This window comes from Mixta mediterraneensis (assembly GCF_014946725.1).
Lineage (GTDB): Bacteria > Pseudomonadota > Gammaproteobacteria > Enterobacterales > Enterobacteriaceae > Pantoea > Pantoea mediterraneensis.
In genome coordinates, this window is record NZ_JACFXY010000005.1 from 57,672 (window position 1) to 113,894 (window position 56,223).

At 52.8% G+C, this 56,223-nt stretch carries 56 protein-coding genes, 3 tRNA genes and 2 pseudogenes (2 of these 61 running past the window's edge); 43 read left to right on the forward strand and 18 right to left on the reverse strand.

Annotation, left to right across the window (positions count from 1 at the left end):
• The 3 genes in view from nagC to nagB are tightly spaced (at most 54 nt apart) and all read right to left on the reverse strand, a layout consistent with a single transcriptional unit that may run on beyond the window.
• A protein-coding gene (gene nagC / locus H2P46_RS10710; protein WP_193405062.1) for a DNA-binding transcriptional regulator NagC crosses the window boundary here: on the reverse strand, nucleotides 1-127 show its 5' end (the start). 1,145 nt of this gene lie to the left of the window's left edge; 127 of the gene's 1,272 nt are visible here — the first part of the coding sequence; it begins with the start codon at nucleotides 125-127; its stop codon lies beyond the left edge, outside the window.
• A gap of 7 nt (nucleotides 128-134) precedes the next feature.
• A complete protein-coding gene (gene nagA / locus H2P46_RS10715) occupies nucleotides 135-1,283 on the reverse strand; it encodes an N-acetylglucosamine-6-phosphate deacetylase (RefSeq protein ID WP_193405063.1) in 1,149 nt (382 codons plus the stop codon).
• 54 nt (nucleotides 1,284-1,337) lie between these two features.
• Nucleotides 1,338-2,138, reverse strand: a complete 801-nt coding sequence (gene nagB / locus H2P46_RS10720) for a glucosamine-6-phosphate deaminase (protein ID WP_193405064.1) — start codon at nucleotides 2,136-2,138, stop codon at nucleotides 1,338-1,340.
• 332 nt (nucleotides 2,139-2,470) lie between these two features.
• Between nagB and nagE the strand changes: the two genes are divergently transcribed.
• From nagE to H2P46_RS10735, 3 genes are all read left to right on the forward strand, one after another.
• Nucleotides 2,471-4,501: an N-acetylglucosamine-specific PTS transporter subunit IIBC gene (gene nagE / locus H2P46_RS10725; protein WP_193405065.1), complete on the forward strand. Its 2,031-nt coding sequence runs from the start codon at nucleotides 2,471-2,473 to the stop codon at nucleotides 4,499-4,501.
• Between the two features lie 153 nt (nucleotides 4,502-4,654).
• The gene (gene glnS, locus H2P46_RS10730) at nucleotides 4,655-6,322 is read left to right on the forward strand and encodes a glutamine--tRNA ligase (protein WP_193405066.1); all 1,668 of its coding nucleotides are present in this window, start codon (nucleotides 4,655-4,657) and stop codon (nucleotides 6,320-6,322) included.
• 236 nt (nucleotides 6,323-6,558) lie between these two features.
• Nucleotides 6,559-6,954, forward strand: a complete 396-nt coding sequence (locus H2P46_RS10735; RefSeq protein ID WP_193405067.1) for a hypothetical protein — start codon at nucleotides 6,559-6,561, stop codon at nucleotides 6,952-6,954.
• A 59-nt stretch (nucleotides 6,955-7,013) separates the two neighbouring features.
• Here H2P46_RS10735 and fur read toward each other — a convergent pair whose 3' ends face one another.
• From fur to ybfF, 4 genes are all read right to left on the reverse strand, one after another.
• Entirely contained in the window at nucleotides 7,014-7,457 is a 444-nt protein-coding gene (gene fur / locus H2P46_RS10740) for a ferric iron uptake transcriptional regulator (RefSeq protein WP_193405068.1), read from the reverse strand.
• A 349-nt stretch (nucleotides 7,458-7,806) separates the two neighbouring features.
• On the reverse strand, nucleotides 7,807-8,337 hold the full coding sequence (fldA, locus tag H2P46_RS10745) for a flavodoxin FldA (protein WP_193405069.1): 531 nt from the start codon (nucleotides 8,335-8,337) through the stop codon (nucleotides 7,807-7,809).
• A gap of 135 nt (nucleotides 8,338-8,472) precedes the next feature.
• Entirely contained in the window at nucleotides 8,473-8,748 is a 276-nt protein-coding gene (gene ybfE, locus H2P46_RS10750) for a LexA regulated protein (RefSeq protein WP_193405070.1), read from the reverse strand.
• A gap of 161 nt (nucleotides 8,749-8,909) precedes the next feature.
• Nucleotides 8,910-9,674 (reverse strand): esterase, encoded by a 765-nt coding sequence (gene ybfF, locus H2P46_RS10755; RefSeq protein ID WP_193405071.1) that lies wholly within the window; start codon nucleotides 9,672-9,674, stop codon nucleotides 8,910-8,912.
• Nucleotides 9,675-9,924: 250 nt separating this feature from the next.
• Between ybfF and seqA the strand changes: the two genes are divergently transcribed.
• The 11 genes from seqA (at nucleotide 9,925) to nei (ending at nucleotide 20,163) form a co-directional block, all read left to right on the forward strand.
• On the forward strand, nucleotides 9,925-10,467 hold the full coding sequence (seqA, locus tag H2P46_RS10760; RefSeq protein ID WP_193405072.1) for a replication initiation negative regulator SeqA: 543 nt from the start codon (nucleotides 9,925-9,927) through the stop codon (nucleotides 10,465-10,467).
• A 25-nt stretch (nucleotides 10,468-10,492) separates the two neighbouring features.
• A complete protein-coding gene (gene pgm, locus H2P46_RS10765; RefSeq protein WP_193405073.1) occupies nucleotides 10,493-12,133 on the forward strand; it encodes a phosphoglucomutase (alpha-D-glucose-1,6-bisphosphate-dependent) in 1,641 nt (546 codons plus the stop codon).
• Between the two features lie 259 nt (nucleotides 12,134-12,392).
• A complete protein-coding gene (locus H2P46_RS10770; RefSeq protein WP_193405074.1) occupies nucleotides 12,393-13,349 on the forward strand; it encodes a YbgA family protein in 957 nt (318 codons plus the stop codon).
• Nucleotides 13,350-13,695: 346 nt separating this feature from the next.
• Entirely contained in the window at nucleotides 13,696-14,439 is a 744-nt protein-coding gene (locus H2P46_RS10775; protein WP_193405075.1) for a type 2 GTP cyclohydrolase I, read from the forward strand.
• 159 nt (nucleotides 14,440-14,598) lie between these two features.
• Complete coding sequence (pxpB, locus tag H2P46_RS10780; RefSeq protein WP_193405076.1) at nucleotides 14,599-15,255, forward strand: 5-oxoprolinase subunit PxpB; 657 nt, start codon at nucleotides 14,599-14,601, stop codon at nucleotides 15,253-15,255.
• Nucleotides 15,249-16,181 carry a 5-oxoprolinase subunit PxpC gene (gene pxpC / locus H2P46_RS10785; protein ID WP_193405077.1) on the forward strand — a complete coding sequence of 311 codons (933 nt, stop codon included), beginning with the start codon at nucleotides 15,249-15,251 and terminating at the stop codon, nucleotides 16,179-16,181. Before pxpB ends, pxpC begins: the two co-directional genes overlap by 7 nt.
• Nucleotides 16,171-16,908, forward strand: coding sequence for a 5-oxoprolinase subunit PxpA (gene pxpA / locus H2P46_RS10790; protein ID WP_193405078.1), 738 nt, complete (start codon nucleotides 16,171-16,173; stop codon nucleotides 16,906-16,908). The genes pxpC and pxpA overlap by 11 nt, the downstream gene beginning before the upstream one ends.
• A gap of 55 nt (nucleotides 16,909-16,963) precedes the next feature.
• Entirely contained in the window at nucleotides 16,964-17,692 is a 729-nt protein-coding gene (locus H2P46_RS10795) for a DUF969 domain-containing protein (protein WP_193405079.1), read from the forward strand.
• Nucleotides 17,692-18,708, forward strand: coding sequence for a DUF979 domain-containing protein (locus tag H2P46_RS10800; RefSeq protein WP_193405080.1), 1,017 nt, complete (start codon nucleotides 17,692-17,694; stop codon nucleotides 18,706-18,708). Before H2P46_RS10795 ends, H2P46_RS10800 begins: the two co-directional genes overlap by 1 nt.
• Before the next feature lie 7 nt (nucleotides 18,709-18,715).
• Nucleotides 18,716-19,363: a pyroglutamyl-peptidase I gene (pcp, locus tag H2P46_RS10805; RefSeq protein ID WP_193405081.1), complete on the forward strand. Its 648-nt coding sequence runs from the start codon at nucleotides 18,716-18,718 to the stop codon at nucleotides 19,361-19,363.
• An 11-nt stretch (nucleotides 19,364-19,374) separates the two neighbouring features.
• Nucleotides 19,375-20,163 carry an endonuclease VIII gene (gene nei / locus H2P46_RS10810; protein WP_193405082.1) on the forward strand — a complete coding sequence of 263 codons (789 nt, stop codon included), beginning with the start codon at nucleotides 19,375-19,377 and terminating at the stop codon, nucleotides 20,161-20,163.
• Between the two features lie 56 nt (nucleotides 20,164-20,219).
• Here nei and H2P46_RS10815 read toward each other — a convergent pair whose 3' ends face one another.
• Nucleotides 20,220-21,503, reverse strand: a complete 1,284-nt coding sequence (locus H2P46_RS10815) for a citrate synthase (RefSeq protein WP_193405083.1) — start codon at nucleotides 21,501-21,503, stop codon at nucleotides 20,220-20,222.
• Between the two features lie 633 nt (nucleotides 21,504-22,136).
• On the opposite strand from H2P46_RS10815, the gene sdhC reads away from it, so the two are divergent.
• From sdhC to H2P46_RS10925, 22 genes are all read left to right on the forward strand, one after another.
• Nucleotides 22,137-22,526: a succinate dehydrogenase cytochrome b556 subunit gene (gene sdhC, locus H2P46_RS10820; RefSeq protein WP_193405084.1), complete on the forward strand. Its 390-nt coding sequence runs from the start codon at nucleotides 22,137-22,139 to the stop codon at nucleotides 22,524-22,526.
• On the forward strand, nucleotides 22,520-22,867 hold the full coding sequence (sdhD, locus tag H2P46_RS10825; RefSeq protein WP_193405085.1) for a succinate dehydrogenase membrane anchor subunit: 348 nt from the start codon (nucleotides 22,520-22,522) through the stop codon (nucleotides 22,865-22,867). Before sdhC ends, sdhD begins: the two co-directional genes overlap by 7 nt.
• Entirely contained in the window at nucleotides 22,868-24,634 is a 1,767-nt protein-coding gene (gene sdhA / locus H2P46_RS10830) for a succinate dehydrogenase flavoprotein subunit (RefSeq protein WP_193405086.1), read from the forward strand.
• A 17-nt stretch (nucleotides 24,635-24,651) separates the two neighbouring features.
• Nucleotides 24,652-25,368, forward strand: coding sequence for a succinate dehydrogenase iron-sulfur subunit (locus H2P46_RS10835; protein ID WP_193405087.1), 717 nt, complete (start codon nucleotides 24,652-24,654; stop codon nucleotides 25,366-25,368).
• A gap of 205 nt (nucleotides 25,369-25,573) precedes the next feature.
• Nucleotides 25,574-28,381: a 2-oxoglutarate dehydrogenase E1 component gene (sucA, locus tag H2P46_RS10840; protein ID WP_193405088.1), complete on the forward strand. Its 2,808-nt coding sequence runs from the start codon at nucleotides 25,574-25,576 to the stop codon at nucleotides 28,379-28,381.
• A 15-nt stretch (nucleotides 28,382-28,396) separates the two neighbouring features.
• The gene (gene odhB, locus H2P46_RS10845; RefSeq protein WP_193405089.1) at nucleotides 28,397-29,617 is read left to right on the forward strand and encodes a 2-oxoglutarate dehydrogenase complex dihydrolipoyllysine-residue succinyltransferase; all 1,221 of its coding nucleotides are present in this window, start codon (nucleotides 28,397-28,399) and stop codon (nucleotides 29,615-29,617) included.
• A 66-nt stretch (nucleotides 29,618-29,683) separates the two neighbouring features.
• Entirely contained in the window at nucleotides 29,684-30,850 is a 1,167-nt protein-coding gene (gene sucC, locus H2P46_RS10850; protein WP_193405090.1) for an ADP-forming succinate--CoA ligase subunit beta, read from the forward strand.
• Complete coding sequence (gene sucD / locus H2P46_RS10855; RefSeq protein ID WP_193405091.1) at nucleotides 30,850-31,725, forward strand: succinate--CoA ligase subunit alpha; 876 nt, start codon at nucleotides 30,850-30,852, stop codon at nucleotides 31,723-31,725. The genes sucC and sucD overlap by 1 nt, the downstream gene beginning before the upstream one ends.
• A 736-nt stretch (nucleotides 31,726-32,461) precedes the next feature.
• Nucleotides 32,462-34,033, forward strand: coding sequence for a cytochrome ubiquinol oxidase subunit I (gene cydA / locus H2P46_RS10860; RefSeq protein WP_193405092.1), 1,572 nt, complete (start codon nucleotides 32,462-32,464; stop codon nucleotides 34,031-34,033).
• Nucleotides 34,034-34,044: 11 nt separating this feature from the next.
• The gene (gene cydB / locus H2P46_RS10865) at nucleotides 34,045-35,184 is read left to right on the forward strand and encodes a cytochrome d ubiquinol oxidase subunit II (protein ID WP_193405093.1); all 1,140 of its coding nucleotides are present in this window, start codon (nucleotides 34,045-34,047) and stop codon (nucleotides 35,182-35,184) included.
• A gap of 15 nt (nucleotides 35,185-35,199) precedes the next feature.
• On the forward strand, nucleotides 35,200-35,313 hold the full coding sequence (gene cydX, locus H2P46_RS10870; RefSeq protein ID WP_193405094.1) for a cytochrome bd-I oxidase subunit CydX: 114 nt from the start codon (nucleotides 35,200-35,202) through the stop codon (nucleotides 35,311-35,313).
• A complete protein-coding gene (gene ybgE / locus H2P46_RS10875) occupies nucleotides 35,313-35,606 on the forward strand; it encodes a cyd operon protein YbgE (protein ID WP_193405095.1) in 294 nt (97 codons plus the stop codon). The genes cydX and ybgE overlap by 1 nt, the downstream gene beginning before the upstream one ends.
• Nucleotides 35,607-35,787: 181 nt before the next feature.
• Nucleotides 35,788-36,192: a tol-pal system-associated acyl-CoA thioesterase gene (gene ybgC / locus H2P46_RS10880; protein ID WP_006118464.1), complete on the forward strand. Its 405-nt coding sequence runs from the start codon at nucleotides 35,788-35,790 to the stop codon at nucleotides 36,190-36,192.
• Nucleotides 36,189-36,875 carry a Tol-Pal system protein TolQ gene (gene tolQ, locus H2P46_RS10885; protein ID WP_193405096.1) on the forward strand — a complete coding sequence of 229 codons (687 nt, stop codon included), beginning with the start codon at nucleotides 36,189-36,191 and terminating at the stop codon, nucleotides 36,873-36,875. Before ybgC ends, tolQ begins: the two co-directional genes overlap by 4 nt.
• A 13-nt stretch (nucleotides 36,876-36,888) precedes the next feature.
• On the forward strand, nucleotides 36,889-37,317 hold the full coding sequence (gene tolR, locus H2P46_RS10890; RefSeq protein WP_193405097.1) for a colicin uptake protein TolR: 429 nt from the start codon (nucleotides 36,889-36,891) through the stop codon (nucleotides 37,315-37,317).
• A gap of 27 nt (nucleotides 37,318-37,344) precedes the next feature.
• Nucleotides 37,345-38,571 carry a cell envelope integrity protein TolA gene (gene tolA, locus H2P46_RS10895; protein ID WP_193405098.1) on the forward strand — a complete coding sequence of 409 codons (1,227 nt, stop codon included), beginning with the start codon at nucleotides 37,345-37,347 and terminating at the stop codon, nucleotides 38,569-38,571.
• A 115-nt stretch (nucleotides 38,572-38,686) separates the two neighbouring features.
• Nucleotides 38,687-39,982: a Tol-Pal system beta propeller repeat protein TolB gene (gene tolB / locus H2P46_RS10900; protein ID WP_193405099.1), complete on the forward strand. Its 1,296-nt coding sequence runs from the start codon at nucleotides 38,687-38,689 to the stop codon at nucleotides 39,980-39,982.
• A gap of 51 nt (nucleotides 39,983-40,033) precedes the next feature.
• Nucleotides 40,034-40,555 carry a peptidoglycan-associated lipoprotein Pal gene (gene pal / locus H2P46_RS10905; protein WP_193405100.1) on the forward strand — a complete coding sequence of 174 codons (522 nt, stop codon included), beginning with the start codon at nucleotides 40,034-40,036 and terminating at the stop codon, nucleotides 40,553-40,555.
• 9 nt (nucleotides 40,556-40,564) lie between these two features.
• Entirely contained in the window at nucleotides 40,565-41,350 is a 786-nt protein-coding gene (cpoB, locus tag H2P46_RS10910; protein ID WP_193405101.1) for a cell division protein CpoB, read from the forward strand.
• Between the two features lie 166 nt (nucleotides 41,351-41,516).
• Nucleotides 41,517-41,592: transfer RNA gene (locus H2P46_RS10915), tRNA-Lys, on the forward strand.
• 58 nt (nucleotides 41,593-41,650) lie between these two features.
• A tRNA-Lys gene (locus H2P46_RS10920) sits at nucleotides 41,651-41,726 on the forward strand.
• A 47-nt stretch (nucleotides 41,727-41,773) separates the two neighbouring features.
• Nucleotides 41,774-41,849 (forward strand) — tRNA-Lys (locus H2P46_RS10925).
• 339 nt (nucleotides 41,850-42,188) lie between these two features.
• On the opposite strand, the gene tnpC (H2P46_RS10935) is transcribed toward H2P46_RS10925, so the two are convergent.
• The 10 genes and pseudogenes from tnpC (H2P46_RS10935) to dnaB-PI all read right to left on the reverse strand — a co-directional run bounded on the left by tnpC (H2P46_RS10935) (nucleotide 42,189) and on the right by dnaB-PI (nucleotide 50,489).
• The gene (tnpC, locus tag H2P46_RS10935; RefSeq protein ID WP_193404199.1) at nucleotides 42,189-43,760 is read right to left on the reverse strand and encodes an IS66 family transposase; all 1,572 of its coding nucleotides are present in this window, start codon (nucleotides 43,758-43,760) and stop codon (nucleotides 42,189-42,191) included.
• Between the two features lie 19 nt (nucleotides 43,761-43,779).
• The gene (gene tnpB, locus H2P46_RS10940; RefSeq protein WP_193403484.1) at nucleotides 43,780-44,127 is read right to left on the reverse strand and encodes an IS66 family insertion sequence element accessory protein TnpB; all 348 of its coding nucleotides are present in this window, start codon (nucleotides 44,125-44,127) and stop codon (nucleotides 43,780-43,782) included.
• The gene (tnpA, locus tag H2P46_RS10945; RefSeq protein ID WP_193405102.1) at nucleotides 44,124-44,741 is read right to left on the reverse strand and encodes an IS66-like element accessory protein TnpA; all 618 of its coding nucleotides are present in this window, start codon (nucleotides 44,739-44,741) and stop codon (nucleotides 44,124-44,126) included. Before tnpA (H2P46_RS10945) ends, tnpB (H2P46_RS10940) begins: the two co-directional genes overlap by 4 nt.
• 48 nt (nucleotides 44,742-44,789) lie before the next feature.
• Nucleotides 44,790-45,500, reverse strand: a pseudogene (locus tag H2P46_RS10950) (STY4528 family pathogenicity island replication protein); the annotation flags it as partial.
• Between the two features lie 78 nt (nucleotides 45,501-45,578).
• A complete protein-coding gene (locus tag H2P46_RS10955; RefSeq protein ID WP_193405103.1) occupies nucleotides 45,579-45,809 on the reverse strand; it encodes a ParE family toxin-like protein in 231 nt (76 codons plus the stop codon).
• Nucleotides 45,809-46,408 carry an STY4526/YPO1902 family pathogenicity island replication protein gene (locus H2P46_RS10960; RefSeq protein WP_193405104.1) on the reverse strand — a complete coding sequence of 200 codons (600 nt, stop codon included), beginning with the start codon at nucleotides 46,406-46,408 and terminating at the stop codon, nucleotides 45,809-45,811. Before H2P46_RS10960 ends, H2P46_RS10955 begins: the two co-directional genes overlap by 1 nt.
• A gap of 84 nt (nucleotides 46,409-46,492) precedes the next feature.
• Entirely contained in the window at nucleotides 46,493-47,236 is a 744-nt protein-coding gene (locus tag H2P46_RS10965) for a DUF2786 domain-containing protein (protein WP_193405105.1), read from the reverse strand.
• Nucleotides 47,226-47,483 carry a TraR/DksA C4-type zinc finger protein gene (locus H2P46_RS10970; protein WP_193405106.1) on the reverse strand — a complete coding sequence of 86 codons (258 nt, stop codon included), beginning with the start codon at nucleotides 47,481-47,483 and terminating at the stop codon, nucleotides 47,226-47,228. Before H2P46_RS10970 ends, H2P46_RS10965 begins: the two co-directional genes overlap by 11 nt.
• The gene (locus H2P46_RS10975; protein WP_193405257.1) at nucleotides 47,476-49,191 is read right to left on the reverse strand and encodes a ParB family protein; all 1,716 of its coding nucleotides are present in this window, start codon (nucleotides 49,189-49,191) and stop codon (nucleotides 47,476-47,478) included. Before H2P46_RS10975 ends, H2P46_RS10970 begins: the two co-directional genes overlap by 8 nt.
• Before the next feature lie 5 nt (nucleotides 49,192-49,196).
• Entirely contained in the window at nucleotides 49,197-50,489 is a 1,293-nt protein-coding gene (gene dnaB-PI / locus H2P46_RS10980) for an SPI-7-type island replicative DNA helicase (RefSeq protein ID WP_202987420.1), read from the reverse strand.
• A 73-nt stretch (nucleotides 50,490-50,562) separates the two neighbouring features.
• On the opposite strand from dnaB-PI, the gene tnpA (H2P46_RS10985) reads away from it, so the two are divergent.
• The 7 genes and pseudogenes from tnpA (H2P46_RS10985) to H2P46_RS11015 all read left to right on the forward strand — a co-directional run.
• Nucleotides 50,563-51,198 (forward strand): IS66-like element accessory protein TnpA, encoded by a 636-nt coding sequence (tnpA, locus tag H2P46_RS10985; protein ID WP_193405107.1) that lies wholly within the window; start codon nucleotides 50,563-50,565, stop codon nucleotides 51,196-51,198.
• The gene (gene tnpB / locus H2P46_RS10990) at nucleotides 51,195-51,542 is read left to right on the forward strand and encodes an IS66 family insertion sequence element accessory protein TnpB (RefSeq protein ID WP_193403484.1); all 348 of its coding nucleotides are present in this window, start codon (nucleotides 51,195-51,197) and stop codon (nucleotides 51,540-51,542) included. Before tnpA (H2P46_RS10985) ends, tnpB (H2P46_RS10990) begins: the two co-directional genes overlap by 4 nt.
• A 19-nt stretch (nucleotides 51,543-51,561) precedes the next feature.
• A complete protein-coding gene (tnpC, locus tag H2P46_RS10995; protein ID WP_193405108.1) occupies nucleotides 51,562-53,133 on the forward strand; it encodes an IS66 family transposase in 1,572 nt (523 codons plus the stop codon).
• 24 nt (nucleotides 53,134-53,157) lie between these two features.
• A pseudogene (locus H2P46_RS11000) lies at nucleotides 53,158-53,871 on the forward strand (tyrosine-type recombinase/integrase); the annotation flags it as partial.
• A gap of 388 nt (nucleotides 53,872-54,259) precedes the next feature.
• Nucleotides 54,260-54,679, forward strand: a complete 420-nt coding sequence (locus H2P46_RS23405; RefSeq protein WP_193405109.1) for a DapH/DapD/GlmU-related protein — start codon at nucleotides 54,260-54,262, stop codon at nucleotides 54,677-54,679.
• Nucleotides 54,680-54,863: 184 nt separating this feature from the next.
• Nucleotides 54,864-55,709: a plasmid transfer protein gene (locus tag H2P46_RS11010; RefSeq protein ID WP_193405110.1), complete on the forward strand. Its 846-nt coding sequence runs from the start codon at nucleotides 54,864-54,866 to the stop codon at nucleotides 55,707-55,709.
• Between the two features lie 17 nt (nucleotides 55,710-55,726).
• Nucleotides 55,727-56,223, forward strand: the 5' portion of a protein-coding gene (locus H2P46_RS11015; RefSeq protein WP_193405111.1) for a TIGR03759 family integrating conjugative element protein. Its footprint extends 217 nt past the window's final position; only the first 497 of its 714 coding nucleotides appear in the window; its start codon is at nucleotides 55,727-55,729; its stop codon lies beyond the right edge, outside the window.

Genomic DNA, 56,223 nt, shown 5'->3' on the forward strand with positions numbered 1-56,223 from the left:
GGCTCAGTTCAGCGATTTGTATGCGTGAAATCGGCCCTTGTTGATCGATTAGCCGATAAACGGCTGCGCTGTTGAGTTGCTTGACAAGATCGACATTTCCTATTTGTGTCTGGCCGCCAGTAGTCATTCAGTGCTTACTCGCTCAGGACGTCGTCTCCGTTGACTAACGTCTTAATAATTTTAAAGTCACGTGTAAACACAGTCAGGTTTGCGATTTTTCCTGCTTCGATCGTACCTAACCGTTTTTCCACACCCATCGCTCGTGCCGGATAAAGTGTCGCCATGCGCAGCGCTTCATCTAAGGCAATGCCAGCATGTTCGATGCTGTTTTGTACCGCTTCGATCATGGTCAATGCAGAGCCGCTCAGCGTACCGTTCTCATCAACACACAGGCCGTCACGATAGTATATTGTTTTGCCGGCAAAAATGAACTTATCGATATTTGCCCCAGCCGGTGCGGTGGCATCGGTGACGAGTACCAGTTTGTCGCCTTTGATGCGTTTTGCATTGCGCACGTTAGCGTAATGGACGTGCAGACCATCCGCAATGATGCCGCAGTATACATCAGGCGAATCAAACAGCGCACCGATTAGGCCAGGTTCACGTCCGGAGAAAGCGGGCATGGCATTATACAAATGGGTTGCGAATGTAATGCCTGCGGCGAAACCGGTTCGGGCCTCTTCATAAGTGGCATTTGAATGGCCTGCTGAGACGATAATGCCCGCTTCAGTCAACTGGCGAATAACATCCTGACCGGCGTTTTCCGGCGCCAGCGTGACTTTGGTAATGACGTCAGCATTTTCACAAAGGAACTGAACTATCTGCGCATCGGGCAAGCGGATGAGTGCAGGGTTGTGGGTGCCTTTTTTGGCGGTGCTTAACCACGGCCCTTCCAGATGCAAACCCAGCGCCTGATTTTGATAGGTCTTCAGATAGCTGCGCATGGTTTCAACCGCGCGCTTCATGAGTTCATCGCTGCTGGTGATTAAGGTTGGTAAGAAGCTGGTGCAGCCTGATTTTTCATTGGCGCGCTGCATGATTTCCAGTGTTTCAATAGTGAGCGCATTAATGTCATCGTTGAACTGCACACCCCCGCAACCGTTGAGTTGAAGATCGATAAAACCGGGAGCGATGATGGCACCTGAAACATCGCGCTTTTCTATGTCCGCGGGTAGCGCTTCATAAGGGCACACGCGCTCAATTTTACCCTCAGCAATAACCACGGCATGGTTGTCCAGAATTTCGTGGCCGCTGTAAATGCGACCGCTAACTAATGCGTACATCTTTCTTCTCCCGGCTGGGTCTGCTGTTATTCGATTCTCAGCAGTCATCTGCAATTAAACACCTTTCATATTTTCCGCTTCCATCTCGCGGAAATATTTAACCGTTTTCACTTTCAGTTCCATTGTGGCGGGTTCGTCACACACCACGACGGCTTTTGGATGCAACTGTAGGCAGCTGATAGTCCACATATGGTTAACGTTGCCTTCAACTGCGGCTTGCAGCGCCTGTGACTTGATGTGGCCGGTCACCAGAATCATCACTTCTTCGGCTTCCAGCAACGTTCCTACGCCAACGGTCAGGGCATATTTTGGCACCTGATCGATGTCGCCATCAAAGAAGCGAGAATTTGCTACGCGAGTATCATGCGTCAGCGTTTTTATGCGCGTGCGAGAAGCCAGAGATGATGCGGGTTCGTTAAAGGCGATATGACCGTCATTACCGACGCCGCCCATAAACAGGTGAATGTTGCCCAGTGCGCGAATTTTCTCTTCATACTGGCGACATTCTGCATCAACGTCTGGCGCGTTACCATTCAGAAGGTTGATGTTTTCTGGTTGAATATCAATATGATCGAAAAAATTACGATACATAAAGCTATGGTAGCTTTCGGGATGTTCTTTCGGTAAGCCAACATATTCATCCATGTTGAAAGTGACAACGTGTTTGAAACTAACCTGGCCCGCTTTATGCATCTCAATAAGGTGTTTATACGCTTCCAGCGGCGTGCCGCCGGTTGGCAAACCGAGAACAAAAGGGCGGTCGGCGCTGGGTTTGAAGGTATTGATGCGGTCAACAATATGGCGTGCAGCCCACTTACCAACCTGGGTTGGCGTGGCCAGGGGAATCAGTCTCATGTTTCACCTCAGTTAAAAATTGGAAAGGATAAACGCTATACCGCTGTGCTAATAATCAGCCTAAACTGATTATGCGTTAACGCTATGGTAATTCTTTGTCTCGATAATTTGTAGCATAAAATAAGTTTGGCGTGATAGCCATACGAAGCCATACGCAGTGATGTTTTTTGGTGATAAAAATCACAGACGGGACGGTTTTAATTTGTGGGGCGAATTAAATTGTCATTACACTGCGCAGCGGAAAGAAAAATAGCATTACCGATCTTTGCTGCTGACAAAAAACAGTAAGCGGTAGCAAAGCAATAAGCGTGTCTCACTAGGGGGTAGGGCAAATGTTAGGTTATTTACAAAAGGTTGGCCGCGCGCTCATGGTGCCGGTAGCGACCCTGCCAGCGGCAGCAATCTTAATGGGGATAGGTTACTGGCTTGATCCCGACAGCTGGGGCGCAGGCAATGCGCTGGCGGCGTTATTGATCAAATCTGGCGCTGCTATCATCGAAAATATGTCTGTGCTGTTTGCCATTGGGGTGGCTTACGGCATGTCAAAAGACAAAGACGGGGCAGCCGCATTGACAGGTTTTGTCGGTTTTCTGGTGGTAACCACGCTTTGTTCACCGGCTGCGGTAGCTATGATACAGAAAATGCCGGTAGAGCAGGTTCCCGCCGCGTTTGGTAAAATCAATAACCAGTTTGTCGGCATCCTTGTCGGTATCCTGTCGGCAGAAGTGTATAACCGCTTCAGTCACGTAGAACTGCCAAAAGCGCTCTCCTTTTTTAGCGGGCGTCGGCTGGTGCCGATTTTGGTCTCTTTCCTGATGATCCTGGTCGCGTTCATTCTGATGTATATCTGGCCCATTATTTTTGGCGGCCTGGTTAATTTTGGTGAACACATCCAGAAACTGGGTTCGGTTGGCGCGGGTGTCTACGCCTTCTTTAACCGCTTATTGATTCCGGTTGGCCTGCATCATGCCCTGAACTCGGTGTTCTGGTTTGACGTGGCTGGCATTAACGATATTCCGAAATTCCTTGGTGGCGCGCAATCGCTGGCCGATGGCTCTGCAACGGTCGGTATTACCGGACGCTATCAGGCTGGCTTCTTCCCTATTATGATGTTTGGTCTGCCAGGGGCTGCGCTGGCCATTTATCATTGCGCACGTCCCGAAAATCGCGCCAAAATCGGTGGGATTATGCTGGCTGCGGCTTTTGCTTCTTTCTTTACCGGCATTACGGAGCCGCTGGAATTCTCTTTCATGTTTGTGGCGCCGGTACTTTATGTCATTCATGCCGTATTGACCGGGATTTCAGTTTTCATCGCTGCCAGTATGCATTGGATTGCCGGTTTTGGTTTCAGTGCCGGATTAGTGGATCTGGTTCTGTCTACGCGTAACCCACTGGCAACGCATTGGTACATGCTGATTCCACAAGGCCTGCTCTTCTTCATCCTTTACTATGTGGTATTCCGTTTTACTATCCAGAAATTCAATCTGTTAACACCAGGCCGTGAGCTGGCGGTTACCGGTGATGAAAAGGATGGTTATGACGTTAACGTAGATAAAACAGAAGCGGGTGAAAATGCTACGGAATTTCTGGCGCGCCGCTATATTGGTGCGATCGGCGGTTCAGACAACCTGACCAATATTGATGCCTGTATTACACGTTTACGCCTGAACGTTAAAGATTCGGCGCAAATTAATGAAGGCGTGGCTAAACGGCTGGGCGCTTCTGGCGTGATTCGACTGAATAAACAAAGCGTGCAAATTATTGTGGGAACGCAAGCTGAAAGCATTGCGTCTGCGATGAAACGGGTGCTAACCAAAGGTCCGGTAGCTGCCACAGCGAGCAGCATTAGCGCCCCTGCAATGCCAGAGGTCAAACCACAGGCCATACTCAACAGCGAGAAACAGGTCATTGCTGCGCTGGTCGCCCCGGTAAGTGGTGAAATTATTGCTCTGGATGCAGTGCCGGATGACGCTTTCGCCAGTAAAGCCGTTGGAGAAGGGCTGGCTATCCAGCCGACCGGTAAAATGGTGGTTGCGCCGATTGCCGGAACGATTGTGAAAATCTTCACTACCAATCATGCGTTCTGCCTTGAAACCGATAACGGCGTTGAAATTATTGTGCATATGGGACTGGATACCGTGGCGCTGGAAGGCAAAGGTTTTACGCGGCTGGTAGAAGAGGGCGCCACTGTGGTTGCCGGACAGCCGGTGCTGGAAATGGACCTTGAGTTCCTCAATGCGCATGCGCGTTCAATGATAAGCCCGGTTGTAGTGAGTAATAGCGATGACTTTGCCGGGCTGAATTTGCTGGCAAGCGGACACGTTGTTGCAGGCGAAACCCGACTCTATGAAGTAAAAGGCTAAATACTTCATGGTATAACCTCAAAGGCAGGACGCGATTCCTGCCTTTTTTGATTTAAACGCTTAACAAACGGTTGTTTCCCTTCGACGCTTTGTGGATCATACTCCGTTACTTTGTGGTACAAATCACCCGCTATTCGTATTGAGGATTTTGTGATGAGTGAGGCTGAAGCCCGCCCAACTAACTTTATTCGTCAGATCATTGACGAAGATTTAGCGAGCGGCAAGCACAGCAGCGTGCACACCCGTTTTCCGCCAGAACCAAATGGTTATTTGCATATTGGTCATGCTAAATCGATCTGCCTGAACTTTGGTATCGCCCAGGATTATCAAGGGCAATGCAATCTGCGTTTTGACGACACGAATCCGGTCAAAGAAGATATGGAGTTCGTTGAATCTATTAAGCATGACGTGCAATGGTTGGGTTTTGAGTGGAGTGGTAAGGTTTGTTACTCCTCAGACTACTTCGATCAGCTTTATAACTATGCGGTTGAACTCATCCAAAAAGGTCTGGCTTACGTTGATGAACTCACGCCAGAACAGATTCGCGAATACCGCGGCACGTTGACGGCGCCGGGCAAAGACAGCCCTTATCGCGATCGCAGCATTGAAGAAAACCTCGCGCTATTTGAGAAAATGCGTAACGGCGGATTTGAAGAAGGTAAAGCCTGCCTGCGCGCCAGGATTGATATGGCGTCAAGTTTTATCGTGATGCGCGATCCGGTGCTGTATCGCATTAAATTTGCCGATCACCATCAGACCGGCAGTAAGTGGTGCATCTATCCGATGTATGACTTTACCCACTGTATTTCCGATGCGCTGGAAGGCATCACCCATTCACTGTGTACGCTGGAGTTCCAGGACAATCGCCGCCTCTATGACTGGGTTCTGGATAACATCACGATTCCGGTGCATCCACGGCAATACGAGTTTTCGCGTCTGAATCTGGAATATGCCGTGATGTCGAAGCGTAAACTGACTCAGCTGGTGAATGAAAAGCACGTAGAAAGCTGGGACGATCCGCGTATGCTGACCGTTTCGGGCCTGCGTCGTCGTGGTTACACCGCGGCATCCATTCGTGAGTTTTGTCGTCGCATCGGGGTGACTAAGCAAGACAATATCGTTGAGATGGCATCGCTTGAATCTTGTATTCGTGACGATCTTAATGAGAACGCGCCACGTGCAATGGCGGTGCTGGATCCACTGAAGGTCGTGATTGAAAACTTGCCTGCAGGGCATAACGAAAACATCAGTATGCCGAATCATCCAAATAAAGCGGAAATGGGCACGCGTGAAGTGCCGTTTAGCCGTGAAATTTGGATTGATCGTGCTGACTTCCGTGAGGAAGCGAACAAGCAATACAAGCGTCTGGTGTTGGGTAAAGAGGTACGTCTGCGTAATGCTTACGTCATTCGCGCGGAACGTGTCGCAAAAGATGAAGAAGGTAAGATTACCTGCATCTATTGCACCTGTGATGTAGATACACTGGGCAAAGACCCTGCAGACGGTCGAAAAGTTAAAGGTGTGATTCATTGGGTTTCAGTCGATCACGCACTGCCTGCAGAATTCCGTCTTTATGATCGCCTGTTTAGTGTGCCAAATCCGGCGGCTGCAGAGGATTTTCTTTCGACCATCAACCCAAATTCGCTGGAAATTAAACAGGGTTTTGTCGAGCCAGGCTTGAAAAATGTGGAAGCGACTTCACCCTATCAATTTGAGCGTGAAGGTTATTTCTGCGCTGACAGCTCTTACTCAAAACCTTCTCAACTGGTGTTTAACCGCACAGTGGGGCTGCGTGATACCTGGGCAAAAATTGGCGATTAAAGTTTTTCATCGCTGACATTACAAAAAAACAAAAGGGCGAATAATCGCCCTTTTTTATGGCTGTAATTTTTGTCAATGCAGCCGTTTATGCTGACATACAGAAATTGCTCATTTTGGGCAAAATTGTGAAAAATGCGAGTTTAGTAAAATTAATCTATTACAGGATGTGAAATGATGATTTTCAGGTAGGCTATGCGCTTTAGAGCGTTGCTATGCGGGTTTTAAAAGGAAAATAAATGACCGATCTCGCCCAGGAAGCCAAACACAGTGTTGTTGTTTTACATCAATTAATTGAACGTATTTTCAGCCGGTCTGCAATAGTTGATGACAGCTTTCAGCTCTTACTTTCCCATTTCCATCCTGATTTTTGCATGATAACGCCACAAGGAAAACAGCTAAATTTAAATGAGGTTGAAGAACTATTTTATCAGCTGCAAGGGCAGCGTGAGGGAATGCGTATTGCTACCAGCGAGCATGTGATCATTTCGCAACATATGAATGAAATCACCATCCAGTATCGTGAACTGCAAATGATGAACGGTAAAAATCAGAGCCGCATCTCACTGGCAATCCTTGATTGCAGCACTTCTATTCCGCGCTGGCGCTACCTGCAGGAAACGCTCGTTGCCTGACGTTCAGACAGAAAAAAAGCCGGTTAAAACCGGCTTTTTCATAGGGCTGCATGGCACGTTTATTTATCGTGAAGCGTTTCGTCTTCACGGCAGTCACCCAGCGAGCAGTGACCATAGAGATACAGGCTGTGGTTCGTTAATTTAATGCCGTGGCGCGTGGCGATTTCATGTTGACGGGTCTCAATAGACTCATCACTGAACTCGATGACTTTGCCGCAGTCCAGGCAGATCAGATGATCATGATGATGCTGTTGCGTCAGCTCAAAGACAGATTTACCGCCTTCAAAGTTATGACGCGTCACGATGCCCGCATCATCGAACTGGTTCAAAACGCGGTAAACGGTCGCTAAACCAATCTCTTCGCCCATATCAATCAGGCGTTTATATAGATCTTCCGCACTGACGTGATGGCATTCAGGTTCCTGAAGCACTTCCAGAATTTTCAGTCTGGGCAGCGTGACTTTCAGGCCAGCCTTCTTTAATGCGGTATTGTTGTCAGTCATGCGGATTTTGTCCTGTTACTTTAATCACTTTTGTGGCGCTTGGCCTTGAATGTCGATCTACACCCATTCTCATTTGCGTCTCATTATAGAACTGAAGCAGCGAAATGAAAACCGAGGGGAAATGCGGGAAATCACCGTTAGCTGTAAGGCATGTACCGAGCCGGGGAATTTCTGCAGGGTTCTGTTAACATTTCGTTCAGCCTCATTTCTTATCCAGAAAAATAAGCGGATGACCGATAGGGGTATTCTACAGGTTAAACGAAGAAATTTAAAAAAATGTGGCTATTATTTCTATAGGAATTTTCTTTGGCTCAATGTGAGCCAGCGCCCACATTGAGTCAGAGAAGCTTTACGCTTCGATAATTTCTTTGAGCTGAAGCTCGTCAAAAATCTGCTTAACCCATTTATCAACGCGTTCGTTAGTTAGTTCTGGCTGACGGTCTTCGTCGATAGCCAGACCGAGGAAGTTTTTATCGTCAGCCAGGCCCTTAGATGCTTCGAAGTGATAGCCTTCGGTTGGCCAGTGCCCAACAATGATAGCGCCGTTCGGTTCGATGATGTCACGAATGGTGCCCATCGCATCACAGAAATATTCTGCATAATCTTCCTGATCGCCACAACCAAACAGGGCGACCAGCTTACCGTTGAAATCGATCTCTTCCAGCGTGGGGAAAAAGTCATCCCAGTCGCACTGCGCTTCGCCATAATACCAGGTTGGGATGCCCAGCAGCAGGATGTCAAACGCTTCCAGATCTTCTTTGGTGCTTTTTGCGATGTCGTGCACTTCAGCAACGTCTTTACCCAGCTGTTTCTGGATCATTTTTGCAATGTTTTCGGTGTTGCCGGTATCGCTGCCAAAGAAGATGCCTACGATTGCCATGGGTAAAATAACCTCTTAAATCCTGATGATGAGTTGTGTGCTAAAGCAGCACATTTCTGCGAATAATAGCAGACGAGGCAAAAGCGCGGAACTCGTAAAGCCGCGACATTTGTTTCTGCGTGCGTTTTGTTGGCTTCAGTCCAGCTTGAGTTGTGCCAGCAACATCTGTTCGATCAGTTCGCTGCGGCTGAGGTTACGTTGTTCCGCCAGGGTATTCAGCGCCTCAACGGCTTCACGGTTCATTTTCAGTTCGACACGGCGTAGCCCGCGCCCTTTGTCACGTTTCAGTTGATTGCGTTTATTGATACGCAGTTGTTCATCGCGCGAAAGCGGGCTGGTTTTAGGGCGACCGGGTCGACGCTCCTCAGCAAACAGATCGAGCGTGGTGCGGTCAGTGTGTTCTTTTGCCATGGCTTAATGAAACTGAATGGGCGCGAGCTCAGGCCGCGCAGATTATAAATTATTGGCGCTTACCGCGACAAAAATGATCGGCGGCAAATTTTTAGCGCGCCATCATACTCCACGCTAACCGCGTGCGCCAATCCTAAACTTTTGCTGACAGGTATTTGCTTTTAAAGCGCAAAAAAACGGCGGATGCTGCGCAAAACAGCATCAGGCTTCTCGGCATGGACCCAATGTCCTGCGCCATTGATGACATGTGCCTGCGCTGCCGGAAACTGTTTTAATAATGTGTCGCGATATTGATTATCCAGATAGGCAGAATCACCGCCGCGAATAAATAAAACCGAATGCGGCCACGCTGGGATCTCCTGCCAGCCAGTAATGGTCGCGTAATTGTCCCACAGCACCGGCACGTTGAAGCGCCATTCACCGTCATGAAATGATTTGAGAATGAACTGAATCACGCCCTCTTCATTAATCACGTTGCGCATTATCCTGGCGGCTTCACTACGACGTGTAACGCCGGCTTTATTCACCGCGCGGATAGCGGCAAAAACGTCATCATGGCGGCGGGTTTGATAGTCAACCGGCGCGATGTCAATCATGACTAATTGTTCAATACGTTCAGAAGCCAGCGCGCTCAGCGCCATGGCAATTTTGCCACCCATCGAATGCCCGATAACCGACACACGATCAATGCCATGGGCGTCCAGCGTGTCGAACATGTCCTGCGCCATGACAGCGTAGTTCATCTCTTCAGATCGCGGTGACAGGCCATGATTCCGGACATCAACCTGAATTAATGGGCGATCGTCCTTTAAACCCCGCGCCAGCACGCCAAGATTGTCGAGGCTACCAAAAAGGCCGTGAATAAGCAGGACGGGTAAGGAATCAGCAGTTGATTGTTCAGTTTGCAGACGGGCGTTCAAAATCATGGCAAAGTTCTTAAGTTTGAGACCTAAGCTTAGGTTATCATGGATTCACCTTTTTAGGCGCGCCGGTTCCGGCGGCATTAGGACATATTCTGACTTTTGCCCATAAACCGTTTGAACGCTAACAGCCCGCCTGAATTTAACTTTATAATCCTCATGTTAGAACCCGCTCACATTTCGGAACGCCAAATTTTGCTAAGGGCTTTTCAGGAAACAGGTGGTTCTGTCATGGGTAAGAACCGTACGGAATAAGATGAAAACGATCGAAGTTGACGAAGAGCTCTACCGTTATATTGCCAGCCACACGCAACATATTGGCGAAAGCGCATCGGATATTCTGCGTCGCATGCTGAAGTTCACCGCCGGTCAAACTGCGGCAGCTGCGCAAACCGCAGCGAATACTGAAGGCAAAGAGGCACAGTCCGTGCGTGCCGAATTGCGTCCGCAGGATCGCGTGCGTGCGATGCGTGAACTAATGCTTTCCGATGAATATGCGGAGCAGAAGCGCGCGGTTAACCGCTTTATGCTGATTTTGTCAACGCTCTATCGTTTAGATACGAAAGCGTTTGCCGAGGCAACCGCCTCACTGCAAGGCCGCACCCGCGTATACTTTGCAGGCGATGAGCACACGCTGTTGCAGAACGGCACCCATACGAAGCCAAAACATGTTCCTGGCACGCCGTACTGGGTGATCACCAATACTAATACCGGTCGCAAAAGCAGCATGGTCGAACACATTATGCTGTCGATGCAGTTCCCACAGGAACTGACAGAGAAAGTTTGCGGCACCATTTAAACTGAAGCGTCAGGGAGAAGCGCCAATGGCCAATCACCCCCGTGCCGGGCAGCCCGCCCAGCAGAGCGATTTGATTAACGTTGCACAATTAACATCACAGTATTATGTCCTGAAGCCCGATGTGGCGAACCCGGAACATGCAGTGAAATTTGGCACATCAGGCCATCGCGGTAGCGCAGGACGGCAAAGCTTCAATGAGTTGCACATTTTGGCAATTGCCCAGGCGATTGCTGAAGAGCGTAAAAAGAATGGCGTTACGGGTCCATGCTACGTAAGTAAAGATACCCACGCGCTTTCTGAGCCAGCGATTTTGTCTGTGCTGGAAGTGCTGGCCGCCAACGGCGTTGACGTCATTGTGCAGCAGGAAAATGGCTACACGCCAACGCCGGCGATCTCCAACGCTATTCTCGAACACAATAAGTCAGGCGGCGCGCTGGCTGATGGTATCGTGATTACGCCTTCACACAATCCTCCTGAAGATGGGGGGATCAAATACAACCCGCCAAATGGTGGGCCAGCGGATACTAATGTCACTAAAGTGGTAGAAGATCGTGCTAACCAGTTGCTTAAAGACGGCCTGAAAGACGTTAAACGGCTGCCATTACATGAAGCGCTGGCAAGCGGACATATTGTCGAAAAAGATTTGATCCAGCCATACGTTGAAGGCTTGGCGCAGGTTATCGACTTTGCAGCCATTCAGAAAGCTGGCCTGAAAATTGGCGTCGATCCGCTTGGCGGTTCCGGTATGGCTTACTGGCAACGCATTGCTGAGCACTACCGATTAGATCTGACCATTGTGAACGATGCGATCGATCAAACCTTCCGCTTTATGCACCTTGATAAAGATGGCGTGGTGCGTATGGACTGCTCTTCTGAGTGCGCAATGGCGGGACTGCTGGCTTACCGCGACAAATTCGATTTGGCGTTTGGTAACGATCCCGACTATGACCGTCACGGCATTGTCACGCCAGCAGGCTTGATGAACCCAAACCATTACCTGGCGGTGGCGATCAACTATTTATTCCAGAACCGTCCGCAATGGGGCAGTGATGTTGCTGTCGGTAAAACCCTGGTGTCTAGCGCCATGATTGACCGTGTGGTTAACGACATCGGCCGCAAACTGGTTGAAGTACCGGTTGGTTTCAAATGGTTTGTCGATGGTCTCTATGACGGCAGCTTTGGCTTTGGTGGCGAAGAGAGTGCGGGGGCTTCTTTCCTGCGTTTCGATGGTACCGCATGGTCGACTGACAAAGACGGCATCATCATGTGCTTGCTGGCAGCCGAAATTACCGCGGTAACCGGCAAGAATCCACAGCAGCATTATGATGAGCTGGCCGAACGTTTTGGAGCGCCGAGTTATAACCGTTTGCAGGCACCTGCAACATCAGCTCAGAAAGCTGCACTCTCAAAACTGTCACCGGAAATGGTCAGCGCCGATACGCTGGCGGGTGATCCCATCGCTGCACGTTTAACCGCAGCGCCAGGAAATGGTGCTTCAATCGGTGGTCTGAAAGTGATGACAGAAAATGGCTGGTTTGCAGCACGTCCTTCAGGCACTGAAGACGCTTATAAAATCTATTGTGAAAGTTTCCTTGGCGCAGAACATCGGGCACAAATCGAGAAAGAAGCAGTAGAAATTGTCAGCGAAGTGCTGAAAAACGCCTGATAAACGCTGTTCTAAAAAAGCGCCCTTCAGGCGCTTTTTTTATGTCATAAAACCGTAGCCCCGGCGGTAGTCATATCCAGGGCATCCGCTGTTAGCCCTGGCGTGAGGATAACCATCCGGAGAGCAAGCCTGACTCAGTTTACCCGGTTTTTTCTGCCATCACTGGCAAAGCATCGTCAAATCTGGCGTTCTGAGCCTTTAAGTATGGCCACTTTCCGCTATCTTTAAACTTATACAACTTTCCAGAAGGTGTATAAGTATGAGCGAGAAAATTCCTGTCGGAATCAGTGCTTGTCTGCTGGGGGATAACGTCCGTTTTGATGGGGGCCACCAGCGATTAACCTTCGCAACGGAACAGCTGATGCCGTTTGTGCGCTTCGAGTCCATTTGCCCAGAGATAGCCATTGGGCTGCCTGCGCCACGACCCGCGTTGCGTCTGGTAAAGCACCGGGATGACGAATTACACCTTTGTTTCAGTACAGACGGCGGTGAAAATGCCACGCAGGCGATGCGCAGCTGGTCAGCGGAGCGGGTGAAATCGCTGCATCATCTTTGCGGTTATATCTTGTGCGCGAAATCACCCAGTTGTGGAATGGAACGCGTACGCGTTTATGAGCCAGAAACCCATCACAATCGCAAAACGGGAACCGGTATTTTCACCGGCTTTTTACGTAAGGAGATGCCCTGGCTACCCCTTGAAGAAAATGGTCGGTTGCACGATGCCACATTGCGGGAAAACTTTGTTGGTCGTATTTGTGCGCTGCATGAATTTAATCAGATGTGGCAGGCAGGATTAACACGTTCCTGCCTGCTTGCCTTTCATCGCCGTTACAAGTTGCTGCTGCTGGCGCATTCGCAAGAAAAATATCGTGAGCTGGGACCTTTTGTGGCGTCAGTGAATCGATGGGATTCACTGGATGCATTTGCTTTTGAATACCGCCAACGGCTGATGGCGCTGATGTCGCATCCTGCCTCACGCCGTAATCACACCAATGTACTGATGCATGTACAAGGTTATTTCCGCCGCCAGCTTAGCTCGCCGCAGCGGCAGGAACTGGCGACGTTAATTGATCGCTATCGACAGGGTACGCAACCGTTATTGGCGCCGATCACCATTCTTAAGCACTACCTGGCAGAATATCCCCACGCATGGCTGGCCCAGCAACGTTATTTCGACCCTTATCCCGAAGCGTTATGCCTGCGTTATGGGCAATAATTCGAAAGTAAAATGCCCGCTTGAGCCTGGTTTTGCGTCTGGTCTGTCGCGGCGGTAAAGCCAGCGCGACTGCGCTGTATCGCCACGTCGAAACAGGGGAAGTACACGCTATGCCTTCCTACCTGCCACGACGCGAGGTACGCATTTTGATAAATAAGCTGAATTTATCTGCCCTTATTTGCTGGCGCGGGAAGCGATATACAGCCATCGCACGCGCATGGGCGAAGAAACAGAATAAGAAACTCGATTATCCGGCACCGATCGTAGAACATAAGGTTGCATGTAAAAAGACATCAATCGCTTTTGAGCGCGCAAAAAGGCGGCTTGAGGCGGCGAGGGAGCCGAAATGAATCATTATGAATTAGAGCACATCGTTAATCAGCAGCTGAATAGCCACACGTTTAGCGACTACGCACCAAACGGATTGCAGGTTGAAGGACGAGCTGAGGTCAAAACCATCATTACAGGTGTGACCGCGTGTCAGGCGCTGATAGATGAAGCCGTGGCGCGTAACGCCGATGCGATTTTGGTACACCATGGCTATTTTTGGAAAAATGAATCCGCCATTATCAAAGGGATGAAGCGCAATCGGCTGCGTGCATTATTGGCTAATGACATCAACTTGTACGGCTGGCATTTGCCGCTGGATGCCCATGCACAGCTCGGCAACAACGCGCAGCTGGCAGAACTGCTGGATATTGATGTGCAGGGCGAAGTGGTGCCGCTGGTGTTCTGGGGCGAGCTGAAAACCCCGCTGAGTGGTGAAGAACTGGCCCAGCGCATTACGCAGAAACTGGGGCGACAGCCACTACACTGCGGCGATAACGCGCCTGCGCAGATACGCCGTATTGCCTGGTGCAGCGGCGGTGGGCAAGGCTTTATCGATAATGCCGCCGCCTTTGGCGTTGATGCTTACCTCACGGGCGAAGTCTCTGAACAGACCATCCACAGCGCGCGTGAGCAAGGTCTGCATTTCTTTGCTGCGGGCCATCACGCCACCGAATGCGGCGGCATTAAAGCACTAGGGGAATGGCTGGCTGAAAGTTATGGCCTTGATGTCACTTTCATCGATATTCCCAATCCCGCTTAATTCCTTCTCAGGTCCTGTGTTTTTGCGCAGGACCTAAAACCATTGACACATCTCTGTCACTTTCGCATAACTATCTGCTTTATTCCGATAAGCAAATGCCTGCGCTGCGTATCTGTTTCCGTCAGATACGTGTTATTTCAGGTGAAATGGGGGTGGGTGTTGAAACGAGCCCTTTGTTATTTGCTGGGCGTGCGCGCGGGGGTGTTGGAACTGGAACCGCCAGTTTCACTGGTGAGCCAACAGCGTATTTGGGGACTGAATCAACGGCTTCAGGCACATGAAGAAGTGCTTGAAGTTATTCCTGGGATGAACAACATCACTCTTTTGCTGCGTGATCCACAACATAAAGCGCTGGATGCGATTGAGCGGCTACAGCGCTGGTGGGAAGAAAGCGAAGCACAGCTACCAGAATCGCGTCAGGTCGATATTCCGGTTATCTATGGCGGTGAGGGCGGGCCGGATCTTAACGTAGTCGCTGAACAGGCTGCCATGACTCCCAAACAGGTGGTGGAGCTGCACAGCAGCTGCAATTATGTGGTGTATTTCATCGGGTTTCAGCCTGGCTTTCCCTACCTGGGCGGCCTCGATCAGCGTCTGCATATGCCGCGTCGTGCAGAACCGCGCGTGCTGGTGCCGGCAGGTTCAGTCGGCATTGGCGGCAGTCAAACCGGCGTGTATCCGCTTGCGAGTCCCGGCGGCTGGCAGCTGATTGGTCAAACCCAGGTGGCGCTATTCGAGCCAAAAAATCAACCGCCCACGTTATTGCGTCCCGGCGATACGGTACGGTTTGTGCCGCAAAAGGAGGGCGTATGTTAAGGATTCTTCGTGCCGGGCTGGCAACCAGTATTCAGGACAGCGGGCGCAACGGCTGGCGGCAATACGGTATCAGTACCAGCGGCGTATTAGATCAGCCTGCAATGACGACAGCTAACCTGCTGGTGGGTAATGATCCCGGCAGCGCCGTGCTGGAGATTGTTCTCGGCCAGTTTAAAGCTGAATTTATGCGCAACGGCTGGTTTGCCTTAACTGGCGCGGGCTGTAATGCTGAGTTGGATGGTAAAGCAGTGTGGACCGGCTGGCGCCTGCCAGTGAAAAAAGGTCAGGTTTTATCATTATCCATGCCGGTGCGCGGCATGCGCAGCTATCTGGCAATCAACGGAGGTTTCGATCTCCCTGAAATGCTGGGATCCAGTAGCACCGACCTCAAGGCAGCATTTGGTGGCTGGCAAGGGCGCAAGCTGGAAGATGGCGATCGCCTGCCGCTGGGGAGACCCACCCGAGATTTCAAAAAGAAAGCCGGTGTACGTCAAATATTATGGGGTAACCGAATTCGTGCTTTGCCGGGGCCGGAATATCATGAGTTTAGCCGCGAGTCGCAGCAGATGTTTTGGCGGACAGCCTGGAAACTTAGCCCACAAAGTAACCGTATGGGGTATCGCCTGCAAGGGCGTCAGCTTCATCGCAAAACGCCGCGTGAATTGTTGTCGCACGGCTTAGTGCCTGGTGTGGTTCAGGTGCCACCGAATGGTCAGCCGATCATCCTGATGGCTGATGCGCAGACTACCGGTGGTTATCCGCGTATCGCCTGCATTATCGAAGCCGATCTCTATCATCTGGCGCAGATCCGTTTAGGTGATCCCATTCACTTTATTCACTGTACGTTGCCAGAAGCGATGCAGGCGCGCGCGCATCAGCAGCGCGCTCTGGATCAGATGGTATGGGGACTTGCTTATGAAAATTGATCTAAACGCGGATCTCGGCGAAGGCAGCAGCAGCGATCGTGCACTGTTGCAATGGGTAAGCTCGGCCAATATTGCCTGTGGATTTCACGCGGGCGATGCGCAAACCATGTTGCAATCTGTACGCTGGGCGAAAGAGTTTGGCGTCGCCATTGGCGCACATCCCAGCTTTCCTGACCGGGAAAATTTTGGTCGCACCGCGATGCAGCTTCCGCCAGAAACGCTATATGCACAAATGATTTACCAGATTGGCGCATTAAAAATTCTGACGGAAAGTGAAGGCGAGAAGCTGATTCATGTGAAACCGCACGGCATGCTGTATAACCAGGCGGCGGCAGAGCCGGCTTTGGCCGACGCGATCGCGCAAGCGATTAAAGCGGTAGATGCCAACCTGATCGTCGTCGGCCTTGCTAATAGCGAATCGATTCGGGCCGCTACACATTATGGTTTGCGCACCCGTGAAGAGGTCTTTGCCGATCGTGGTTACCTGAAAACGGGGGAGCTGGTACCGCGTGGTCAGCCGGGAGCGCTAATTGAAGATGAAGCATTGGCGGTTGAACAGACGCTGACGATGGTGCAACAAGGTCGGGTAAAAAGCGTTGACGGTGAATGGGTGGCGGTGAACGCGCAAACCGTTTGCCTGCATGGCGATGGTGCGCATGCGTTACAGTTTGCACAGCGACTGCGCGATACGTTTGCGATAAATCAGATTGCCGTTAGCAGCCTTTAAATTTTGACTGTTAGCCCGGCAACGCGCCGGGTTTTTTTATCTTATAAGGGAAAATATGGACAGCGTGGTAAATCTTTGGCCGCTGCTTGGCATTGCTGCCATCGTGGTGGGTTTTGTGTTGCGTTTTAATCCAGTACTGGTGGTGATTGTTGCCGGTTTCGTGACGGGTTTAGCGGCGATGATGCCGTTAGCCGACATCCTGGAAACGCTTGGGGCGGGCTTTCTAAACACCCGTAATCTACCGCTGATTTTGCTGTTACCGCTGGCGGTTATTGGCTTGCTGGAGCGCCACGGTTTGAAAGAGCGCGCGCAGACATGGATTGCACAGATTAAAACGGCAACCGCAGGCCGCCTGCTGATTGTTTACCTGCTGGCGCGCGAACTCACGGCTGCGCTAGGGTTAACCAGCCTCGGCGGACATCCGCAAATGGTGCGTCCGCTGTTAGCCCCGATGGCCGAAGGCGCGACCGAAAGCCGTTATGGTGATATTTCGCCTGAAGTGCGCCATCGTCTGCGTGCGATGTCGGCAGCAACCGATAATGTCGGCCTGTTCTTCGGGGAAGATATTTTCGTTGCTTTTGGCGCCATCATTTTCATGCACAACTTTATGCAGGAGTCAGCAGACATCCAGACCGAACCGCTGCATATAGCGGTATGGGGCATCCCTACTGCCGTCGCAGCTTTCCTGATTCACTCCGCTCGTCTGGTCCGTCTGGATCGTCAACTTGCGCGTGAATTACAGAACCTGAACGGTCAGGCCTTAAAAGCCAAAGGAGGGCAGTAATGTTTCAGCAACAATATTTAATGTGGCTGGCGGGCATCATTCTGCTGATTGTTGCCGTCCTTTCCTGGCGCGACAGCGCTAATCCGCGTCGCTTCACCACCGGATTATTTTGGGCGCTTTATGGTTTAGTTTTCCTGGTTGGTGACTGGACAGCGCGCTTGATGACACAAATCACAGGAACGCCGGAAACAGGCTTGCGCGCGCTGCATATTATTATTGGTGTTGTGGTTGTTTTAATGGCGCTGCTTGCAGGTTTGGGGGGCGTAAAGCTGGGCCGTTATCACCAGCGTAGTGATGAAGAGAAGCAGGCCAGCGCCAAGCGCCTGGGCAATAAATTGTTTCTGCCTGCATTAGCGATTCCGGTTATTACCGTGGTAGGTGTGCTGGCGTTTAACCATATTCCGGGTTTGCAAGAGAAGGTCTTTGGGCCGGGCAGTCACTCCACGCTGGTGACCCTGTTCTCAATGATGATCGGCTGTTTGACTGGCTGGCTGATGGCGTTGAAAATGACGCACGATAAACCGCTTCAATCGATGCAGGAGACTCGTCGTCTGCTGGATGCGGTCGGCTGGGCATTCATTCTGCCGCAAATTCTCGCCACGCTGGGTTTATTATTTACGTCGGCGGGCGTCGGCGGCGCTACTTCACACCTGACTGAAACCTATCTGGCCGTTGATAATCGCTTTATAGCCGTTACTGTGTATGCGGTCGGTATGGCGCTATTGACCATGATTATGGGTAACGCTTTTGCGGCGTTTCCGATTATCACCGCAGGTGTCGGTATTCCCGTCCTGGTTTTGCAACACGGCGGCGATCCGGCAGTCATGGCGGCGATTGGCATGTTCTCCGGCTATTGCGGCACATTAATGACGCCAATGGCAGCGAACTTCAATATCGTACCTGCGGCGCTGCTTGAACTGCCGAATAGTAACGCGGTGATCAAGGCTCAGGTGCCGACCGGTGTGCTACTGTTAATCGTAAACGTCTTTTTGCTCTATTTTCTGATGTTCCTGTGAGGAAGACATGAAAACTGTACTGATGACCGCTTTCGAACCGTTCGGCGGTGAAGATATTAATCCCTCCTGGGAAGCGGTAAAGGCGTTAGAAGGTAAACAAATTGCAGGTGCAACCATCATGACACGTCAGTTACCGGTGGTTTTTGACAAGGTATTGACGGTACTTTATCAGGCGCTGGATGAGATCAAACCCGACGCGATTATTTCAGTAGGGCAGGCAGGCGGACGCAGTGATATTACCGTCGAGCGTATTGGCATCAACGTTGATGACGCACGCATTCCGGATAATGCAGGCAGGCAGCCCGTAGATGAAGCGATAGTACCGGATGGTCCGGCCGCCTATTTCTCACGGTTGCCAATCAAAGCCATTGTGTCAGCGGTGCGCGAAGCGGGCATTCCCGCTTCGGTATCACAAACCGCGGGAACTTTTACCTGTAATCGCGTTATGTATGGATTACTGCACTGGCTGCAAACTCAAGGCAGCCCGGCGCGTGGTGGCTTTATCCATATTCCCTATTTGCCGGAGCAGGCAGCCCACCATCCCGGCGCGCCGAGTATGTCATCAGCTAATGTGATTCAGGCGCTGGAAATTGCCGTTCGCATCACGCTGGAAACGAAAGAAGATGTGAAAGTCGTTGGTGGCGCAACACATTAAGAGGCGGATGAATGCCAGAAGGACCGGAGATCCGTCGTGTGGCGGATCAGCTTGAAACAGCCATTGTCGGCCAACCGTTAACGGATGTATGGTTTGCTTTTGCTGAACTAAAAACTTTCGAATCGGCGCTGCTGGGTGAACAGGTCAAAGCGATTGAAACGCGTGGCAAGGCATTGCTGACGCATTTCAGCAACGGTTTAACGCTGTATAGTCATAATCAGCTTTACGGCGTCTGGCGCATCGTACCATCTGGTAGCCAGCCGGAAACTAAGCGGCAATTACGCGTCCGGTTGGCTAGCGCTGAACAGGCGATTTTATTATATAGCGCTTCGGATATTGAATTGCTGAATGCGGATACATTAGCGACTCATCCGTTTCTGAATCGCATAGGACCAGACGTTTTAAATAGCACGCTAACGGTAGCAGACGTTAAAGCACGGCTGCTTTCGCCGCGCTTTAGTCGTCGTCAGTTCAGTGGATTGTTACTGGATCAGGCTTTTCTGGCAGGGTTAGGAAATTACCTACGCGTTGAAATTCTCTGGCTGGCTCAACTACTGCCTTATCATCGTGTGCAATCGTTAAGCGACGCGCAGCTGACAGCATTCAGCGAGGCATTATTATCGGTGCCGCGCCACGCTTATCGTATGCGTGGAACAATGAGAAATTATCATCATGAAGCGGCGTTTCGCTTTGAAGCGTTTCACCGGCAGGGCAAAAAATGCCGCCGTTGCGGAACGTTAATAGAGAAGGGCACGTTATCGTCTCGTCCATTCTATTGGTGTCCGGGCTGTCAGGTATAATATTTTAAGGCCAATAAAAAAGCGGGAAAATTCCCGCTTTTTGGCTTCCTGGATGCTTATTTTTCCAGCTGCGACTTGAATTCACGTTCCGTGTAACCGGTATAAAGCTGACGCGGACGGGCAATTTTCATGCCTTCATCATGCATCTCTTTCCAGTGTGCAATCCAGCCAACGGTACGCGCCATGGCAAAGATTACAGTGAACATTGAGGATGGAATGCCCATCGCTTTCAGAATAATGCCCGAGTAGAAATCCACGTTCGGATAGAGTTTGCGCTCGATAAAGTACGGATCATTCAGCGCAATATGCTCCAGCTGCATCGCCACTTCCAGCAGGTCGTCTTTCATGCCCAGTTCATTCAGCACTTCATGGCAGGTTTCACGCATTACGGTAGCGCGTGGGTCATAGTTTTTATATACACGATGACCAAAGCCCATCAGGCGGAAAGAGTCATTTTTGTCTTTCGCGCGACGCACAAATTCTGGAATGTGCTCTACGTTACTGATCTCTTCCAGCATACGCAGGCAGGCTTCGTTCGCACCACCGTGTGCTGGTCCCCACAAAGAAGCGATACCGGCCGCGATACAGGCAAAAGGATTCGCGCCAGACGAACCTGCAGTACGGACAGTTGAGGTCGAGGCGTTCTGCTCATGATCGGCATGTAAAATCAGAATGCGATCCATGGCGCGTTCCAGCACCGGATTCACCTTGTACTCTTCGCAAGGGGTTGCAAACATCATATGCAGGAAATTACCGGCGTACGACAGATCATTACGTGGATAAACAAAAGGTTGACCGATGGAATATTTGTAGCACATCGCTGCCATGGTTGGCATTTTTGACAGCAGGCGGAAGGCGGCGATGTCACGATGGCGTTCAATATTGACGTCCAGTGAATCATGATAAAACGCGGCCAGTGCCCCGGTGACGCCGCACATTACCGCCATTGGATGTGAATCGCGGCGGAAGCCATGGAACAGACGGGTGATCTGCTCATGAATCATGGTGTGGCGGGTAACGGTTTCGCAAAATTCATCGAACTGCTTTTTAGTCGGCACTTCGCCATTCAGCAGGATGTAGCATACTTCCAGATAGTTCGAGTGGGTAGCCAGCTGATCGATCGGAAAACCACGGTGCAGCAGAATGCCTTCGTCACCATCAATAAAGGTAATTTTGGATTCGCAGGACGCTGTAGAAGTAAAACCGGGATCGAAGGTGAATAACCCTTTTGAGCCAAGGGTGCGCACATCAACCACATCCTGTCCCAACGTGCCTTTCAGCACATCCAGTTCAACAGGCGTATCGTTTTGTAAGGTTAGCGTCACTTTTTTATCTGACATTTTCGTCTCCATAGCGCCTTATGTAGGTAAGGATCTTTAGACAACTGAAAAGCGTTCATGTTGCGAGCGGCAAAACTTCACAATATCACTCTGCGGTCATCAATCAGGTGCAGGGTACAGAGTGAGAGGCGCGTTCCCAGTCGGAAACCGTAAGGCCATGTCATGCTGCATATCGCGGTTGTTAAAGATCCGGTCTGGACATAACTTCTTGGTAACCAATAACCTGATGCTTGTTGTGGCTCACGCTCGCAATGTTACATAACTTGAGCTTAGGGGAAAGTGTATCCCCATAACTTTTGTGCATCATAGGGGTTTATGGTGATAGTTTGTAACTGAATTGTTTAACTATTGTCAAATCAGATAATTAAATTTGTATCAAATATGAAAATCGTGAGTGAGATCACTGTTCAACCTAAATGTTCCCAAAGTGTTTGTAGGGGAATTGTAATCAGAATGTGATCCTCTTATACTTTGCCGAGGTCTCCGGAATTCCCTGACACCAGGAGCCACCCAGCGTTTCTACCGTTTCAATTAACACTGGATGTTGCTTTTTTGGTGACGGTTAAAGTCTGAATATGTCATGTGATCTGACTCTGCCTCAGGACCGGAGGAAGCAAAATAAAAAAGAGCTGTGTGGGCAAAACCGTGAAAAAACAAAGGCCTGTCAACTTGGATCTCTCGACGATCCGGTTTCCCGTTACTGCAATATCGTCCATTCTTCACCGTGTTACTGGCGTGATCACCCTGGTGGCGCTTGCCATTCTGTTGTGGTTACTGGGCCTGTCTCTCTCCTCTCCGGAAGGTTTCCAACATGCTGCGACCATTATGGATGGCTTCTTCGCGAAGTTTATCATGTGGGGCATTTTAACAGCGTTGGCTTACCACGCGGTGGGCGGGATTCGTCATATGTTGATGGATTTTGGTTATCTGGCTGAGACTCTGCAAGCAGGTACTCGTTCCGCTCAGGTAGCATTTGGTATTACTGTCGTGCTTTCAATTTTGGCTGGAGTCCTCGTATGGTAAGCAATGCAACCGCATTGGGTCGCAACGGCGTTCAGGACTGGCTGCTGCTGCGGGCTTCTGCAATTCTTATTACGCTCTACATCCTCTATATACTTGGCTTTGTCGTGATGACCGACACGCTAACCTATGACATCTGGCGTGGTTTCTTCGCCTCTGCTTTTACCAAAGTATTCACCTTACTCACGCTGTTTTCCATCTTGATCCACGGTTGGATTGGCATGTGGCAAGTCTTGACTGATTACGTCAAAACGCTGGCGATGCGTCTGGTATTGCAATTGGTAATCGTGGTGGTGTTGTTGTCCTATGCGATTTATGGATTTGTTGTGGTGTGGGGTGTGTAAATGAGTTTGCCAATCAGAGAATTTGACGCCGTGGTGATCGGCGCAGGCGGCGCAGGTATGCGAGCCGCACTGCAAATCTCCCAGTCGGGCCAAACCTGCGCCCTGTTATCTAAAGTATTCCCGACCCGTTCCCACACTGTATCTGCGCAAGGCGGTATTACCGTTGCGCTGGGTAACACCCATGAAGATAACTGGGAATGGCATATGTACGACACCGTCAAAGGTTCCGACTACATTGGCGATCAGGACGCGATTGAATATATGTGTAAAACCGGGCCGGAAGCGATTCTGGAACTGGAGCATATGGGCTTGCCTTTCTCGCGTCTTGAAGATGGTCGTGTTTATCAACGTCCGTTTGGTGGTCAGTCGAAAAATTTCGGCGGCGAGCAGGCGGCACGTACTGCAGCGGCAGCTGACCGTACCGGTCATGCTTTGTTGCACACGCTGTACCAGCAGAACCTAAAAAATAAAACCACTATCTTTTCTGAATGGTATGCGCTCGATCTGGTGAAAAATGAAGACGGCGCGATTGTCGGTTGTACCGCGATCTGCATCGAAACCGGTGAAACTGTTTACTTCAAAGCGAAAGCGACCGTGCTGGCAACCGGTGGCGCAGGCCGTATTTATCAGTCCACCACGAATGCGCACATCAATACCGGCGACGGTGTGGGTATGGCGCTGCGTGCCGGCGTGCCGGTGCAGGATATGGAAATGTGGCAGTTCCACCCAACCGGTATCGCCGGGGCGGGCGTATTGGTTACAGAGGGCTGCCGTGGTGAAGGCGGTTACCTGCTGAATAAACACGGCGAACGTTTTATGGAACGTTATGCGCCAAACGCCAAAGATCTGGCGGGCCGTGATGTAGTTGCCCGTTCGATGATGATCGAAATCCGCGAAGGCCGCGGCTGTGAAGGTCCCTGGGGACCGCATATCAAGCTGAAGCTGGACCACCTGGGTAAAGATGTTCTGGAGTCACGTCTGCCAGGTATTCTTGAATTGTCCCGAACCTTTGCCCACGCTGATCCAGTGAAGGAACCGATCCCGGTTATCCCAACCTGTCACTATATGATGGGCGGCATTCCGACTAAAGTGACTGGCCAGGCGCTGCGGGTAAATGAGCAGGGCGAAGATGTGGTCATTCCCGGTCTGTTTGCTGTCGGCGAAATCGCCTGCGTCTCAGTACATGGCGCTAACCGCCTCGGCGGTAACTCGTTGCTTGACTTAGTGGTGTTTGGCCGCGCGGCGGGTTTGCATCTGCTGGAAAGCATGACTGAGCAGGGCGAGCTGCGTGATGCAACTGAAGAAGAAATTGACGCAGCCATGGCACGCTTCAATCGCTGGGAAAACAACACTACCGGAGAAGATCCGGTTGAGATTCGTAAAGCGCTGCAACGTTGCATGCAGAACAACTTCTCGGTATTCCGTGAAGGTGATGCGATGGCGCAGGGGCTGGAAGAGTTGAAAGGCATTCGTGAGCGCCTGAAATCAGCGCGTCTGGACGATCGCTCGCCAGACTTCAACACGCAGCGCATCGAGTGTCTGGAGCTGGATAACCTGATGGAAACTGCGTACGCCACCGCTGTGGCGGCAAACTACCGCACCGAAAGCCGTGGTGCCCATAGTCGCTTCGACTACCCGGATCGTGATGATGAAAACTGGCTGTGCCACAGTCTTTATGTCCCGCAAACCGAGAGCATGACGCGCCGTGAGGTGAACATGCAGCCGAAACTGCGCGCGGCCTTCCCGCCGAAAGTGCGTACTTATTAATTTGCGGAGAGACGATCATGAGATTCGAATTTTCAATTTATCGCTACAATCCAGACGTCGACGACAAGCCGCGTATGCAGGAGTATAGCCTCGAAGCGGAAGAGGGGCGCGACATGATGTTGCTGGACGCGCTAATCCGTCTGAAAGAAAAAGATCCGACCCTGGCTTTTCGCCGCTCGTGCCGTGAAGGGGTTTGTGGCTCAGATGGCCTGAACATGAACGGCAAAAACGGTCTGGCGTGCATCACTCCGATTTCAGCGTTAGGTAACGGCAAACAAAAAATTGTTATCCGCCCGCTGCCTGGCTTGCCGGTGGTCCGCGATCTGGTTGTGGACATGAGTCAGTTCTATGCGCAGTATGAGAAAATTAAACCTTTCTTATTGAATAATGGGGAAAATCCGCCAGCGCGTGAGTATCTGCAATCACCGGCAGAACGTGAGCATCTGGACGGATTATACGAATGTATTCTCTGCGCCTGCTGCTCAACATCCTGCCCGTCATTCTGGTGGAATCCGGACAAGTTTATTGGACCCGCCGGCTTGCTGGCGGCATATCGCTTCCTGATTGACAGTCGTGACACGGAAACGGACGCACGCCTCGACAATCTTGATGATGCTTTCAGCGTATTCCGCTGTCATAGCATCATGAACTGTGTGAGCGTATGTCCAAAAGGATTGAACCCGACGCGCGCTATTGGTCATATCAAGTCAATGCTGCTGCAACGCGGAGCATAAGTAACATTCCCACCGGGAACGCCAGATTCCCGGTGGTTTACGGAAGCCTCTGTAAACGCGGTTATGTACCACGTTTACAAAGGTTCCCTTACGGGCCGGGCGCGCGCTGCGCACAGTGCTCGTATCGCTGAACTCACTACGGCAAACCGCGAAAGCGGCAACAAATGAAACCTCAAAAAAGCATAACAATGCTTAAGGGATCACAATGCAGAACAGCGCGATGAAGCCCTGGCTGGACTCTTCCTGGCTGGCAGGCGCGAATCAGTCTTACATAGAGCAACTCTATGAGGATTTCCTGACCGATCCTGACTCTGTCGATGCAGTGTGGCGCTCGATGTTCCAACAGCTCCCAGGCACCGGCGTGAAACCAGAACAGTTTCACTCCACCACACGTGAATATTTCCGTCGCCTGGCGAAAGACGCATCTCGTTACACCTCTTCAGTTTCCGATCCAGCAACAAATTCCAGGCAAGTGAAAGTGCTGCAGCTGATAAACGCGTTTCGTTTCCGCGGTCATCAGCACGCCAGTTTGGATCCGCTCGGCCTGTGGAAACAGGATCGTGTTGCCGATCTGGATCCGGCATTTCACGATCTGACCGAAGCCGACTTTCAGGAAAGCTTTAATGTAGGTTCTTTTGCCGGCGGCAAAGAAACCATGAAGCTGTCCGAACTGTTCGATGCGCTGAAGCAGACTTACTGCGGCTCGATTGGTGCAGAGTATATGCACATCAATAACACCGAAGAGAAACGCTGGATTCAGCAGCGTCTTGAATCGGTGATGGGCCAGGCCTCTTTCAGTGGCGAAGAGAAAAAAGTTTTTCTGAAAGAGCTGACTGCGGCAGAAGGCCTGGAGAAATATCTGGGCGCGAAATTTCCCGGCGCTAAACGCTTCTCGCTGGAAGGCGGCGACGCTTTAGTTCCCATGCTGCGCGAGATGATTCGTCATGCTGGCAAAAGCGGTACGCGTGAAGTGGTGCTGGGTATGGCACACCGCGGTCGTCTCAACGTTCTGATTAACGTGCTGGGTAAAAAACCACAGGATTTGTTTGATGAATTCTCTGGTAAGCATAAAGAGCATCTCGGCACTGGCGACGTGAAGTATCACATGGGCTTCTCGTCAGACGTGGAAACCGAAGGCGGCTTAGTGCATCTGGCACTGGCGTTTAACCCATCGCATCTTGAAATTGTTAGTCCAGTGGTGATGGGTTCAGTGCGTGCCCGTTTGGATCGGCTGGCCGAGCCAGGCAGCAATAAAGTGCTTCCTATTACCATCCATGGTGATGCGGCGGTGATCGGCCAGGGTGTGGTGCAGGAAACGCTGAATATGTCCCAGGCGCGGGGTTACGAAGTGGGCGGCACCGTTCGCATCGTGATCAACAACCAGGTGGGGTTCACCACCTCTAATCCGAAAGACGCCCGCTCAACGCCTTATTGCACTGACATCGGCAAAATGGTGCTGGCACCGATTTTCCACGTCAATGCGGATGACCCGGAAGCGGTTGCCTTTATTACCCGTCTGGCGCTGGATTATCGCAACACCTTCAAGCGTGATGTGTTTATTGATCTGGTGTGTTATCGCCGTCATGGCCATAACGAAGCGGATGAGCCAAGCGCAACCCAACCGTTGATGTACCAAAAGATCAAAAAGCATCCAACGCCACGTAAGATTTACGCTGACCGTCTGGAAAGTGAAAGCATTGTTAGCCAGGGAGATGCCACCGAAATGGTCAATCTCTATCGCGATGCGCTGGATGAAGGCGAATGTGTGGTGCCTGAATGGCGCCCAATGAGCCTGCACTCTTTTACCTGGTCGCCGTATCTTAACCATGAGTGGGATGAAGCTTATCCGGCGCAGGTGGACAAGAAGCGTTTGCAGGAACTGGCTCGTCGTATCAGTCAGATCCCGGAAGAAGTTGAAGTTCAGGCTCGCGTAGCGAAAATTTACAACGATCGTAAAGAGATGGCTGAAGGAAACAAAGCCTTTGACTGGGGCGGCGCGGAAAACCTGGCCTACGCCACACTGGTGGACGAAGGGATTCCGGTTCGTCTGTCAGGTGAAGATACCGGTCGCGGTACTTTCTTCCATCGCCATGCGGTCATCCATAACCAGGCTAATGGTTCAACCTATACGCCGCTGCACCATGTACACAGCGGCCAGGGGCAATTCAAAGTCTGGGACTCCGTCTTGTCAGAAGAAGCGGTACTGGCTTTTGAATACGGCTATGCCACTGCTGAACCGCGCATTCTGACTATCTGGGAAGCCCAGTTTGGTGACTTCGCAAACGGTGCGCAGGTGGTTATCGATCAGTTCATCAGCTCTGGAGAGCAGAAGTGGGGCCGGATGTGTGGTCTGGTGATGCTGCTGCCGCACGGCTACGAAGGCCAGGGACCGGAGCACTCCTCCGCCCGTCTGGAACGTTATTTGCAGCTCTGTGCTGAACAGAATATGCAGGTTTGCGTGCCGTCTACCCCTGCGCAGGTTTACCATATGCTGCGTCGTCAGGCGTTACGTGGTATGCGCCGCCCGCTGATCGTTATGTCACCGAAGTCGCTGCTGCGTCATCCTCTGGCAATTTCTTCGCTGGATGAATTAGCGGAAGGCAGCTTCCAGCCAGCAATCGGTGAAATCGACGAACTCGATCCACAAGGCGTTAAACGCGTCGTGATGTGTGCCGGTAAAGTTTATTACGATCTGCTGGAACAGCGTCGTAAAAACGAGCAGACCAATGTCGCTATTGTGCGTATTGAGCAGCTTTACCCGTTCCCGCATCAGGCTGTACAAGAAATTTTGAAAGCGTATTCCCATGTGCAGGACTTTGTCTGGTGTCAGGAAGAGCCACTAAACCAAGGTGCCTGGTACTGTAGCCAGCATCATTTCCGCGAAGTTGTGCCGTTTGGCGCCACTCTGCGTTATGCAGGCCGTCCGGCATCCGCTTCACCGGCCGTAGGTTATATGTCCGTACACCAAAAACAGCAGCAAGACCTGGTTAATGACGCGCTGAACGTTGATTAATTAAAAGGAAAGATAATGAGTAGCGTAGATATTCTCGTTCCCGACCTGCCTGAATCCGTTGCCGATGCCTCCGTGGCAACCTGGCACAAAAAACCAGGCGATGCCGTCACACGTGATGAAGTACTGGTAGAGATCGAAACTGACAAAGTGGTACTGGAAGTGCCTGCCTCCGCCGACGGCGTTTTGGAAGCCGTGCTGGAAGATGAAGGGGCAACCGTAACGTCTCGCCAGATTCTTGGTCGTTTAAAAGAAGGCAATAGCGGCGGGAAAGAGACCAGCGCTAAAGCTGACAGCAAAGAGTCTACGCCGGCTCAGCGTCAGACAGCTTCGCTGGAAGAAGAGAGCAACGATGCACTCAGCCCGGCTATTCGCCGCCTGATCGCTGAACACAACCTTGATGCCTCGCAAATCAAAGGCAGTGGAGTGGGTGGTCGTATTACTCGCGAAGATGTAGAAAAGCATCTGGCGAAGAAACCAGAAGCCGCGAAAACCGCCGCGCCAGCCGTCGAAGCTGCACCGCAGCAGGCCGTGGCTAATCGCAGCGAAAAACGTGTACCGATGACACGTTTGCGTAAGCGTGTGGCTGAACGCCTTCTGGAAGCGAAGAACAGCACTGCGATGCTGACCACCTTCAATGAAGTGAACATGAAGCCGATTATGGATTTGCGCAAGCAATACGGCGAGGCGTTTGAAAAACGTCACGGCGTGCGCCTGGGCTTTATGTCTTTCTATATTAAAGCGGTGGTGGAAGCCCTGAAACGTTATCCAGAAGTGAATGCTTCTATTGATGGCGAAGATGTGGTGTATCACAACTACTTCGATGTCAGCATTGCGGTATCTACGCCGCGTGGCCTGGTTACCCCGGTGCTGCGTGATGTTGATGCGTTAAGCATGGCCGACATCGAGAAGAAAATTAAAGAGCTGGCGGTGAAAGGCCGCGACGGTAAACTAACCGTAGAGGATCTGACTGGCGGTAACTTCACCATTACTAATGGCGGCGTATTCGGCTCGTTGATGTCTACGCCGATCATCAACCCACCACAGAGCGCGATCCTTGGCATGCATGCCATTAAAGATCGTCCTATGGCGGTGAATGGTCAGGTTGTCGTGCTGCCAATGATGTATCTGGCGCTCTCCTATGATCATCGCCTGATCGATGGTCGCGAATCTGTTGGCTATCTGGTTGCGGTGAAAGAGATGCTGGAAGATCCTACGCGTCTGCTGCTGGACGTCTGATTTTTACCGGGCGCGTACGGCGCGCCCACCTTATTACTCTTTTCAGACCTGAATGGATAGAACATCATGAACTTACACGAATACCAGGCGAAACAGCTGTTTGCACGGTATGGCATGCCGGCACCAACGGGTTACGCCTGTACTACACCACGTGAAGCGGAAGAAGCCGCGTCTAAAATTGGCGCAGGTCCGTGGGTAGTTAAATGTCAGGTTCATGCCGGTGGCCGCGGTAAAGCGGGCGGTGTGAAAGTCGTTAACAGTAAAGAAGAGATTCGCGCGTTTGCGGAAAACTGGCTCGGCAAGCGTCTGGTGACCTACCAGACTGACGCCGATGGCCAACCGGTCAACCAGATCCTGGTTGAAGCCGCGACCGACATCGATCAAGAGCTGTATTTGGGTGCTGTTGTTGACCGTGCGACGCGTCGCGTTGTTTTCATGGCATCGACCGAAGGCGGCGTAGAAATTGAAAAAGTTGCGGAAGAAACCCCGCATCTGATCCACAAAATGGCGCTTGATCCGCTGACCGGACCGCAGCCGTATCAAGGCCGCGAGTTGGCGTTTAAGCTCGGCTTGTCCGGCAAGCAAGTTAGCCAGTTCACCAAAATTTTCATGGGTCTGGCAACGATGTTCCTGGAGCGCGATCTGGCGCTGGTAGAGATCAATCCGCTGGTGATCACTAAGCAGGGCGATCTGGTGTGTCTGGATGGCAAACTGGGCGCTGATGGCAATGCGTTGTTCCGTCAACCAGAACTGCGCGAAATGCGTGATCCAAGCCAGGAAGATCCACGTGAAGCACACGCTACGCAGTGGGAACTGAACTACGTTGCGCTGGAAGGCAATATCGGCTGTATGGTTAACGGCGCAGGTTTGGCAATGGGCACCATGGATATTGTGAAACACCATGGCGGCCAGCCGGCTAACTTCCTTGACGTTGGCGGCGGCGCAACCAAAGAACGCGTTACCGAAGCCTTCAAAATCATTCTGTCTGATGATGCGGTTAAAGCCGTATTCGTTAACATCTTCGGCGGCATCGTGCGCTGTGACCTGATTGCCGACGGCATCATTGGCGCAGTCGCTGAAGTGGGTGTGAACGTGCCGGTAGTGGTACGTCTGGAAGGTAACAACGCCGAGCTGGGCGCGCAGAAACTGGCGGACAGCGGTCTGAATATCATTGCAGCAACTAGCCTGACAGACGCGGCACAGCGTGTTGTTGCTGCTGCGGAGGGTAAATAATGTCCATTTTGATCGACAAAAACACCAAAGTCATTTGCCAGGGATTCACCGGCGGACAGGGTACATTCCACTCTGAGCAGGCGCTGGCTTATGGTACGCAGCTGGTTGGCGGCGTCACGCCAGGTAAAGGCGGCACCACTCACCTTGGTCTGCCGGTGTTCAACACCGTACGTGAAGCCGTGGAAGCCACCGGCGCAACGGCTACGGTGATCTACGTTCCGGCACCGTTCTGCAAAGACGGTATCCTGGAAGCGATCGAAGCGGGCATCAAGCTGATTATTACGATCACTGAAGGTATCCCAACGCTGGATATGCTGACAGTGAAAGTGAAGCTGGATGAAGCGGGCGTACGTATGATTGGACCAAACTGTCCGGGTGTGATCACGCCAGGCGAATGTAAGATCGGTATTATGCCGGGCCACATTCATCAGCCAGGACGTGTGGGCATCGTTTCGCGTTCCGGTACGCTGACTTATGAAGCCGTTAAGCAGACAACGGATATTGGTTACGGCCAGTCAACGTGTGTCGGTATCGGTGGTGACCCGATTCCGGGTTCTAACTTTATTGACATCCTGAAACTGTTCCAGGACGATCCGCAAACTGAAGCGATCGTGATGATTGGTGAAATTGGTGGTAGCGCAGAAGAAGAAGCGGCTGCGTTCATCAAAGAACATGTCACCAAACCGGTTGTAGGATATATCGCCGGCGTGACTGCGCCAAAAGGTAAACGTATGGGCCACGCTGGCGCCATCATTGCAGGCGGTAAAGGCACTGCGGATGAAAAATTTGCAGCCCTGGAAGCGGCTGGTGTGAAAACTGTTCGCAGCCTTGCCGATATTGGCGAAGCAGTGAAAGCTGTTCTGCCAGCAAAATAAGCTTTACGCTTTTTAATTTCAGGCCACCTTGTGTGGCCTTTTTTATGCGTGCCGGGTACGCAGCAGTTTAAGAGATACATTCTCGTGTCCAGCCTGGGAGAAGTGAGCGAAGGGTAAAGATGCCAGCGTAAGGGGAAAAGGGGGATCGTAAAATCCGACCCTGTGCCACTTCCCATATACATGCGGACAAACATTATATCTACCCGAAAAGCCCTCAGTAGATATTTCCCTCTCACCTTCCTTTTATTTACGGCAGATGCTAACCTTTAGCACAAAAGTATCTGAGGTTAATAAAAAACGATAAAAGTAATAATCTTCCTTACAATCCTGGAAAATATTGACACCTTATTAACAACCCAGCGAGCTGAACAGGTATAGAAAGTTATTACTTTAATTCAGATCAATTATTGACGATATATAACAAAGTTTATCACTGGAAAAGCGCAAAGTTAAAGGCTTAAATTGCGTTGCATCAATCCAGCCTTTTACAAAAACTTTCAAACGCTTGCGGAATACGGGATTTCATCAAATTTCTTTGATTATTTTGCATGTGTCTAAGCATCTGGCTTGTTTTGACGCTTTTTCAGGGTTTCAAAATCTCGTTATTCGCTCATATCGGGCAGCACTTTTACCTGTTCTGTCGGTAACAAACTGGAATCAATAATCAGTCGTTCCTGACTCTTATTTAGCGCGTCATATCGCTAAAGAGAGTGGATGTGAAGAGCAAGGAGTTAATATGCTAGATATCGTCGAGCTGTCTCGTTTACAGTTTGCTTTGACGGCAATGTACCACTTCCTGTTTGTCCCGTTAACGCTGGGTATGGCGTTTTTGCTGGCAATAATGGAAACGGTCTACGTCCTCAGTGGCAAACAAATCTATAAAGATATGACCAAATTCTGGGGCAAGTTGTTTGGCATCAACTTTGCGCTGGGGGTGGCTACCGGCCTGACCATGGAATTTCAGTTCGGTACGAACTGGTCCTATTATTCTCACTATGTCGGCGATATTTTTGGGGCGCCGCTGGCCATTGAAGGATTGATGGCGTTCTTCCTCGAATCCACTTTCGTTGGGCTTTTCTTCTTTGGCTGGGATCGTCTGGGCAAAGTGCAGCACCTGGCGGTGACCTGGCTGGTTGCGCTGGGGTCTAACATGTCTGCTTTATGGATCCTGGTCGCGAACGGCTGGATGCAGAACCCGATCGCCTCCGAATTTAACTTTGAGACCATGCGTATGGAGATGCTGAGCTTTTCCGAGCTGGTGTTGAATCCGGTTGCGCAGGTAAAATTTGTGCACACGGTAGCGGCGGGTTATACCACCGGGGCGATGTTCATTCTGGGTATTAGCGCCTGGTATCTGCTGAAAGGCCGTGACATGGCTTTCGCTAAACGGTCGTTTGCCATCGCGGCCAGTTTCGGTATGGCGGCGGTGCTCTCCGTCATCGTACTGGGTGACGAGTCTGGCTATGAAATGGGCGATGTGCAAAAAACTAAACTGGCGGCAATTGAAGCCGAGTGGGAAACCCAACCCGCACCTGCGGCTTTCACGCTGTTTGGCCTGCCAGAACAGGATTCGCAGAAAAATAAATATGCCATTCAGATTCCGTACCTGCTTGGCCTGATCGCGACACGCTCAGTCGATACGCCAGTAACCGGCCTGAAAGAGTTGATGGCGCAGCACGAAGTTCGTATACGCAACGGCATGAAAGCTTACGCTTTGTTGAATGAGTTGCGCAGCGGCAGTCAGGATCCAGCGGTGCGCGAAGCCTTTAATAACAGCAAACAGGATCTCGGCTACGGTTTGCTGCTGAAGCGTTATACCGCGAATGTGGCGAATGCGACCGAAGCACAAATCCAAAAAGCGATACAAGATTCCATTCCACGCGTTGCGCCACTTTACTTCTCTTTCCGCATCATGGTGCTGTGTGGCGTACTGCTGCTGGCTGTGATTGTGCTGTCGTTCTGGAGCGTGATTCGTAATCGCATCGGTAAGAGTCGCTGGCTGCTGAAAGCCGCGTTATATGGCATTCCGCTGCCCTGGATCGCGGTTGAGGCCGGTTGGTTTGTCGCAGAATATGGCCGTCAGCCGTGGGCGATTGGTGAAGTACTGCCAACAGCGGTCGCCAATTCATCATTGACCGTGGGCGACATCTTATTCTCTATGATTTTGATCTGTGGACTTTACACACTGTTCCTGGTGGCCGAGATGTATCTGATGTTCAAGTTTGCGCGCCTTGGCCCAAGCAGCCTGAAAACTGGGCGTTACCATCATGAACAGATCGCGGCAAGTACTCAGCCGGTGCGTGGATAAGGAGAACCCCTATGTTTGATTATGAAGTGCTGCGCTTTGTCTGGTGGCTGCTGATTGGCATTTTGCTGATTGGTTTTGCGATTGCCGACGGTTTTGACATGGGCGTTGGCATGCTAACGCGCCTGTTGGGCCACACCGATACCGAACGCCGCATTATGATTAATAGCATTGCGCCACATTGGGATGGGAACCAGGTTTGGCTGATCACCGCCGGCGGGGCGCTGTTTGCCGCCTGGCCAATGGTCTATGCCGCTGCGTTTTCAGGCTTTTATGTGGCGATGATTCTGGTGCTGGCTTCACTGTTCTTTCGCCCCATCGGTTTTGATTATCGTTCGAAGATTGAGGACATGCGCTGGCGCGGCATGTGGGACTGGGGCATTTTCATTGGTAGCTTCATTCCGCCATTAGTTATTGGTGTGGCGTTCGGTAACCTGCTGCAAGGCGTTCCGTTCCATGCAGATGAATATTTGCGTCTGTTTTACACGGGCAATTTCTTCCAGCTGCTTAATCCGTTTGGTCTGCTGGCTGGCGTAATTAGCGTGGCTATGATTCTGACCCAGGGCGCAACTTATCTACAGATGCGTACCACTGGCGAACTGCATTTACGCTCACGTACCGCTGCACAGATTGCCGCGCTGGTCATGCTGGTGTGCTTTGTGCTGGCAGGTTTGTGGGTGAAATACGGCATCGACGGGTATGTAGTAACCAGCGTCATCGATCATCACGCAGCCTCTAACCCGTTGGGTAAAACCGTCGTGCGTGAAGCCGGTGCGTGGATGACCAACTTCCAGAATATGCCCGTGCTGTGGCTGTTTCCGCTGCTGGGCGTGTTATTACCGCTGATGACCGTTGTTTGCTCGCGATGTGAGAAAAGTGCCTGGGCATTTATCTTCTCTTCGATGACCCTGGCGTGTGTCATCATGACAGCAGGCATTGCGCTATTCCCGTTCATTATGCCTTCCAGCACAGTGCCGAATATTAGCCTGACCATGTGGGATGCAACGTCCAGCTCGCTGACGCTAACCGTTATGACCTTCGCTGCTATCATTTTTGTACCGATCATCCTCGCGTATACCGCCTGGTGTTACTACAAAATGTTTGGCCGTATCACCAAAGAACACATCGAGAGCAATACGCACTCGCTGTATTAATTAAGGAGACGATGCATGTGGTATTTTGCCTGGATTCTCGGCACGCTGCTGGCTTGTGCCTTTGGTATTGTCACCGCGCTGGCGATTGAACACGTTGAAGACAGCGCGGCTAAGGACGATCACGCCTGATGCGCCAGCTGATTCGGACGCAATATCGTCTGACAGATAAGGGTCCGCTACGGGCCCTTTCGCTGATTCTTTCTTTACTGCTGGCGGGATGCTTATTTTGGGATCCATCACGCTATGCGGCGCAATCCAGTAACCTGGCGGTTTGGCAGGGCTTTTTGGGTATCTGGGCGGTATGTACGGGTGTTATTCACGGTGTGGGTTTCCGTCCCAGACAAATCCGCTGGCAGGCGCTGTTTTTACCATTACCGGCTTTGCTAATTTTGCTTGTTGGTATTTACTGGTTTTATTCCTGACTTTTCCTTTCAAAATCGGTGCTGACGGTGATTTTTTGTCAGTATTGGGTCAAGAAACCTTTCTGTCATCGTTCTGATTGTTACGGACTAATAATTATTTTCTCCTGGCTCTGGCCACCCATTCCAAACCCTAATTGTCTTGCGTATAGTAGCAACGTTTAAAATGAGGCCGGGATGTAGAGTGAGTACAACGCTGTTTCGCTGGCCGGTTCGGGTCTACTACGAAGACACTGATGCCGGTGGTGTGGTTTATCACGCCAGCTATATCGCTTTTTATGAACGAGCACGTACCGAGATGTTGCGACAGCACCATTTCAATCAACAAGCGCTGCTGGAACAGCAGGTTGCTTTTGTGGTACGGCGGATGACGGTGGACTATCTTTCGGCGGCACGTCTTGACGATCTTCTGGAAATTCAGAGTGAAGTGACGTCTATGACGCGTGCCACGATGACATTCTCCCAACGTATCGTGAATGCAGAAGGCAAGGTGCTCAATGAAGCAGAGGTCCTGATTGCCTGCATCAACCCACATCTAATGAAGCCGATTGCGCTTCCAAAGTCTATTGTCGCGGAGTTTAAGCAGTGACTGACATGAACATTCTTGATTTGTTCCTGAAGGCGAGCCTTCTGGTCAAACTTATCATGTTGATTTTGATCGGCTTTTCGATTGCCTCCTGGGCAATCATCATTCAGCGGACACGTATTTTGAACGCGGCGGGGCGCGAAGCAGAAGCGTTTGAAGACAAGTTTTGGTCCGGTATTGAACTGTCTCGCCTGTATCAGGAAAGCCAGGAACACCGTGAAGAACTGTCTGGTTCTGAGCAAATTTTCTATGCCGGTTTCAAAGAGTTTGCCCGCCTGCATCGTGTAAACAGCCACGCGCCCGAAGCTGTGGTGGAAGGCGCTGGTCGCGCCATGCGCATCTCCATGAACCGTGAGCTGGAAGCGCTGGAAAACCATATTCCTTTCCTGGGCACGGTAGGGTCAATCAGCCCCTATATCGGACTCTTCGGGACGGTCTGGGGCATTATGCATGCCTTTATCGCGTTAGGTGCGGTGAAACAGGCGACGTTGCAAATGGTTGCGCCCGGTATCGCAGAAGCATTGATCGCCACGGCAATCGGTCTGTTCGCCGCGATCCCAGCGGTTATGGCGTACAACCGCCTGAACCAGCGCGTAAATAAACTGGAGCAGGGCTATGACAACTTCATGGAAGAGTTCACGGCCATCCTGCATCGCCAGGCCTTCTCCAGCGAAAGCGCTAAGTAAATAGAGGTTAACGATGGCCAGAGTGCGTGGTCGCGGTCGCCGCGAACTGAAGTCGGAAATCAACATTGTTCCGCTGCTGGACGTCCTGCTGGTGCTGCTGCTGATTTTTATGGCGACGGCACCCATTATTACCCAGAGCGTGGAAGTGGACTTACCGGATGCAACGGATTCGAAAACCGTCTCCAGTGATGATAATCCGCCCGTGATTGTTGAAGTATCGGGCGTAGGTCAATACAGCCTGGTGGTGGATCACGATCGCATGGAGCAGTTGCCACCTGAGCAGGTAATTAGCGAAGCGCAGCGCCAGCTGCAAGCGAATCCAAAGACTGTCTTTTTGATTGGAGGGGCGAAAGAAGTGCCCTACGACGAAATCATCAAGGCGCTTAACCTGTTGCACCAGGCGGGTGTTAAATCTGTCGGTTTGATGACGCAGCCGATTTAAAGTCGAACCGTTTTTTGGGAACCGAGAGTGTCGAAGGCAACCGAGCAAAACGAGAAGTTAAAGCGCGCGATAATTGTATCGGTGATTCTGCATATTGTGCTGATTGCTTTGCTGATATGGAGCTCGTTTAACGAGCACATTGAAGCCAGCGGCGGCGGTGGCGGCAGCGATATTGATGCGGTGATGGTCGATCCCGGTGCGGTGGTGGAGCAGTATAACCGTCAGCAAAATCAGCAAAGCGACAGTAAACGTGCTGAACAACAGCGTAAAAAACAGGCACAGCAGCAAGCTGAAGAGCTTCAACAGAAGCAGGCCGCTGAGCAGCAGCGCCTGAAAGCGTTAGAAAAAGAGCGTTTGCAGGCGCAGGAAGCGGCGAAAGAACAAGCCAAACAGCAGGCCGAGCAACAGAAAGCCGCTGAAGCTGCGGCAAAGCAAGCGCAGGATCAGCAAAAAGCTGCCGAAGCCGCTGCGGCGAAAGCCAAAGCTGAGGCAAAAGCGCAGGCGGACGCCCAGGCTAAAGCTGCCGCCGAGGCAAAGCAGCAAGCAGAAGAGCAGGCGAAGCAGGCAGCGGCTGACGCTAAGAAACAGGCCGATCAGCAGGCCAAAGCTGCCGCCGCAGCGGCGGCAAAAGAAAAAGCCGCACAGGAAGCCAAAGCGGCTGCAGCTGCGAAAGCGAAGTCAGATGCCGAGGCCAAAGCGAAAGCGGCACAGGAAGCCAAAGAAAAAGCGGCTGAAGCCGCTAAAGAAAAAGCCGCCGCAGAAGCTAAAGCTAAGGCCGATGCAGCTGCCAAAGCCAAAGCTGATGCAGCCGCCAAAGCTAAAGCGGCTGCCGACGCGAAGAAAAAAGCGGCAGCGGCAGCGGCAAAAAATGACAGCGACGTTGATGATTTGTTAGGCGGCTTAGCTTCCGGTAAGAATGCACCGAAAAGTGGCACCTCAAATGGGGCGGCGGGGCAGGGAAATCAGAAGAAAGCCGGGGCGTCAGGCGCAGATGTCAACGCCTATTTAGGCCAAATCACCAGCGCAATTCAGAGCCGTTTCTATGATGCGGATCTGTATCGCGGAAAAAGCTGTGATTTACGTATTAAACTTGCGCCGGATGGCTTGTTGGTTGACGTTAAGGCAGAGGGCGGCGATCCCGCGTTGTGTCAGGCTGCAATAGCAGCCGCTAAGCAAGCCCATATTCCGAAACCGCCTTCACAGGCGGTGTATGAAGTGTTTAAAAATGCGCCAATGCGTTTTAGACCGGAATAATGCAGTAAGTTACGGCAGGTTGATCTAAGGTTAGCTTGCCGTATTTTAGTCGTACTCATGGTTTCCAGGAACAGTGCCAATTATCGTGGACTGAGGTTCAGATAAGGGAGAAAAAATGAAGCAAGTACTTCGCGTATCGTTAAGTTTTTTTCTATTACTGTGGGCAGCGATGCTGCATGCAGAAGTTCGCATTGAGATCACTCAAGGCGTCAATACTGCGCGTCCAATTGGCGTGGTTCCGTTTAAATGGACAGGTTCAGGCGCGGCCCCAGAGGACATTGGTGGCATCGTAGCCGCTGATTTGCGTAACAGCGGCAAATTCAACCCCCTCGATCGTTCACGACTGCCGCAGCAGCCAACCAGCGCGCAGGAAGTGCAGCCCGCTGCCTGGAGCGCCTTAGGTATTGATGCTGTGGTGGTAGGACAGGTTCAGTCTAACCCGGATGGCAGCTATCAAGTTTCTTATCAGCTGGTCGATACGGGTGCTGCGCCAGGGACCGTGCTATCGCAGAACTCCTATAAAGTGACTAAACAGTGGCTGCGTTATGCGGCACACACTGCCAGCGATGAAGCCTTTCAGAAACTGACCGGTATTAAAGGCGCTTTCCGTACCCGTATCGCTTACGTTGTACAGACTAACGGCGGCCAGTTCCCGTATGAGCTGCGGGTTGCTGATTACGATGGCTACAACCAGTTTGTGGTGCATCGTTCACCACAACCCTTGATGTCTCCGGCCTGGTCTCCTGACGGGAGCAAAGTGGCTTATGTGACCTTTGAAAGCGGCAAATCGGCGCTGGTGGTGCAGACATTATCTAACGGCGCAATCCGTCAGATTGCCTCTTATCCGCGTCACAACGGTGCGCCATCGTTCTCGCCAGATGGATCGAAACTGGCGTTCGCTTTGTCGAAAACCGGCAGCCTTAACCTCTACGTCATGGATTTAGGTTCTGGTCAGGTTCGTCAGGTAACGAATGGCCGTTACAACAGCACCGAGCCTACCTGGTTTCCGGACAGCCAGACGCTGGCGTATACCTCAGACCAGGCTGGTGCACCTCAAATCTATAAGATTGGCATCAATGGCGGCACACCGCAGCGTATTACCTGGGAAGGTGGTCAGAACCAGGATGCGGACGTCGCTACAGATGGCAAAACAATGGTGATGATCAGCACCAATGGTGGTGCTCAGCACGTCGCCAGACAGGATCTGGAAACGGGAGCCGTTCAAACGTTAACGGACTCGTTCCTGGATGAAACGCCGAGCCTTGCACCGAACGGCACAATGGTAATCTATAGCTCTACTCAGGGGATGGGTTCCGTGCTGCAGTTGGTTTCAACCGACGGACGTTTCAAAGCGCGTCTTCCGGCTACTGATGGACAGGTTAAATTCCCTGCCTGGTCGCCGTATCTGTAATGCCTGACAACACAGGCATTGCAAACAATAAACAATAACGGGATTTTAGAAATGCAACTGAACAAAGTGCTGAAAGGTTTAATGCTGGCTCTGCCGGTTTTGGCGGTAGCGGCTTGTAGCTCACACAAAAACAACAACAACGATCAAACTGGCATGGGCGGCGCTGGCGATGGTGCTTACGGTGCTGGCGCGAACAGCGGTAACATGTCTTCTGACGAGCAAGCGCGTCTGCAAATGCAACAGCTGCAGCAGAACAACATTGTGTATTTCGGTCTGGATAAATATGACGTTCAGTCTGATTACGCTCAAATGCTGGATCAGCACGCTGCTTTCCTGCGTAGCAACCCATCTTACAAAGTGACCATTGAAGGTCATGCGGATGAGCGCGGCACGCCGGAATACAACATCGCTCTGGGCGAACGTCGCGCTAGCGCGGTGAAAATGTACCTGCAAGGTAAAGGCGTGTCTGCGGACCAGATGTCTATCGTTTCTTACGGTAAAGAGAAGCCAGCCGTTCTGGGTCATGACGAAGCTGCTTACGCTAAAAACCGTCGTGCAGTTCTGGTCTACTAAGAGAATCATATGATTAGTAACTTCAGACGTTATCTGTTGAGTCTGTCGTTACTGATTGGCGTAGCGGCCCCCTGGGCCGCTAATGCCCAGGCGTCAATCAGTAGCGTTGGGTCCGGCTCGGTCGAAGACCGTGTCACCACTCTTGAACGAATCTCGAATGCCCAGGCTCAGCTTCTGCAACAACTGCAGCAGCAAATGAGCGATAACCAAAGCGATATTGATTCGCTGCGTGGGCAAATCCAGCAAAATACCTACCAGCTAAACCAGGTTGTTGAGCGCCAGAAACAGATCTATCAACAGATCGACAGTCTGAGCAGCGGCAACAAGGGTGAACAGCAGGCAGCAGGCGATGCAAGTGCGGCAGCCAGCGCTGGTGGCGAAGCGGGCGCTGCGGCTTCCTCAGGGACGCCAGTACAAAGCGGTGACGCGAATAGCGACTACAATGCTGCGGTTGCGTTAATCCTTGAGAAGAAGCAGTACGATCAGGCGATTACCGCGCTACAGGCATGGGTAAAACGTTATCCTGATTCGACCTATCAGCCGAATGCCAATTACTGGCTGGGTCAGCTGTTTTATAACAAAGGGAAAAAGGACGACGCGGCGTATTATTACGCGACGGTGGTGAAAAATTATCCAAAATCACCTAAGGCGTCAGAAGCGTTGCTGAAAGTTGGCGTCATCATGCAGGAGAAAAACGACACGGCGAAAGCCAAAGCGGTGTTCCAGCAGGTGATCAAACTTTATCCGAACACTGACTCGGCTAAACAAGCCCAAAAACGTCTGTCCGGATTGTAATGTGTGCAGGCCAGGCCGGTTTTCGTTTGATTTCTGGTCTTGCCGCATGAAAGGTGAGCAATCAGATCCTTTAACAGAAAATAAGGGTTGTGCTGCCTCGGTAAATCAGTAATATATGCCGCCGTTGCCGGGACACAATGCAAGCGTGTCTGGCAAGCCTGAAGATGGGTCGTTAGCTCAGTTGGTAGAGCAGTTGACTTTTAATCAATTGGTCGCAGGTTCGAATCCTGCACGACCCACCATCTCCCGCCGGACTTGTTCCTCAAGAGACGCCTTCAGCATTGCTTCACAATCTTAGATGGGTCGTTAGCTCAGTTGGTAGAGCAGTTGACTTTTAATCAATTGGTCGCAGGTTCGAATCCTGCACGACCCACCATCTTATTCTCAAGCCCGCCAGGTTTGAAAGGTTGTCAGCACCTCAGCGGGTCGTTAGCTCAGTTGGTAGAGCAGTTGACTTTTAATCAATTGGTCGCAGGTTCGAATCCTGCACGACCCACCAATTCAGAAAAAAGCGCCTTCAGGCGCTTTTTTCGTTTCAGACGCACAGTACTTAACGTGCAGGATGTGACCTGTTGCAGGTTCGACTGAATCGCCGGGAGCGATTCAGACTGATGCGCCAGCATCACCCGCAGGGCGAGGCCCCGGACGGGCCGGGGTATATCCTGCACGACCCACCAATTCAGAGAAAAGCGCCTTCAGGCGCTTTTTTCGTTTCAGACGCACAGCGCGCATCCTGCACGATTTGCGCCTTCAGAAAACAGCGTTTTAAGTTACATAATATAAAAAGAAAAAGCGGGCAGGCCTGAAAGTAAGCGTCTCATCCAGACCGTATTGACGCTCAGACAAAAGTGAGATCGACCTTCCAGGGCAGCAGATCACGGACCCGGTTCACCGGCCAGTCCTGGATATGACCGATGACGTAACGCAGCCACGCCTCCGGTTCCACGCCGTTAAGCCGGCAGGTGCCGATCAGCGAGTACAGTACCGCAGCACGTTCCCCGCCCGCGTCTGAACCCGCGAACAGCCAGTTTTTCCGCCCCAGGGCAACGCCACGCAGCGCGTTCTCTGCGATGTTATTGTCTATCTCGGCCCAGCCGTTGCTGCAGTACAGGTTCAGCGCATCCCACTGCTTCAGCAGGTACGAGAACGCCTTCGCCGTATCCGAGTGGCGCGACAGCACCTTCATCTGTGCCTGTACCCAGTCGTACAGCGACTGCATCAGCGGGACCGTCTGCTCTTTCCGGACCGCCAGCCGCTCCTCTGCCGGGCTGCCGCGTATCTCCGCCTCGATGGCATACAGTTTACCGATGCGCTTCAGCGCTTCGGTTGTGACGTCGGTCGGTGTGCGGACGTGAACGTCATGGATTTTTCGCCGGGCGTGCGCCATGCAGGCCGCTTCGGCGATACGGCCGTCTTCGTACAGTGCGTTGTAGCCGCCGTAAGCATCGGCCTGCAGGATACCGCTGTATCCGGCAAGGTGTTGCTGCGGATGTATCCCCTTACGGTCCGGCGAGTACGCGAACCACACCGCCGGGGGAAGCGGTGAGCCCGCGTTACGGTCGTCCCGCACGTAGACCCACAGCCGGGCCGTGCGGGTTTTACCGCTGCCCGGCTCCTGAACCGGCACAGGGATATCGTCGGTATGCACCTTGCCCGGAATCAGCACGTACTGGCGCAGCAGGTCATACAGCGGCTCCAGCAGTTCGCTGACCGCACCGGACCAGCGCCCCAGTGTGGCACGACTCAGCTCCACGCACTGACGCCGGTATATCTCTGACTGACGATAGTGAGGCGTGTGCTCTGCGAACTTTGCCGTGACGATGCGCGCCAGCAGCCCGGGACCCGCGTAGCTGCGCTCTATGGGTTTTGCCGGCATGGTCGCCTGAACGATGTGGTCACATCCACAGCAGGCCAGTTTTGGCCGCTGCGTTTCGATAACCTTAAAGGCGCTGCTGATGAGCTCCAGCTGCTCCGATACGTCGCAGCCCAGCGCGCTGAGCTCTCCGCCGCACGACGGGCAGGCGGTTTCTGCCGGCGACAGCGTGCGGGTTTCGCGGGGGAGTGTGGCCGGTAATGGTTTACGGGCAGAAGACTGGCGCAGCGGTTGCGGAACCACCGGGTCATGCTGCTCACCCAGCGCCTCAGCCATCTCCTCCTGCAGGGCGCCGATGCGCTCTTCAGCCTCGCGCACCTGGCGCTGCGTTTTCTCACGCAGCTTTTCGGAGCTTTTGCCGAACTGCATGCGCTGAAGCTTAGTGATCAGCGCCTTCAGCCGGTTGATTTCGCTGGCGTACGCCGCCACCCGCTGTGAGAGCAGGCGGTTATACTCCGCCATTTTGCGGATGGTGGTCTGCTGCTCCAGCAGCAGCGCCCTGAGCCGGGCGTTTTCATCGGGAAGGGATGCGTCCATAACCCCATTTTACAGCAGGTTATATCCGCAGGCCAGGCCGTTCAGTCCGCTGTGGGTGCTTCCAGTTAATGCCTTCCAGCAGCATGGAGAGCTGCGCAGGCGTCAGATGCACTTTTCCGTCACGGGTCACCGGCCAGACGAAGCGCCCCCGCTCCAGTCGTTTGGTGAACAGGCACAGGCCGTCCCGGTCGGCCCACAGCACCTTTATCATGTCGCCGCGACGACCGCGAAAGATAAACAGATGACCGCTGAACGGATCGGTGCGAAGCGTGTTCTGCACTTTCGCTGCCAGCCCGTTGAAGCTACAGCGCATATCTGTCACGCCAGCAACCAGCCAGATCCGCGAACCTGCCGGAAAGCTAATCATGACTCACCCTCCCTGAGTTCGCTGACCAGTGCGCGCAGAAGTTCAGGCGTCAGCGGGCCAGTCAGGTTGAGGCTTCCACCTGGCAACGTCAGCCTGCAGCTGATGACCGGTGGCAGGTCTGCTGATACGACGCCGTTTTGCCTGGGCGGAGGGACAACAGGCTCCATAGTAACCGGAATCAGAGTCGCTCTGTTGGCCGGATCCAGTAGCCCCTGACGATGCAGATTGCGCCAGTTGAACAGCAGATTATCGTTAATGCCATGCTCACGGGCAATTTGAGCCACACAGGCGTCCGGCTGCAGGGTCAGCTCCGCCATGCGAATTTTGAATTCCAGAGGCCAGTCCGGCCGGCGTTTTTTTACAGGAAGATTTGTCTCAAGATTGAAGGCATAGAGCTCTTCCTCCAGGCGTTCAGGCGTGTATTCTTCCGACAATGGCCAGTTAATTCCGGTTCGTCGAAAACGCGTGAACATTTTATGTATGGCAGATGAGCTAAGGTTCAGTTGTTCTGCTATTTCACGGTAAGTCAGAGCCTCATTAAAGCGCAGGCTCAGCGCTGTGAAGATCCATGGTCTTCTGGTGTAAGGCGTATTTTTGTCCACGGTAGTGTCCATGGTAGGAAACGCGGGCAAAAATAAAAGACGGTCTGGATGAGACGCTTACTCCGGACTCAGTAAATCCGGGGTGTTTTTTATGCTTTTCTGGCTGAGTCCGGAATCCGGACTGCGGGTCACAGACTGCCGATGACGGACCATCTGCTCAGGCGTGGACGGCGCGCTCAGGCGACTTTCGATAAGAGCCAGCCGACTGTGACGGTGACGCATTCCCGGGTCCTGAAGGATGTCATTCACCACGGCCAGCGCGGTCATGCGGACGGCTTTATTTCGGCTCATGCAGCTCTCCTCAACAAGCTGGAGCCATCCCGGGTCAAAGGTTTCGGCGTCACGGTAACCCAGTGGCTCATCATGCTGTGCGTAGATGTTGCCCCGGACGCGGCCACGGTCATCCCGCACCCGCTTACACAGGCTGAGCCAGCCGGTCAGACGCAGCATCAGCAGAACGCGGCTCACCGTATCCCGGGAGGCTTTCTCTGAGTGCGCGGAGGCAAGCTGAACCTGCAGCTCATCATAAGTCGGAAAGATGGCGCCCTCATTCTGCTGTGCGTAAAGCCTTATCATCACCCAGCCGGTTTTATCGAGCGGTGAAAGGCGCGTATCCAGAAACAGCCTGCGCGGGAACGCATCGTGGACGTTACCCATGAACAGCAGCCCGCTGCGCTCCTGGCTGACATCGCCGGTATCGGCGCGCCGCTCAAGATTCTGCTGCATTCTGGTGAGCGTGTGCGCCACAATGCTGTCGGCCGGAATGGTCATTTTATGCTCTCCTCTTCTGCCTGAGACAGCACAGTGCCGGGATAAACCCGGCACTGTGTGGTCATCAGCGGCAATCCGTTACCGGCGTATTTCACGGTTATAGGTCTCATGGTCCATCAGCCACCACTGCCGGCCACCATCCTTACTGAGAATGCGCCAGAACGGTCCCACGTCTATCTTGAGGTAGCCGTTCATGGTGAGTCGGCGGAACACCTTCTGTCCGCCACATGCAGCCCGAAACAGCCGCTGCGCGCGGCGGCGCACTGCCGGTGACACCTGCTGGCGGGAAGAAAAATCACCCATTTCCATCACGCCTCCTTGCGTACCGGAGGTTCAGCCCTGCGTGAGGCAGCATTTGCCTCACGACACCACTGGCAGACCCGGCTCCATACGGCCGTCAGGGAAAGACCCAGCTGCTCGGCCGCCAGCATCATCGCCTCCAGCGCCTGATGGGAGTCGGGTGATGACAGACCGGCCACCTTCCACTCGGCCCAGAGCGCCGCATCCTGCGGCTCTGTCAGGGCCTGAGTTCGTCCCTGCCGGGACTCAATGCCCATCAGACGGCGGCGTGCACTCACCTCCGAGGGAGACAGACCAAAGTACCGGTCAATCAGCTCCATCGAGCCGCCGAGCTCCAGTGCGCGGTCAATCATCATGAAGCGCTTCTGCTCATTACGGGCCTGATTGAGCATCAGCCAGAAGTTTTCATGATTCAGGGTGACATCGAGCACGGAAACGTGTGACTGGCTGAGGTAGTGCAGTTCATCAAGACTCAGATGGCTCAGCGCGCGGATTTCCTCAACCGACATACCCAGCGACTCACAACGGCGGATATTGCCGTTTTTGACGTCCATCAGCAGTGAGGACAGAATGGCCGTGGTGGCCTGAGAAAGATTATGCTGGCTCACAGGCCACCTCCTGATATCGCCCGGTCAGCGATGAGCAGAACATCAAACAGCCAGCCCGACAGGCAGGCACTCCATAAAAGAACGTCAGTCATGTGCATGCCCTCCCGCCGTTATCTGCCGGGTAGCCTGTGCGCCACTGAGGCCATGATGCAGGTCGGTATCACGACCGGTGAGAAAACCGGCAACCCGGGCCGCTCTGTCACCGCGACAGTGACCCGCCTCCCGGACAGTCAGACCGGCCAGCGTATTACCTTCATGACGCAGAGACAGCCAGCGCTGCAGTACGGCGTTCTCTCCCTCTGACGACGCGAACGACTGCAGCACCTGCCAGACGCCGGATACCCAGCCTTCACGGAACTGGTCTGCCCGGCGACGGCGTGTGCGCAGAAGAATGCGGCGGGTACGGGATCCGGCCCTGTGCGCGGCAGTCGCGGCCCGCAGCTGGCGCTGGAGAACGGTATAGATGTAGAGCGCCACCTCCGGCCGTTCGCTGAAACCATAAAAGTGCAGTGAACGGCGCACGCTTTCCACACCCTGTGTACTGACATGAACATGCCAGCCAAACCAGCATCGGCACCCCGTGGCGATACAGACCCCTGTTGCCAGCGAGTTAAGCCAGGCCGGCACCTTTTCCGCATCACTGGTCAGGCTGAGGCAGACTGTTTCAGTGACGTCACTGAGGGAAAGCATGTCCGGCGTCAGGCCGTGACGTTGCATCAGGCGCTGAGCCAGTGCCACCGCTCGGGCGGCTTCATGCGGGTTGCTGTTGCGGGTGCCCAGCGCCATCAGGCGCCGGATACGGGCGGTAATTTTTGCGTTATCCGACATGGCGCATCCTCCTTCCGCCAGAAGCACGGTGACGGCCCTGCCACTCTTTCACGTCCTGGCAGCCGGCACAGAGTTCCACGCCGGGAACCGCCCGCTGGCGGGCAACCGGAATATCTGCACCGCAGCATTCGCAGAACGCTTTTGACGGTTTTACAGAATGCACCTGTGCCCGGATGGCATCGATGCCGCGCTGGGTGAACAGGGCCGTACTGGCCTGCGCCATTTCATCGTTCAGGTCATCAGACATTGTCCCCTCCTTTTGCAGCCAGTCGCTGCAGCTCGCGCAGACGGCGGATAACGCGGATAAGACGCAGGGTCTTCACCACGGTGATATCGTCGAATACAGCCGTGTCAGCCGGTGACTGAGAGCCGAAGAAATTCAGGCAGAACATGAACATGTTGAACTGTCTGTTGGGGAGCGAGCCGGACAGACCGGCAAGAAACAACGAGAATTCACTGCCGGTTTCAGAAACGGAAAAGCCAGCTGACTGAGGGTGTTTATCCTCACGCACATTATCCGCGCAGCCCATCGCCTCAGCGATTTCGAAGACAAGCCGGTAGGCCATATCCTGCAGGTGCTCAATATCATCCTGGAGTGCCGGGATGTGCCAGATATCGCTGACCGGCTCAAGGCCGGTTGCCGCGAAGGCAACAGAGTTCACGCCAGCAGAAAAAGATTCATCCTGCTCACCGAATGCCGAAACGAGCTCACTGCTCCCAAAATCAGGCAAAACAGCGCTCTCAGCATTGCCAGCAGAAATGCCACTCTCTCCGGTAATAACCGGACGTCCGCCAAACAGGTCATTCTGAACTTCACGACGCGGTTCACTGCCGGCAGTAACAAATGGGCTGTCCGGCAGAACGGCACTGTCAGGCAGTTCCGGTGCGGGTTCAGGCCGACCCTGCGTGGTCAGCGTACCGCTGCGCAGGCCTGTGACCGGCGTTTCGGAGGAGGGATCTTCAGGCAGGACTGTTACCGACGGATCAGCACGCTCGCGGCTGCCTGACCGTTCAGATGGTGTTGTCAGTGTTGGCGGCGGCGGTGGATCACCAAACTGCTCACGGCGTTTCTGCTCCCGGGGATCAAGCTCAATGAGCCAGCGGTCATAGTTCAGGCTGGGATGCGGTAGTGCCTTAACCAACTGGCCTATCAGGTCATCACGCAGATGGTCAAATGAATAGCTGTCAGGGTCATTGAAGTTCTGACAGGTTTCTCCAAATACCCTCTCGAATTCATCTGCTGAGTTATCCGATATGTCATATTTAGACCATACTTTCTCGGCAAGAGATCTCAGATTGAGTATTGGGATGACCTGCCCACGGCTGAGTCCGCTTTCCAGAAGATCAGGCATGTGCGGGTGAAGATATTTGAGGGTGTCTTCCATCCGACTAATACTGGATGAGTGTATAGGATAGCCTTCAAGATTAAGGAGATCAGACAGTTCGCGAAGTGAGACTGAGCGCCCCATTTGGTCTTCCTGAATGGCTCTTGCATTATGAATACCAAACGCTTTATCGATATAACTCAGGTCTCCCCTGACCTCATTTTCTGCCAGGTGGCCGACGAGACATTTAAGCCGCCCGGGCCACGGTTTAAAAATGGTGTGAACCCGATAAAAACGCTCATCGCCGGTTTCCTGCCACAATTCGCAAAGGATCTGATATCGGGTATTACCGCCGTCACTGAAGATATAGACGTCTTCGCCGTCCGGATCGCGTGTCACTTTGGGAATGGAATCCAGTCCACGCGCACGCACGGAGGCTTTGATTTCTTCATAACGAGGATTGCGGCCTTTACGGGGGTTGTCAGGATTCGGGCGCAGCTGGTCGAGAGTGAGTACCATTGCCATCTCGCTGACCGGCAGTGGCACCTCCGGCGTCTCCGCGGTCTGAGACGGTGACTTACCCCGCTGCAGCATGGCTGCACCGAGATTAATGTGACGCACGTTGTTCACGTTGCTCATGCGTACCTCCCTGACCGATCAGCGATATCAGAAAAACGGGTGTGGCGCCCTTCATACCGCAGGCGGATCGTCCCTGTGGGACCCTGCCGCTGTTTGCTGATGATGATTTCAGCAACACCTTTATCCTCGGTATTTTCGTGATAAACCTCATCACGATAGATAAAGACAATAACGTCAGCATCCTGTTCAAGTGACCCCGAATCACGTAAGTCACCGTTATTGGGGCGTTTATCAGCACGGCTTTCCAACTGGCGGTTCAGCTGTGACAGCGCCACTACCGGACACCCCATCTCTTTGGCCAGCGCTTTAAGGGAACGTGAGATTTCAGCAATCTCCTGAGTGCGGTTTTCCTGATCCGGGCAGCGCATCAGTTGCAGGTAATCAAGCCCGATGATCGAGGGATGACCATAGCGGCGGGCATTACGCCGTGCACGGATACGCAGTAATGAGGGGGTAAGGTAGCTGGTATCATCGATAATAAGACTGTCGTTCAGATCACCCATCAGCAATGCTGCCGCGTTTGAGGTACGAGCCCAGTCCTCGTCGTCCATGAGGCCGCTCTTAAGATGCGTGAGGTCAACGCTGCCAAGTGAAGCGAGCATACGCATAAGGATCTGATCGGTTGGCTGCTCCATACTATAAAGCTGCCCCTTTGAACCCACTTTTTTCTGAAGTGAGTTGAGTAAAAGGCTTATCAGCAAAGCCGTTTTCCCCATTGAGGGTCGTGCCGCGATAAGAACCAGGTCGCCGGCCTGGAGACCACTGGTCATGGCATCAAACTCGTCAAATCCGGTAGGGGTGCCGGTGATACCGTCAGGCACATTACAGCGCCGCTCCAGCTCTGGCAGCAATTTTTCCATACCATCAATCAGTGTGACACCCTGTTCCGGTTCACCACGCTCTGCCAGTCGGGTAATTTTCTGCTCGGCAGTCTCCATCACCCTTTCGAGATCAGTGCCAGGCGTTTTTACTGATTCCGTTATTTCAGAGCCAATGGCAGCCAGCTGCCGCGCCCGGCTGTTTCTGGCCACAATGTCACAGTAAGCGGCAATATTGGCCGCACTCGGGGTATTTTTACTGAGCTCAGCCAGGTAGGCGAAGCCACCCAGCTGTTCAAGGGCATCTTTACCGCGACTTTCAATACTTTCGGCGAGGGTAATCAGGTCGAGCGGCTTTCCGGCCGTAACCAGACGGGTCATTTCCTGGAAAATAGCCTTATGAACTTTCTGGAAAAAATCATCAGCACTGATACGAAGTGCGACTTCATCCCAGCGCTCGTTATCCAGCATCAGGCCACCGATAACAGACTGTTCGTAAGCGTCTCATCCAGACCGTCTTTTATTTTTGCCCGCGTTTCCTACCATGGACACTTTCGCGAACATGGACACTACCCTGGACAAAAATACGCCTTACACCAGAAGACCATGGATCTTCACAGCGCTGAGCCTGCGCTTTAATGAGGCTCTGACTTACCGTGAAATAGCAGAACAACTGAACCTTAGCTCATCTGCCATACATAAAATGTTCACGCGTTTTCGACGAACCGGAATTAACTGGCCATTGTCGGAAGAATACACGCCTGAACGCCTGGAGGAAGAGCTCTATGCCTTCAATCTTGAGACAAATCTTCCTGTAAAAAAACGCCGGCCGGACTGGCCTCTGGAATTCAAAATTCGCATGGCGGAGCTGACCCTGCAGCCGGACGCCTGTGTGGCTCAAATTGCCCGTGAGCATGGCATTAACGATAATCTGCTGTTCAACTGGCGCAATCTGCATCGTCAGGGGCTACTGGATCCGGCCAACAGAGCGACTCTGATTCCGGTTACTATGGAGCCTGTTGTCCCTCCGCCCAGGCAAAACGGCGTCGTATCAGCAGACCTGCCACCGGTCATCAGCTGCAGGCTGACGTTGCCAGGTGGAAGCCTCAACCTGACTGGCCCGCTGACGCCTGAACTTCTGCGCGCACTGGTCAGCGAACTCAGGGAGGGTGAGTCATGATTAGCTTTCCGGCAGGTTCGCGGATCTGGCTGGTTGCTGGCGTGACAGATATGCGCTGTAGCTTCAACGGGCTGGCAGCGAAAGTGCAGAACACGCTTCGCACCGATCCGTTCAGCGGTCATCTGTTTATCTTTCGCGGTCGTCGCGGCGACATGATAAAGGTGCTGTGGGCCGACCGGGACGGCCTGTGCCTGTTCACCAAACGACTGGAGCGGGGGCGCTTCGTCTGGCCGGTGACCCGTGACGGAAAAGTGCATCTGACGCCTGCGCAGCTCTCCATGCTGCTGGAAGGCATTAACTGGAAGCACCCACAGCGGACTGAACGGCCTGGCCTGCGGATATAACCTGCTGTAAAATGGGGTTATGGACGCATCCCTTCCCGATGAAAACGCCCGGCTCAGGGCGCTGCTGCTGGAGCAGCAGACCACCATCCGCAAAATGGCGGAGTATAACCGCCTGCTCTCACAGCGGGTGGCGGCGTACGCCAGCGAAATCAACCGGCTGAAGGCGCTGATCACTAAGCTTCAGCGCATGCAGTTCGGCAAAAGCTCCGAAAAGCTGCGTGAGAAAACGCAGCGCCAGGTGCGCGAGGCTGAAGAGCGCATCGGCGCCCTGCAGGAGGAGATGGCTGAGGCGCTGGGTGAGCAGCATGACCCGGTGGTTCCGCAACCGCTGCGCCAGTCTTCTGCCCGTAAACCATTACCGGCCACACTCCCCCGCGAAACCCGCACGCTGTCGCCGGCAGAAACCGCCTGCCCGTCGTGCGGCGGAGAGCTCAGCGCGCTGGGCTGCGACGTATCGGAGCAGCTGGAGCTCATCAGCAGCGCCTTTAAGGTTATCGAAACGCAGCGGCCAAAACTGGCCTGCTGTGGATGTGACCACATCGTTCAGGCGACCATGCCGGCAAAACCCATAGAGCGCAGCTACGCGGGTCCCGGGCTGCTGGCGCGCATCGTCACGGCAAAGTTCGCAGAGCACACGCCTCACTATCGTCAGTCAGAGATATACCGGCGTCAGTGCGTGGAGCTGAGTCGTGCCACACTGGGGCGCTGGTCCGGTGCGGTCAGCGAACTGCTGGAGCCGCTGTATGACCTGCTGCGCCAGTACGTGCTGATTCCGGGCAAGGTGCATACCGACGATATCCCTGTGCCGGTTCAGGAGCCGGGCAGCGGTAAAACCCGCACGGCCCGGCTGTGGGTCTACGTGCGGGACGACCGTAACGCGGGCTCACCGCTTCCCCCGGCGGTGTGGTTCGCGTACTCGACGGACCGTAAGGGGATACATCCGCAGCAACACCTTGCCGGATACAGCGGGATCCTGCAGGCCGATGCTTACGGCGGCGACAACGCACTGTACGAAGACGGCCGTATCGCCGAAGCGGCCTGCATGGCGCACGCCCGGCGAAAAATCCATGACGTTCACGTCCGCACACCGACCGACGTCACAACCGAAGCGCTGAAGCGCATCGGTAAACTGTATGCCATCGAGGCGGAGATACGCGGCAGCCCGGCAGAGGAGCGGCTGGCGGTCCGGAAAGAGCAGACGGTCCCGCTGATGCAGTCGCTGTACGACTGGGTACAGGCACAGATGAAGGTGCTGTCGCGCCACTCGGATACGGCGAAGGCGTTCTCGTACCTGCTGAAGCAGTGGGATGCGCTGAACCTGTACTGCAGCAACGGCTGGGCCGAGATAGACAATAACATCGCAGAGAACGCGCTGCGTGGCGTTGCCCTGGGGCGGAAAAACTGGCTGTTCGCGGGTTCAGACGCGGGCGGGGAACGTGCTGCGGTACTGTACTCGCTGATCGGCACCTGCCGGCTTAACGGCGTGGAACCGGAGGCGTGGCTGCGTTACGTCATCGGTCATATCCAGGACTGGCCGGTGAACCGGGTCCGTGATCTGCTGCCCTGGAAGGTCGATCTCACTTTTGTCTGAGCGTCAATACGGTCTGGATGAGACGCTTACGAAACAGCCATGCGTCAGGGGGAAATTCTGTCCCTGCGCTGGGAATATGTGGATCTTCATCTGGGCATTGCTCACCTGCCGTTAACGAAAAATGGCACCGCCCGTGATGTGCCTTTGTCATGGAAAGCAAGGCAGGTTTTGAAGGAGTTTGCGGGGCCGGTGACGGGCCCGGTTTTTGATTACACCTCAAACGGTTTTAAAAGCGCATGGCGGGTTCTTCTGGCTGAGCTGGAAATACATGATCTCCATTTTCACGATTTGCGTCATGAAGCGGTCAGCCGATTGTTTGAGCTCGGGACATTGAATGTCATGGAGGTCGCGGCGATCTCAGGCCATAAAAGTATGAATATGTTGAAACGTTATACACACCTGCGGGCTTCTCAGCTGGTCAGCAAACTGGATGCCCGACGCCGTCAGGCACAGAAGCTGGCAACGTTATTTGTTCCCTACCCGGCAGAGATTTCAGAATCCGATGGCCTATTCCGGGTGCAGTTCAGTGACCTGGAGCATCCAGCTATTACAGCAACAAATCGTGACGAAGCCCTGTTAAATGCAGCATCAGGCCTTCTGAGAATTCAGGCACTGGCAGCGCGAGCCGGTAAAAGGCTTCCGCCACCTGGTGAAATTGGCGTGCGGGATCCACGTCGCGTACTGATTAATCCTTTCCAGAAAGGGGGAGAGCTGGCAGACACTGATAACGGGGCTTAACCCAGGACTTTGTTTTATTGATCGTGTATTTGATACCGTGCCCGGGAGACTCTGGTCGCGATTTTTTCCGGAAGTGTCGTTCCGGGCCTTCCAGCGGTAATTCGCTCGCAACGGCACATTGATGAGCCTGTTATTTCAGCCCGTCAATGCGATGTTGCTATGGGTAAGAAAATTCAGTGACGGTTTGGGTATGAACTGATTCGGCCTGACTGGTTAATCCTGTGCGGTGATCTTCTGTGTCATCATTAAAGCAGCCACAGCAAATTAAAGAAAAAACTGCCTGCGCCGAAATAGATGTTATTGGCCGTTAACTTTCTTACATCCTTTTGGTGGTCGAATGTTTTTTAAACCTCTTACGCCGCGTAAGGCATCATCCAGAACGCGCACAATGACTGATAATTCCAGAATCATTAATTTACTTAGAAAATCAGGGGTGAACATTGGGGCTGGTGTGACTGTTGTTCCCCCGTTCACCTTCGATAACCCTGCTATCACCGTTTCAGACAGGGTATTTATCAATTCTGATGTACTGTTTATTTCTGAGGGAGGCGTCAGTATCGGAGAGAAATCTATGATTGGGCCTCGTTGTGTTTTTTGTACCAGTACTCACCACGTTGAACCTGATGCAAGGCATTCTGACAGGATTATTAAACCTATCGCTCTGGGAAGAAATGTATGGCTCGGGGCTGGAGTAACTATTCTTCCCGGAGTGACCATTGGTGATAATGCAGTTATAGGTGCAGGAAGTCTTGTTAAGGATAATATTCCACCGGATTGTGTTTATGCAGGTGTACCTGCCAAAAAATAAGAGACATTATTTGATAATTTGACTTAGCGTCATAAGTTGTAATTGTTCATTATTCAAATGCCCAATCCCCTGTTTCTCTTCCCGGAATAATTTTAAAAAATGGCTGATGAGTTAATCATCGCCATTCATGCTGTGTTTTAGCACCTTATGGCCGTTCTGCTGTGCAGCCATAAGGAATCCCAGTATGTCACTCAGTCATGCCTCGCCAGAGGAATTGCTTCCGGAAACGCCTGATCATCAGGAAATTCCCCGTGAAGCCCTGCCTGGCGCTGCAGGTTCACCGCGTCAGCGATTTCCCTTTAACGTCCGAAAACTTTTACGTACCGCCGGTATCGTCATCCTCACCGGTTCACTTATTGCGCTGATTGTCATGGGGCGCGCGATGTCCGATCTGACCATCCGCGTCAACACACTTGATGCTGCATTTCGCAGCGGCCAGATAGGTCAGCTCACCTCTAATGTGTCAGTGATGGAGGAACGCCTGAAAGCGCTTGAAAAGCAGGTTTCCACGCTTGCATCACTGCCTGCAGCTATGGAGTCAGCTGGAGAACAGCAAACCAGACTTAAGAGTGCGGTCAGTCAGCTTCAGGAAGCCGGCAACAGCAACAACCAGGCAGTTAATCAACTGCAGACACGCGTAGGTTCTCTTGAACACGATGTACAGCAGTCCCGTACCGTACTTGATGAGCTTAACCGAAAGGTGGAACTGACGCAGAAAACGCCGGAGCCTGAAAAACCCCGGGTCAGCACAGGTGCAGTGCCCCCCCGGGTGGCTGCCGCTACAAAAAAGACTGACCGGTCAGCCAGGCGCACGGTGACGCTGGCTGCACCGTTTGTGTTGACCGGCATTGAACGCCGTGGCGGTCAGACTTTCGCCGTCGTCATTCCCCGCGGTGTCTCGCAGATATCGGCTATGCGTCTGCTCTCACCGGGGGATGCCATGCTGGGCTGGACGCTGCGCTCAACGGAGGGCAGTAGTGCTGCTGTCTTTCTTGTAAACGGCAGCGAGCGCCGGATTCAGGTTGAATAAATGGAGATAACGCTTTGATGAAAAAAACACTGATGGTCTCACTGTTTCTGGTGCCGCTCATGACCTCCGCTGCCACAGTTCAGACTCCCTCCGCGCAGAGCAGCCTGTCCTCATTGCAGGAGTCATCCACCGGCGTACTGAGTTCTCAGCAGCAGGCGCAGCAGTGGGGACTGTCTGACAGCGACTGGAGCCGTTATCAGAGCCTGATGAAGGGGGAGCGCGGCATTATGTCACCGGGCCTTGATCCGTTGACGGCGCTGGGTGTGGAAACCGACAACAGCGCAGAACGAAAACGTCTGGCAGAGCTCTGGGTGAAGCATGAGTATGCCCGGGCAGAGAAGGAGGTAGCGTTCCAGCGTGAAGTCAATGCCGCCTGGCTGCGACTCTATCCGGAGACGCTGGCCGTCAATATGGGCAGCAATGCAGCGGGCATCGCGCACGACACACAAGGGCGTCTCGCCCTGTTTGTGAAAGAGAACTGCTCGCGTTGCGATGCGCGTCTGGCAGCCGTGCT

What these genes read in the sequence shown, in the direction of transcription:
- nagA (WP_193405063.1), bottom strand. Translation starts at nt 1,283, where the DNA reads ATGTACGCATTAGTTAGCGGTCGCATTTACAGCGGCCACGAAATTCTG.
- nagB (WP_193405064.1), bottom strand. Translation starts at nt 2,138, where the DNA reads ATGAGACTGATTCCCCTGGCCACGCCAACCCAGGTTGGTAAGTGGGCT.
- nagE (WP_193405065.1), top strand. Translation starts at nt 2,471, where the DNA reads ATGTTAGGTTATTTACAAAAGGTTGGCCGCGCGCTCATGGTGCCGGTA.
- glnS (WP_193405066.1), top strand. Translation starts at nt 4,655, where the DNA reads ATGAGTGAGGCTGAAGCCCGCCCAACTAACTTTATTCGTCAGATCATT.
- H2P46_RS10735 (WP_193405067.1), top strand. Translation starts at nt 6,559, where the DNA reads ATGACCGATCTCGCCCAGGAAGCCAAACACAGTGTTGTTGTTTTACAT.
- fur (WP_193405068.1), bottom strand. Translation starts at nt 7,457, where the DNA reads ATGACTGACAACAATACCGCATTAAAGAAGGCTGGCCTGAAAGTCACG.
- fldA (WP_193405069.1), bottom strand. Translation starts at nt 8,337, where the DNA reads ATGGCAATCGTAGGCATCTTCTTTGGCAGCGATACCGGCAACACCGAA.
- ybfE (WP_193405070.1), bottom strand. Translation starts at nt 8,748, where the DNA reads ATGGCAAAAGAACACACTGACCGCACCACGCTCGATCTGTTTGCTGAG.
- ybfF (WP_193405071.1), bottom strand. Translation starts at nt 9,674, where the DNA reads ATGATTTTGAACGCCCGTCTGCAAACTGAACAATCAACTGCTGATTCC.
- seqA (WP_193405072.1), top strand. Translation starts at nt 9,925, where the DNA reads ATGAAAACGATCGAAGTTGACGAAGAGCTCTACCGTTATATTGCCAGC.
- pgm (WP_193405073.1), top strand. Translation starts at nt 10,493, where the DNA reads ATGGCCAATCACCCCCGTGCCGGGCAGCCCGCCCAGCAGAGCGATTTG.
- H2P46_RS10770 (WP_193405074.1), top strand. Translation starts at nt 12,393, where the DNA reads ATGAGCGAGAAAATTCCTGTCGGAATCAGTGCTTGTCTGCTGGGGGAT.
- H2P46_RS10775 (WP_193405075.1), top strand. Translation starts at nt 13,696, where the DNA reads ATGAATCATTATGAATTAGAGCACATCGTTAATCAGCAGCTGAATAGC.
- pxpC (WP_193405077.1), top strand. Translation starts at nt 15,249, where the DNA reads ATGTTAAGGATTCTTCGTGCCGGGCTGGCAACCAGTATTCAGGACAGC.
- pxpA (WP_193405078.1), top strand. Translation starts at nt 16,171, where the DNA reads ATGAAAATTGATCTAAACGCGGATCTCGGCGAAGGCAGCAGCAGCGAT.
- H2P46_RS10795 (WP_193405079.1), top strand. Translation starts at nt 16,964, where the DNA reads ATGGACAGCGTGGTAAATCTTTGGCCGCTGCTTGGCATTGCTGCCATC.
- H2P46_RS10800 (WP_193405080.1), top strand. Translation starts at nt 17,692, where the DNA reads ATGTTTCAGCAACAATATTTAATGTGGCTGGCGGGCATCATTCTGCTG.
- pcp (WP_193405081.1), top strand. Translation starts at nt 18,716, where the DNA reads ATGAAAACTGTACTGATGACCGCTTTCGAACCGTTCGGCGGTGAAGAT.
- nei (WP_193405082.1), top strand. Translation starts at nt 19,375, where the DNA reads ATGCCAGAAGGACCGGAGATCCGTCGTGTGGCGGATCAGCTTGAAACA.
- H2P46_RS10815 (WP_193405083.1), bottom strand. Translation starts at nt 21,503, where the DNA reads ATGTCAGATAAAAAAGTGACGCTAACCTTACAAAACGATACGCCTGTT.
- sdhD (WP_193405085.1), top strand. Translation starts at nt 22,520, where the DNA reads ATGGTAAGCAATGCAACCGCATTGGGTCGCAACGGCGTTCAGGACTGG.
- sdhA (WP_193405086.1), top strand. Translation starts at nt 22,868, where the DNA reads ATGAGTTTGCCAATCAGAGAATTTGACGCCGTGGTGATCGGCGCAGGC.
- H2P46_RS10835 (WP_193405087.1), top strand. Translation starts at nt 24,652, where the DNA reads ATGAGATTCGAATTTTCAATTTATCGCTACAATCCAGACGTCGACGAC.
- sucA (WP_193405088.1), top strand. Translation starts at nt 25,574, where the DNA reads ATGCAGAACAGCGCGATGAAGCCCTGGCTGGACTCTTCCTGGCTGGCA.
- odhB (WP_193405089.1), top strand. Translation starts at nt 28,397, where the DNA reads ATGAGTAGCGTAGATATTCTCGTTCCCGACCTGCCTGAATCCGTTGCC.
- sucC (WP_193405090.1), top strand. Translation starts at nt 29,684, where the DNA reads ATGAACTTACACGAATACCAGGCGAAACAGCTGTTTGCACGGTATGGC.
- sucD (WP_193405091.1), top strand. Translation starts at nt 30,850, where the DNA reads ATGTCCATTTTGATCGACAAAAACACCAAAGTCATTTGCCAGGGATTC.
- cydA (WP_193405092.1), top strand. Translation starts at nt 32,462, where the DNA reads ATGCTAGATATCGTCGAGCTGTCTCGTTTACAGTTTGCTTTGACGGCA.
- cydB (WP_193405093.1), top strand. Translation starts at nt 34,045, where the DNA reads ATGTTTGATTATGAAGTGCTGCGCTTTGTCTGGTGGCTGCTGATTGGC.
- cydX (WP_193405094.1), top strand. Translation starts at nt 35,200, where the DNA reads ATGTGGTATTTTGCCTGGATTCTCGGCACGCTGCTGGCTTGTGCCTTT.
- ybgE (WP_193405095.1), top strand. Translation starts at nt 35,313, where the DNA reads ATGCGCCAGCTGATTCGGACGCAATATCGTCTGACAGATAAGGGTCCG.
- tolR (WP_193405097.1), top strand. Translation starts at nt 36,889, where the DNA reads ATGGCCAGAGTGCGTGGTCGCGGTCGCCGCGAACTGAAGTCGGAAATC.
- tolB (WP_193405099.1), top strand. Translation starts at nt 38,687, where the DNA reads ATGAAGCAAGTACTTCGCGTATCGTTAAGTTTTTTTCTATTACTGTGG.
- pal (WP_193405100.1), top strand. Translation starts at nt 40,034, where the DNA reads ATGCAACTGAACAAAGTGCTGAAAGGTTTAATGCTGGCTCTGCCGGTT.
- cpoB (WP_193405101.1), top strand. Translation starts at nt 40,565, where the DNA reads ATGATTAGTAACTTCAGACGTTATCTGTTGAGTCTGTCGTTACTGATT.
- tnpC (WP_193404199.1), bottom strand. Translation starts at nt 43,760, where the DNA reads ATGGACGCATCCCTTCCCGATGAAAACGCCCGGCTCAGGGCGCTGCTG.
- tnpB (WP_193403484.1), bottom strand. Translation starts at nt 44,127, where the DNA reads ATGATTAGCTTTCCGGCAGGTTCGCGGATCTGGCTGGTTGCTGGCGTG.
- tnpA (WP_193405102.1), bottom strand. Translation starts at nt 44,741, where the DNA reads ATGGACACTACCGTGGACAAAAATACGCCTTACACCAGAAGACCATGG.
- H2P46_RS10955 (WP_193405103.1), bottom strand. Translation starts at nt 45,809, where the DNA reads ATGGAAATGGGTGATTTTTCTTCCCGCCAGCAGGTGTCACCGGCAGTG.
- H2P46_RS10965 (WP_193405105.1), bottom strand. Translation starts at nt 47,236, where the DNA reads ATGTCGGATAACGCAAAAATTACCGCCCGTATCCGGCGCCTGATGGCG.
- H2P46_RS10970 (WP_193405106.1), bottom strand. Translation starts at nt 47,483, where the DNA reads ATGTCTGATGACCTGAACGATGAAATGGCGCAGGCCAGTACGGCCCTG.
- dnaB-PI (WP_202987420.1), bottom strand. Translation starts at nt 50,489, where the DNA reads ATGCTGGATAACGAGCGCTGGGATGAAGTCGCACTTCGTATCAGTGCT.
- tnpA (WP_193405107.1), top strand. Translation starts at nt 50,563, where the DNA reads ATGGACACTTTCGCGAACATGGACACTACCCTGGACAAAAATACGCCT.
- tnpB (WP_193403484.1), top strand. Translation starts at nt 51,195, where the DNA reads ATGATTAGCTTTCCGGCAGGTTCGCGGATCTGGCTGGTTGCTGGCGTG.
- tnpC (WP_193405108.1), top strand. Translation starts at nt 51,562, where the DNA reads ATGGACGCATCCCTTCCCGATGAAAACGCCCGGCTCAGGGCGCTGCTG.
- H2P46_RS23405 (WP_193405109.1), top strand. Translation starts at nt 54,260, where the DNA reads ATGACTGATAATTCCAGAATCATTAATTTACTTAGAAAATCAGGGGTG.
- H2P46_RS11010 (WP_193405110.1), top strand. Translation starts at nt 54,864, where the DNA reads ATGTCACTCAGTCATGCCTCGCCAGAGGAATTGCTTCCGGAAACGCCT.